General features: G+C 57.2%; 48 protein-coding genes and 4 pseudogenes. 37 read left to right on the top strand and 15 right to left on the bottom strand.

Annotation, left to right across the window (positions count from 1 at the left end; all coding sequences use genetic code 11):
• The first annotated feature begins 130 nt into the window (after positions 1–130).
• From ispC to MA884_RS11810, 5 genes and pseudogenes are all read left to right on the top strand, one after another.
• Positions 131–1,363, top strand: a complete 1,233-nt coding sequence (gene ispC / locus MA884_RS11825; protein WP_256230822.1) for a 1-deoxy-D-xylulose-5-phosphate reductoisomerase — start codon at positions 131–133, stop codon at positions 1,361–1,363.
• Positions 1,364–1,446: 83 nt separating this feature from the next.
• A pseudogene (locus tag MA884_RS28020) lies at positions 1,447–1,608 on the top strand (hypothetical protein); the annotation flags it as partial.
• A 76-nt stretch (positions 1,609–1,684) separates the two neighbouring features.
• On the top strand, positions 1,685–2,278 hold the full coding sequence (locus MA884_RS11820) for a nitroreductase (RefSeq protein ID WP_256230702.1): 594 nt from the start codon (positions 1,685–1,687) through the stop codon (positions 2,276–2,278).
• 80 nt (positions 2,279–2,358) lie between these two features.
• On the top strand, positions 2,359–2,598 hold the full coding sequence (locus MA884_RS11815; RefSeq protein ID WP_256230701.1) for a 3-methyl-2-oxobutanoate hydroxymethyltransferase: 240 nt from the start codon (positions 2,359–2,361) through the stop codon (positions 2,596–2,598).
• 34 nt (positions 2,599–2,632) lie between these two features.
• On the top strand, positions 2,633–3,343 hold the full coding sequence (locus MA884_RS11810; protein WP_256230700.1) for a FadR/GntR family transcriptional regulator: 711 nt from the start codon (positions 2,633–2,635) through the stop codon (positions 3,341–3,343).
• Positions 3,344–3,638: 295 nt separating this feature from the next.
• Here MA884_RS11810 and MA884_RS11805 read toward each other — a convergent pair whose 3' ends face one another.
• From MA884_RS11805 to MA884_RS11790, 4 genes are all read right to left on the bottom strand, one after another.
• Positions 3,639–4,406, bottom strand: a complete 768-nt coding sequence (locus MA884_RS11805; protein ID WP_256230699.1) for a helix-turn-helix transcriptional regulator — start codon at positions 4,404–4,406, stop codon at positions 3,639–3,641.
• A gap of 244 nt (positions 4,407–4,650) precedes the next feature.
• Complete coding sequence (locus tag MA884_RS28015) at positions 4,651–4,749, bottom strand: catalase (RefSeq protein ID WP_371134772.1); 99 nt, start codon at positions 4,747–4,749, stop codon at positions 4,651–4,653.
• 276 nt (positions 4,750–5,025) lie between these two features.
• Positions 5,026–5,862 (bottom strand): alpha/beta fold hydrolase, encoded by an 837-nt coding sequence (locus MA884_RS11795; RefSeq protein ID WP_256230821.1) that lies wholly within the window; start codon positions 5,860–5,862, stop codon positions 5,026–5,028.
• Positions 5,863–6,092: 230 nt separating this feature from the next.
• Positions 6,093–6,884, bottom strand: a complete 792-nt coding sequence (locus tag MA884_RS11790; protein ID WP_256230698.1) for a cysteine hydrolase — start codon at positions 6,882–6,884, stop codon at positions 6,093–6,095.
• Between the two features lie 162 nt (positions 6,885–7,046).
• On the opposite strand from MA884_RS11790, the gene MA884_RS11785 reads away from it, so the two are divergent.
• Both MA884_RS11785 and MA884_RS11780 read left to right on the top strand, forming a co-directional pair.
• Complete coding sequence (locus tag MA884_RS11785; RefSeq protein WP_256230697.1) at positions 7,047–8,093, top strand: GlxA family transcriptional regulator; 1,047 nt, start codon at positions 7,047–7,049, stop codon at positions 8,091–8,093.
• 49 nt (positions 8,094–8,142) lie between these two features.
• Positions 8,143–8,328 (top strand): annotated as a pseudogene (locus MA884_RS11780) (transposase domain-containing protein); the annotation flags it as partial.
• Positions 8,329–8,376: 48 nt separating this feature from the next.
• Here MA884_RS11780 and MA884_RS11775 read toward each other — a convergent pair.
• Complete coding sequence (locus MA884_RS11775; RefSeq protein WP_256230696.1) at positions 8,377–9,387, bottom strand: NAD(P)-dependent alcohol dehydrogenase; 1,011 nt, start codon at positions 9,385–9,387, stop codon at positions 8,377–8,379.
• A gap of 182 nt (positions 9,388–9,569) precedes the next feature.
• Here MA884_RS11775 and MA884_RS11770 point away from each other — a divergent pair, with 182 nt between their 5' ends.
• From MA884_RS11770 to MA884_RS11755, 4 genes are all read left to right on the top strand, one after another.
• Complete coding sequence (locus MA884_RS11770; protein ID WP_256230820.1) at positions 9,570–10,469, top strand: LysR family transcriptional regulator; 900 nt, start codon at positions 9,570–9,572, stop codon at positions 10,467–10,469.
• A gap of 462 nt (positions 10,470–10,931) precedes the next feature.
• Entirely contained in the window at positions 10,932–12,383 is a 1,452-nt protein-coding gene (locus MA884_RS11765) for an amidase family protein (protein WP_256230695.1), read from the top strand.
• Positions 12,384–12,458: 75 nt separating this feature from the next.
• The gene (locus MA884_RS11760; protein ID WP_256230694.1) at positions 12,459–12,950 is read left to right on the top strand and encodes a DUF302 domain-containing protein; all 492 of its coding nucleotides are present in this window, start codon (positions 12,459–12,461) and stop codon (positions 12,948–12,950) included.
• 64 nt (positions 12,951–13,014) lie between these two features.
• Positions 13,015–13,587 carry a TetR/AcrR family transcriptional regulator gene (locus tag MA884_RS11755; protein WP_256230693.1) on the top strand — a complete coding sequence of 191 codons (573 nt, stop codon included), beginning with the start codon at positions 13,015–13,017 and terminating at the stop codon, positions 13,585–13,587.
• A 94-nt stretch (positions 13,588–13,681) separates the two neighbouring features.
• Here MA884_RS11755 and MA884_RS11750 read toward each other — a convergent pair whose 3' ends face one another.
• Complete coding sequence (locus MA884_RS11750; RefSeq protein ID WP_256230692.1) at positions 13,682–14,650, bottom strand: AraC family transcriptional regulator; 969 nt, start codon at positions 14,648–14,650, stop codon at positions 13,682–13,684.
• 102 nt (positions 14,651–14,752) lie between these two features.
• Here MA884_RS11750 and MA884_RS11745 point away from each other — a divergent pair, with 102 nt between their 5' ends.
• The 12 genes from MA884_RS11745 (at position 14,753) to MA884_RS11690 (ending at position 27,976) form a co-directional block, all read left to right on the top strand.
• A complete protein-coding gene (locus MA884_RS11745; RefSeq protein WP_256230691.1) occupies positions 14,753–16,003 on the top strand; it encodes an MFS transporter in 1,251 nt (416 codons plus the stop codon).
• A gap of 48 nt (positions 16,004–16,051) precedes the next feature.
• The gene (locus MA884_RS11740) at positions 16,052–17,377 is read left to right on the top strand and encodes an MFS transporter (protein WP_256230690.1); all 1,326 of its coding nucleotides are present in this window, start codon (positions 16,052–16,054) and stop codon (positions 17,375–17,377) included.
• Positions 17,378–17,429: 52 nt separating this feature from the next.
• Positions 17,430–19,091, top strand: coding sequence for a N,N-dimethylformamidase beta subunit family domain-containing protein (locus MA884_RS11735; protein ID WP_256230689.1), 1,662 nt, complete (start codon positions 17,430–17,432; stop codon positions 19,089–19,091).
• A 216-nt stretch (positions 19,092–19,307) separates the two neighbouring features.
• Positions 19,308–20,960 (top strand): RopAA-2, encoded by a 1,653-nt coding sequence (locus tag MA884_RS11730; RefSeq protein WP_256230688.1) that lies wholly within the window; start codon positions 19,308–19,310, stop codon positions 20,958–20,960.
• Positions 20,961–21,074: 114 nt separating this feature from the next.
• Positions 21,075–21,425, top strand: coding sequence for a hypothetical protein (locus MA884_RS11725; RefSeq protein WP_256230686.1), 351 nt, complete (start codon positions 21,075–21,077; stop codon positions 21,423–21,425).
• A gap of 139 nt (positions 21,426–21,564) precedes the next feature.
• Positions 21,565–21,864, top strand: coding sequence for a hypothetical protein (locus tag MA884_RS11720; protein ID WP_256230685.1), 300 nt, complete (start codon positions 21,565–21,567; stop codon positions 21,862–21,864).
• 277 nt (positions 21,865–22,141) lie between these two features.
• The gene (locus MA884_RS11715) at positions 22,142–22,648 is read left to right on the top strand and encodes a sigma-70 family RNA polymerase sigma factor (RefSeq protein ID WP_256230684.1); all 507 of its coding nucleotides are present in this window, start codon (positions 22,142–22,144) and stop codon (positions 22,646–22,648) included.
• Positions 22,645–23,571 carry a FecR domain-containing protein gene (locus MA884_RS11710; protein ID WP_256230683.1) on the top strand — a complete coding sequence of 309 codons (927 nt, stop codon included), beginning with the start codon at positions 22,645–22,647 and terminating at the stop codon, positions 23,569–23,571. Before MA884_RS11715 ends, MA884_RS11710 begins: the two co-directional genes overlap by 4 nt.
• A gap of 214 nt (positions 23,572–23,785) precedes the next feature.
• Positions 23,786–26,101, top strand: a complete 2,316-nt coding sequence (locus tag MA884_RS11705) for a TonB-dependent siderophore receptor (RefSeq protein WP_371134769.1) — start codon at positions 23,786–23,788, stop codon at positions 26,099–26,101.
• 197 nt (positions 26,102–26,298) lie between these two features.
• On the top strand, positions 26,299–26,601 hold the full coding sequence (locus MA884_RS11700) for a helix-turn-helix transcriptional regulator (protein ID WP_076384103.1): 303 nt from the start codon (positions 26,299–26,301) through the stop codon (positions 26,599–26,601).
• 62 nt (positions 26,602–26,663) lie between these two features.
• Entirely contained in the window at positions 26,664–27,638 is a 975-nt protein-coding gene (locus tag MA884_RS11695; RefSeq protein WP_256230681.1) for a zinc-dependent alcohol dehydrogenase family protein, read from the top strand.
• Between the two features lie 38 nt (positions 27,639–27,676).
• Positions 27,677–27,976: an antibiotic biosynthesis monooxygenase gene (locus MA884_RS11690; protein ID WP_256230680.1), complete on the top strand. Its 300-nt coding sequence runs from the start codon at positions 27,677–27,679 to the stop codon at positions 27,974–27,976.
• A 390-nt stretch (positions 27,977–28,366) separates the two neighbouring features.
• On the opposite strand, the gene MA884_RS11685 is transcribed toward MA884_RS11690, so the two are convergent.
• Genes MA884_RS11685 through MA884_RS11675 form a run of 3 tightly spaced genes read right to left on the bottom strand, consistent with a single transcriptional unit; the run spans position 28,367 to position 31,676 of the window.
• The gene (locus tag MA884_RS11685; RefSeq protein WP_256230679.1) at positions 28,367–28,576 is read right to left on the bottom strand and encodes a KTSC domain-containing protein; all 210 of its coding nucleotides are present in this window, start codon (positions 28,574–28,576) and stop codon (positions 28,367–28,369) included.
• Positions 28,577–28,584: 8 nt separating this feature from the next.
• Positions 28,585–30,456 (bottom strand): ATP-binding protein, encoded by a 1,872-nt coding sequence (locus MA884_RS11680; protein ID WP_256230678.1) that lies wholly within the window; start codon positions 30,454–30,456, stop codon positions 28,585–28,587.
• Positions 30,456–31,676: an SIR2 family protein gene (locus MA884_RS11675; protein WP_256230677.1), complete on the bottom strand. Its 1,221-nt coding sequence runs from the start codon at positions 31,674–31,676 to the stop codon at positions 30,456–30,458. The genes MA884_RS11680 and MA884_RS11675 overlap by 1 nt, the downstream gene beginning before the upstream one ends.
• Before the next feature lie 498 nt (positions 31,677–32,174).
• On the opposite strand from MA884_RS11675, the gene MA884_RS11670 reads away from it, so the two are divergent.
• Together MA884_RS11670 and MA884_RS11665 are read left to right on the top strand one after the other, a co-directional pair.
• Positions 32,175–32,654, top strand: coding sequence for a GNAT family N-acetyltransferase (locus MA884_RS11670; RefSeq protein ID WP_256230676.1), 480 nt, complete (start codon positions 32,175–32,177; stop codon positions 32,652–32,654).
• A 324-nt stretch (positions 32,655–32,978) separates the two neighbouring features.
• Entirely contained in the window at positions 32,979–34,646 is a 1,668-nt protein-coding gene (locus MA884_RS11665; RefSeq protein WP_256230675.1) for a TIGR04141 family sporadically distributed protein, read from the top strand.
• A 169-nt stretch (positions 34,647–34,815) separates the two neighbouring features.
• On the opposite strand, the gene MA884_RS11660 is transcribed toward MA884_RS11665, so the two are convergent.
• From MA884_RS11660 to MA884_RS11645, 4 genes are all read right to left on the bottom strand, one after another.
• Positions 34,816–35,685: an HNH endonuclease gene (locus MA884_RS11660; protein WP_256230674.1), complete on the bottom strand. Its 870-nt coding sequence runs from the start codon at positions 35,683–35,685 to the stop codon at positions 34,816–34,818.
• 145 nt (positions 35,686–35,830) lie between these two features.
• On the bottom strand, positions 35,831–36,370 hold the full coding sequence (locus MA884_RS11655) for a hypothetical protein (protein WP_256230673.1): 540 nt from the start codon (positions 36,368–36,370) through the stop codon (positions 35,831–35,833).
• Positions 36,371–36,718: 348 nt separating this feature from the next.
• Positions 36,719–37,081 (bottom strand): DUF6124 family protein, encoded by a 363-nt coding sequence (locus tag MA884_RS11650; RefSeq protein ID WP_092454854.1) that lies wholly within the window; start codon positions 37,079–37,081, stop codon positions 36,719–36,721.
• A gap of 962 nt (positions 37,082–38,043) precedes the next feature.
• Positions 38,044–38,937 carry a LysR family transcriptional regulator gene (locus MA884_RS11645; protein ID WP_256230671.1) on the bottom strand — a complete coding sequence of 298 codons (894 nt, stop codon included), beginning with the start codon at positions 38,935–38,937 and terminating at the stop codon, positions 38,044–38,046.
• Between the two features lie 94 nt (positions 38,938–39,031).
• Between MA884_RS11645 and MA884_RS11640 the strand changes: the two genes are divergently transcribed.
• The 8 genes and pseudogenes from MA884_RS11640 (at position 39,032) to MA884_RS11615 (ending at position 47,438) form a co-directional block, all read left to right on the top strand.
• Positions 39,032–40,198, top strand: a complete 1,167-nt coding sequence (locus MA884_RS11640; RefSeq protein WP_256230670.1) for an MFS transporter — start codon at positions 39,032–39,034, stop codon at positions 40,196–40,198.
• 176 nt (positions 40,199–40,374) lie between these two features.
• Positions 40,375–40,848, top strand: a complete 474-nt coding sequence (locus tag MA884_RS11635) for a carboxymuconolactone decarboxylase family protein (RefSeq protein ID WP_256230668.1) — start codon at positions 40,375–40,377, stop codon at positions 40,846–40,848.
• Between the two features lie 46 nt (positions 40,849–40,894).
• On the top strand, positions 40,895–41,272 hold the full coding sequence (locus MA884_RS11630) for a MerR family transcriptional regulator (protein WP_256230667.1): 378 nt from the start codon (positions 40,895–40,897) through the stop codon (positions 41,270–41,272).
• A gap of 516 nt (positions 41,273–41,788) precedes the next feature.
• Positions 41,789–42,889: an ABC transporter substrate-binding protein gene (locus MA884_RS11625; protein ID WP_256230666.1), complete on the top strand. Its 1,101-nt coding sequence runs from the start codon at positions 41,789–41,791 to the stop codon at positions 42,887–42,889.
• A gap of 109 nt (positions 42,890–42,998) precedes the next feature.
• A pseudogene (locus MA884_RS28010) lies at positions 42,999–45,236 on the top strand (ATP-binding protein); the annotation flags it as partial.
• Positions 45,237–45,284: 48 nt separating this feature from the next.
• Positions 45,285–45,782 (top strand): annotated as a pseudogene (locus MA884_RS28005) (response regulator transcription factor); the annotation flags it as partial.
• The gene (locus tag MA884_RS28000; protein ID WP_371134771.1) at positions 45,783–46,643 is read left to right on the top strand and encodes a sensor histidine kinase; all 861 of its coding nucleotides are present in this window, start codon (positions 45,783–45,785) and stop codon (positions 46,641–46,643) included.
• Between the two features lie 180 nt (positions 46,644–46,823).
• The gene (locus MA884_RS11615) at positions 46,824–47,438 is read left to right on the top strand and encodes a TetR/AcrR family transcriptional regulator (RefSeq protein ID WP_256230664.1); all 615 of its coding nucleotides are present in this window, start codon (positions 46,824–46,826) and stop codon (positions 47,436–47,438) included.
• A 215-nt stretch (positions 47,439–47,653) separates the two neighbouring features.
• On the opposite strand, the gene MA884_RS11610 is transcribed toward MA884_RS11615, so the two are convergent.
• A complete protein-coding gene (locus MA884_RS11610; RefSeq protein ID WP_256230663.1) occupies positions 47,654–49,114 on the bottom strand; it encodes an efflux transporter outer membrane subunit in 1,461 nt (486 codons plus the stop codon).
• A gap of 222 nt (positions 49,115–49,336) precedes the next feature.
• On the opposite strand from MA884_RS11610, the gene MA884_RS11605 reads away from it, so the two are divergent.
• From MA884_RS11605 to fabF, 3 genes are read left to right on the top strand one after another with little or no spacing between them, the layout of a single operon-like run.
• On the top strand, positions 49,337–50,446 hold the full coding sequence (locus tag MA884_RS11605; RefSeq protein WP_256230661.1) for an efflux RND transporter periplasmic adaptor subunit: 1,110 nt from the start codon (positions 49,337–49,339) through the stop codon (positions 50,444–50,446).
• Complete coding sequence (locus tag MA884_RS11600; protein WP_256230660.1) at positions 50,443–53,523, top strand: efflux RND transporter permease subunit; 3,081 nt, start codon at positions 50,443–50,445, stop codon at positions 53,521–53,523. Before MA884_RS11605 ends, MA884_RS11600 begins: the two co-directional genes overlap by 4 nt.
• A gap of 56 nt (positions 53,524–53,579) precedes the next feature.
• Positions 53,580–54,869, top strand: a complete 1,290-nt coding sequence (fabF, locus tag MA884_RS11595) for a beta-ketoacyl-ACP synthase II (RefSeq protein WP_256230658.1) — start codon at positions 53,580–53,582, stop codon at positions 54,867–54,869.
• Between the two features lie 11 nt (positions 54,870–54,880).
• Here fabF and MA884_RS11590 read toward each other — a convergent pair whose 3' ends face one another.
• Positions 54,881–56,584, bottom strand: coding sequence for an ABC transporter ATP-binding protein/permease (locus MA884_RS11590; RefSeq protein WP_256230657.1), 1,704 nt, complete (start codon positions 56,582–56,584; stop codon positions 54,881–54,883).
• A 199-nt stretch (positions 56,585–56,783) separates the two neighbouring features.
• On the opposite strand from MA884_RS11590, the gene fhuF reads away from it, so the two are divergent.
• Positions 56,784–57,467: a siderophore-iron reductase FhuF gene (fhuF, locus tag MA884_RS11585; protein ID WP_256230656.1), complete on the top strand. Its 684-nt coding sequence runs from the start codon at positions 56,784–56,786 to the stop codon at positions 57,465–57,467.
• Positions 57,468–57,671 lie beyond the last annotated feature (204 nt).

Here is a 57,671-nt window from a genome sequence, read left to right as displayed (position 1 = left end):
GGTTAATGGCGACTTGTTTCCTTCACATCGGGCTTTGCCAGTTATGTCGCCTAAACCGGGTAAAAAAATCGCCACCTCTCCGAAAGCCGTTATTCGGCAAGTGATCGCCACGAACCGCAGTGCCCACGGGATGTACGCCCATGAGCGCTTTTCTGCGACCCGCGAAGACGCCCGCTACCTCCTGCAAACCATCAGCGTGTTGGGTGCCACCGGTTCAGTGGGGGTCAATGTGCTAAATGTCATTGCCCGCCATCCTGAGCGCTACAAAGTGTTCGCGCTTACCGGTTTCAGCCAGCTGGAACACTTGAAAAAACAATGCCTGCTGCACCGTCCGGACTACGCGGTAGTGCCCACCCCGGAAGCGGTGAAAGTGCTCCAGCAGCAACTGATCGACGCAGGCTCGCTGACTCAGGTAGTGGGTGGCGAGAGCGGCTTGAAGTTCGTCGCCAGCCACCGCGACGTGGACACGGTCGTCGCAGCCATCGTCGGTGCGGCGGGCTTGAACGCAACGCTGGCTGCCGTCGAATCCGGCAAGAAAATCCTCTTGGCCAACAAGGAGGCGCTGGTGATGTCCGGTGCGTTATTCATGCAAGCGGTGCGCACCAGCGGCGCGGTGCTGTTACCCATCGACAGCGAACACAATGCGATTTTCCAGTGCCTACCGTCTCACTCGCGCCAGGGGCTGACCAGCGCCGGCGTACGCCGGATCATGCTGACCGGCTCGGGCGGGCCGTTTCGCCAAACGCCCATGGATCAACTTCAGGACGTCACGCCAGACCAGGCCTGCGCCCATCCCAAATGGTCCATGGGCCGAAAAATTTCGGTCGACTCGGCCACGCTGATGAACAAGGGCCTGGAATTGATCGAGGCCTGTTGGCTGTTCGATGCCAAACCTTCCCAGGTCGAGGTGGTGATTCACCCGCAAAGCGTCATTCATTCTCTGGTGGACTACGTCGACGGCTCGATGCTGGCGCAACTGGGCAACCCCGATATGCGTACGCCCATCAGCCATGCCTTGGCGTGGCCACAACGGATTGATTCAGGGGTAGAACCGCTGGATCTGTTCAAGGTGGCGCGGCTGAATTTCGAAGTGCCGGACGAGACGCGCTTTCCATGCCTGGCCTTGGCACGCCAGGTCGCCAACGCGGGCGGGACGGCGCCGGCATTGCTCAATGCGGCCAACGAAGTGGCGGTGCAGGCGTTCCTGGCCAACCAGATTGGCTTTACTCAAATCGCCGATTGCATCCGCCATGTGCTGGACAATGAGCCGGTTGGGCAGGTGAGGGATCTGTATGGCGTGATGGAGGCGGACGCGAACGCGCGCAGGTGGGGCAAGCGGTGGCTCAGGGAAAACCACCTTTAGGGCAAGTCCAGGTCCCGTATCCAGCTCTCCCTGCACTACGCCCAGTGCGATATCGTGCTGGCGACTCCGGCCCAACAAGAGCTGTCAACCCGACCTTCAACTGGGTGCGCCCGGCCTAGCGAGTCCCGGTGCGTATTCACCTGGATCCCTTGCCGGCCGGGCTGTTGCTGGCGGCGGGGATCACCGTCACGGTGATCGTCAAATCCGGCACCGCCGACAGCAACGTGGCGCGATCGAGCGACTAATTGGCCTGACGTGATGAGTCTAGATGAGAATCAATCTCCATACTGCCTGGGCATTATCTTTTCAGGAGTTGCCAAGATGGGTTCCTTACTGCTCCACACCGAAACTCAACATGATGGGCTGCAATTGCTGCTCAGTCGTCAATCCTACTGGCCACTCAGGTTGCCGATACCGGACGCCCACACGCTGAACCAGGCGTTCGAGGCGGCGGTTTGCGCACCGGATCACTCCCAGCAACGGCCATGGCGATTTATCACTATCCAGGACCAGGCACTGCACGCGCTGGGTGAAGTATTTGCCCGCGCGGCCCTTAAGGCCAAGCCCCTGGACAGTGGCAAGGCGTCTCGAGCCCAGGCCACGGCCGCGCCGATGATCATTGCGGTCGGTGCGCATATTTCCAGCGTCAGCAAAGTGCCGGCGATCGAGCAGATGCTGGCCACAGCAGCGGCAACCATGAACCTGTTGAATGCCTTACATGCCCTCGGCTTTGCCGGCTACTGGGCGACCGGCCCGAACGCTTATGACTCGGATGTGCGCAGCGCACTGGGGCTCAAGGGTGAGGCGGATCAGTTGCTCGGTTTCATTTACGTCGGTACGCCGACCAAAGAGCGGCCCGCCAAGCGGCGGCAGTCTCCCAGCGAGTTCGTCAGCCAATGGAGCGAACCTCTATAGGGGGCGTCGCGTTCAATCAGGCAGCCCGCGTCGTCGTTAACGTCCATCGCGAGCGAAAACGCTCCTATAAAGGCCACACCATGTCCCGTCACAATCACCCTACACGTATCACTGTTCCCGAGATCGTTCGCCGCAAGGGGCAGGAGAAAATCGTCTGCCTGACCGCCTACAGCGCACCTGTCGCGGCGTTGCTGGATGCCCAGGTGGACATTCTGCTGGTGGGGGATTCGCTGGGCATGGTGGTGGCCTACGCCCGCGACGTCAGGAGCGGCGCGTTTCCCGTAGCCGCAGAGTTTCACAACATCAGGCACACGTCCTGAGTGTTCATGTGCGTGAATGCGCAGGAGGCAAGGTATGTTACTCCAGTCTTCGCAATCCCTCCGGGTCGCCTCGATCATCGATGGAATACGTGAGCAGGTGTCAAACGCTACCTGGAGGAAGGGTGACCGTTTACCCAACGAAAGCGAGTTGACTAACCAGTTCGGTGGCAGTCGTTATGCCGTTCGAGAAGCCGTGAAATTCCTGATTAACTGGCAGGTGTTGGAGTGGCGGGCTGGGGAGGGAGTGGTTGTACGTTCGCGGTTGGACCGAGTGGACAGCTTCCGCATCCGAAACCGCATCGCGATCCGTGATCATCTTGAGGCGCAGTACCTGCTGGAGGCCGAGACAGCTCGGTTGGCTGCCCGCCGACGTACGCAGGAAGATATTAGGCGACTGTGGCGCGCGCTGGCGCAACGCGGCGAATACAGCATCAGTGATGAGCTTGACGATTTTGTCGATCGTGACCAGGCAGTGCACGGCGCCGTGGCTGTAGCCACTCACAACGTCGCGTTGCAAGCGATACATCGCTCGTTCAGCGCCTCGTTTCATAGCCAGTACTTGGCGATTTTCGCCGATAACGAATTGAACGAGCCCAGCCTTGAGGCGCATGTCCGGGAGGTCCAGGCCATTATTTACGGCGATGAAGCCGCAGCGGTAGAAGCCGTGAGGGCAATGTTCGATCCGTTGCTGGAGAAACTCAGTTGGTTGTCCGAGCGCGACGGGAGGGTACTGTGCGGCGAGTGATCATGTGTGCCAATCATTGTTCGCCGGTGGAGCAGTCGTCGAGGCCCGAGTGCACCTCAAGTCGCGGCCGTTGTTCAACCGTGAAGAACATCGGTTCGGCGTGCTGTAGCGCACGGTTGCCCCTCTTGACATCCAGCGAGCGCCTGCAAGGAACACGTGACTTACGCATCGATTATGTGATCCCTATCGGCACCTTCAAGGGCCTGAGGCTCATGTGGCGGGGATCGGTGTTTAGGGGCGACGACAGCGCCGACAAGGACGAGACCTACAGCATTCCATTGCTGTAATCGCAGGCTCAACGCTTGGCAAAGTACTTGGCGGGGCTGCATCCGAACACCGAACGGAACACGGCGATAAAGCTGCTGGAACTCTCATAACCAATTGTGGCGGCTGTACTGCTGACGGACTCGCCGGCTGCCAGGTTTTCCAGTGCCACCATCATCCGAAGACGCTGGCGCCAGGCCCCAAACCCCATTCGGGTTTGCACTGAAAATAGGCGTTCCAGGGTACGTGCACTGGCGCCCACCTCAGAAGCAATATCCTTGATCGGCCGGGTATCGTTAGGATTTTCCTTGATTAGGTTGGCGGCACGCACTGCTCGTTTGTCGCTGGGCTCAGGCAAGTAAAACGCATCCTGCTGCAGCAACGCCAGGTGATCCAGCAGCACTACCCCCAAGCGGGCTTCGCGGCTGTCATCGAGATATTCATTGGGCAATTGCGCGCAGGCCAAGATCAGCTCGCGCACCAGTGTGTCTACGTTCAATACCGAACAATGAACCCAGTTCGGGATACTTGGTGCGTTATGGCGCACATACACTGTTCGTAGCGAAACGGGACGGGCATGCTTGAACGTATGGCTTACCCCAGCAGGTATCCACAGTGCCCTTTGTGGCGGCAGCACCCAGATGCCTTCGGCTGTCAACACCGTCATCGCGCCTTTGACGGCGTACATGATCTGCGCATGATCCTCGTGGATATGAGGTTCGCGAGCGCCCGGCAGATACTCCCGGGCCAAGCCCAATACCGGGACTTCGCCAAAGCCAGGTAGCGGTTGCTCAACCATGGCGTAAAACCCTTATTTTTCAGTAAAATAGGACTATCTTGCCATTTTATTTCAGGTGTTGAGTAGGAATCAAGGTCAAACCACCAGCTTGATGACCCGCTACGCCAGCAGCAACGGCTGTGTATCACTCGGGCGATTGCCACCGAACTGGATACGCCCCCCGACTATCTGGTTGAAATGGGCCCGACCACTCAAGTTTTTGATAGCAACGTTGAATAGGCTGGCTTTGGTATAACGGGTGATATTATGGGGGCACGCTGAAGGTGCCGAATGCTCCGGAACTTTTGGCACGCATGCGGCGTTCCGGAACTACCTCACGATCAAAGTGTGCGAGCTTTTCCAGCAGCTAGATGCCTTGTAGCAGGAGGGGCCGCGGAGGCCGGCTGTTTAGATATTTAAGTTGTCAACAACCGGAGTTCCATTGACTGTTGTCAGTTTGTTTCTTGGATAGCGCAGATTCTCTATAGTCTGAAAAAAAGCTATGGAAACGACGAGAGGCATTAAGTAGGGATTCGCCAAACAGCATTGCTACCTCTCGTATTCATCTGATTTCAACTGGATGAATCCAGCGTAACCATAGCTAAGGAAGATAGAGCGAACAGAGTGGTTAACTAGTGGGTCAGCTGCGCAAGAAGGCCAGCAGATCCTGATTAATCACCTCAGGATGAGTAGTGCACATGCCATGAGGGTACTTTTCGTACACTTTCAGTGTGCCGTGTTTGAGTAACTTGACGGACAACATAGCTGAGTCTGCGATAGGAACGATTTGATCGTCGTCACCATGCATCACCAAGGTTGGAACGTTGATTGCCCGCAGATCCTCGGTGAAATCTGTCTCCGAGAACGCTTTGATACCTTCGTATTGGGCCTTTGCCGAGCCGGTCATACCCTGGCGCCACCAATTCAGGATGGCGCCCTGGGATACCACGGCTCCTGGGCGGTTGAAGCCGTAGAACGGGCCTCCAGCAACATCCATATAAAACTGCGACCGGTTGGCGGCCAGTTGCTTGCGAAAGCCGTCAAAGATCTCGATCGGCAGTCCTGTAGGGTTTGTCGAGGTTTTTACCATGATCGGCGGTACCGCGCTGATCAACACCAGCTTCGCAGTACGCCCATGCGCTTGACCATATTTAGCGACGTAGCGAGCGGCTTCTCCGCCACCGGTAGAGTGGCCGACATGGACGACGTTACGTAGGTCCAGATGGTCCACAACGGTCGAGACATCTGAGGCGTAGTGATCCATATCATGGCCATCGCTAACCTGCGATGAACGTCCATGGCCACGCCTATCATGGGCGATGACCCGGTAGCCGTGCTGGACAAAGAACAAGGCCTGGCTATCCCAATCATCGCTGCTCAATGGCCAGCCATGGTGAAACATCACGGGCTGGCCAGCCTTCGGGCCCCAGTCTTTGTAAAAAATATCAACGCCGTCCAGAGTGGTTACCTTGCTCAAAATCATTTCCTTTTGCTGCCCGGAAGAAACATTCTTAGGTGTATGCGAGGCGAATACCCTGGAGGGGACTGTGGCCAGGGCTGCGGCACCCATGCCTAAAGCTACGAAGTGTCGTCGGTCGGGACTATCGGGCCCGGGATCTTTCATATCGTTCATGATTCTCTCCGAATTTGTCAGTACGATGCCGAGGTGTTGAAAACGCCGCGCGCGACAATGCGCACGCTCAAGAGTTACTTACTCTGCAATTTGGCTACGACCTGATCAGTCGTCATGACTCCATTTGCGATGTAACGGAAATCAACCAATGCGCTGCCATACCCATCTCCATCAGGAAGCTTTGGCCCAGCGATAGCATCGCGTACTACTACCACCTCGAAGCCACGTTCGAGAAATTCGCGTAGGTGCGACTGTACGCACAGGTTGGATGCCATTCCCACCAGAATGATTTTGTCGATCCGTTGCTTGCGTAGTTGCAGCATTACGTCGTTGCTTTGTGGGCCATACAATTTATGAGGTGATGCGACAATTGTTTTGCCATCATCGATGAACGGTTTGAATTCCGGCATGAAGTCGGCACCGGAGTTGTTGAAACCATCCAGGGTCAGAGCGCCCTGGCGGTCGAACAGGCCGAGCTTGTGCTGAACGGTTTCGGCAGGAGCTTCGTACTTCCATTTGTGGTCGTGTGGATAGTAGTAGTGGGGCGAGATGGCGACCGTCGCACCGGCTTTCTTGAATGCAGTAAATAGACGCGTCAGGTTGGGAACCAGATTTTGCTCAGTGACACTTTCACCGAAAACCGGCCACCCAGCTCCTTTAGGGCTCATGAAGTCGATCTGTGGATCGATCACTACCATAGCGGTTCGACTGGTGTCCCATTCGAAGGTGGAGGCTGGAAGTGCGGGGTTAACGGGGTCGGCGTAAGGGTTCTCGGCAGCGAAGCTGATGATTGGGGTAGTAATGATGGCGCCCGCCAAGGCTAGCCATGAAGCCATTTTTCTGGGACGTAGTGCGGTGATGGACATCTGAAAATCCTCTACTTAGTTGGTTTTTGCACGTTACTACCGCCAACATGGTTGATTAGGACGTTTATCCCTCCATTCCGGCTATTTTTGGCTCGGCGTCATCACATCACGTTGACCCCTACGACGGGCGATGTATGTAATGGGGTTTCAATCAGGTAAGAGATGGGGGGCATCGCGGTGTCACGTCACATTTGCTTCTTGGTTTACACGGACTTCGTATTGCTGGATATGAGCGGCCCGCTTGAGGCGTTCTCCCATGCCAATCTTGCGAAGCCCTCGGCATACCACTTCACGATCGCCTCGATGGAGGGTGGGCCCATACGTACTTTTGCAGGCGTGGAAGTGGCGACTACCGCCCTGCACACCATCGAGCAGCTCGACACCCTCATTATTGTCGGCGCCCCTGCCGTGCCCACGGGGGACTGGGTAAAGCCTATGGCTACGGTTATCCGTCATCTCTCCTCGCGCGCCCGGCGGATAGCAAGTGTTTGCACTGGGGCGTTCGTTCTAGCCGAGAGCGGTGTGCTCGACGGTCGAGTCGCAACTACACACTGGAACTACGCCCCTCAACTGCAGGCACGCTTCCCCTCCTTGCGCGTGGATGGAGATCGCATCTGGACTGAGGACGGACATGTCTGGACATCCGCGGGCATGTCGGCAGGGATCGATATGGCCCTGGCAATGATTGAGCATGATGCGAGCAGCGACGCGGCGCACTTTGTAGCGCGCATGCTGGTGGTCTATTACCGTCGGCCGAGTGGGCAGCGTCAATTCTCTTCCCTGCTGGATTTTGACCCCAGGTCAGACCGCATGTCAGCGGTACTGAGTTATGTACGTACCCACTTGCGCGAGGAGCTCACGGTGCAGCGCCTGGCGGAGGTGGCCCATATGAGTACCCGCCAATTCAGCCGGGTATTCGCGATGACGATCGGCGTGACGCCGTCGAAGGCTATCGAGCGAATTCGCGTTGAAGCTGCAAGGCCATTGATAGAAGCAGGTAACCAAAGCTTTGAGGTGATCGCCAGAAGCCAAGGGTTCGGCAATGCCGATCACATGTTGCGTAGCTTCCAACGGGTAATCGGAAGGACTCCACAGGAGCTGCGTCGGACGATCCGTCAGGCGAGAGAGGAGGGGCGCACTGGGCGCAGGACCGTTGGCGTAAATTCAGACGCAGATTTTTATGCGCATGAGCGCATAAGAAAAAGTTAGAGAGAGCAGTTGTCCACCAGAGCAATGCTCACGTAGCTTGCTCGACGATAACTGGCTCTTCGCAGGGTCTTTACGCAGTGGCAAACGGGCGGCAACGATCATGAGTTTGAACCAGTCTGCACGGCTCAACGGGCATGATCCGTATGCTTATTTAAAGGACGTGCTCACTCGCCTGCCGTCGCAGCGGGCGAGTGAGATTGCCGATCTGCTGCCACATAATTGGGTGGCCATCTGACCGCGCATATTTCAATACGGAAATTTGCGGCGTAACTCCAAGTGGCTCCTACGCGATTTTGATTACTACCTTACCAAAGGCGCCTCTAGCCAAATGTTCGTACGCTTCGCGTGCTTGATCGAATGTATACACGTGGTCGATTACCGGGCGAATCTTGTGCTCATTCAAGAATTCGTTCATTCGGTCAAATGACGAGCGTGGAGCAACGGCTATGCCGCGAATAGTTGTTTGTCGGAAAATCATAGGCATCAGGTTCAGGGCAGAGGTTTGGCCTGTCAGAAAGCCGATCTGTGCGATACGTCCACCTGCCTTTGTTGCAGCAATCGATTGATTGATGCCGTCACCTCCTGCCACATCCAGCAGGAGATCCACTCCCTTGCCATCAGTGAGCTTCAGAACTTCCTCTGCCCACTCGGGGGTAGTGCGATAATTCAGACCAGCGACAGCGCCCAGTTTTTTTACAGCTTCCAGATTGGCATCACGGCTGGAGGTGACGATAACCTTGGCTCCTAAAGCTGTGGCAATTTGTGCTGCAAAAACAGAAACACCTCCAGATCCCTGAACCAAAACTGTTTGGCCGGCCTCGATCTGGCCATAATCGACGAGCGCATACCAGGCCGTCAGAGCAGCAATTGGAAGGGTCGCGGCTTCCTCATCTGACATGTTGTCAGGGGCACGTACCGCGCTGTCTTCATGGATGATCATGTATTCCGCCAAACCACCAGGCAATGGCGAGCCGAAGCAGTAGTTGGGTTCATCTGGCCCGGGCATGCCGTCCAGCCAACGTGAGTAGAGGTGTGAGTTGACCCGATCTCCAATAGCGAAGCGGCTGACACCATCACCAACTGCCACGATCGTCCCCGCCGCATCGCTGACGGGGATCAGCGGCTTGGGCACCATGTGAGGTTCGTAGATACCGTCAACGATGGCCTTGTCCCGGAAATTGAGTGATACAGCGCCTACCTTAACCAGCAGTTCACCCGCTTGGGGCACAGGGGTTTCCGTTTCGCCCAGCACCAGATTCTCCAAGCCAAAATCTTTCAGAAGCCACGCTTTCATTTTCTGTCTCCAGCAGTTTTGAGGTGCAGAGGAGGAAAAGCTCCCCCCTTTACGCTGAGGACATTGTTCCGCGTTGCGACTTCTGGATAAATGTGCAGAAACCAACAGGATTGTTATCCTGATAAGCAATAATAATCGCAGTCACATGCTTCTCGGGGGGACTTATGGAGCTTCTACAGGCGATGCAGGTATTCGCCAAGCTAGCGGAGCTAGAGAGCTTCACTAAAGTCGCAGAAGCAATGCAGGCAGGGCGCCCGCACGTCACACGCACCATTCAGAATCTGGAAGCTTCGCTGGGTGTCCGTCTCTTCCAGCGCACTACTCGCAAGGTAAAACTGACTGCTGAGGGGGAGCAATTTTACGAACGCGTCAAAGAGATTTTGGCGAACATCGCAGAGACCACTTCTATGTTCGACCGTAGTGGGTCGACCTTACGTGGAAGGCTTCGAATTGACATCCCCACTGCATTTTCCCAGCACAGCTTCATGGAAAGCCTTAGGAGATTTACGGAGGCATTTCCCGAAATCGAACTTGCGCTGGGTGTGACCGACCGTACGGTAGATCTCGTAGCCGAGGGCATCGACTGTGTACTGAGAATTGGTGACCTCCCAGATTCAAGTATGGTGGCCAGAGAAATTGGCACCGCCATTATGGTGACCTGTGCGTCCCCAGGTTATCTCCAAGCCTTCGGGGCACCCACAACCCTGCAAGATCTAATAGACCACCGATGTGTCAGCTTCCTTTCCGGTCAAAGCAACAGGCCGCTCCCTTGGCACTTCTCGGTGGACGGCGAGGATCATCCTCACACCCCCAGTGGTGGTATCACTGTGAATGAGTCAAATGCCTACGTTCAATGTGGTGTTGCAGGCTTCGGCATTGTTCAAGCTCTGGGAATTACCGTTGAGACCTTCCTCGCAAGTGGAGAACTGGTTGAGGTGCTCAGGGCTCTTCGTCCACAGCCGCGCTTGGTTTCCGTGCTTTATCCAAGCAGAACGCATCTTGCTCCTCAGGTCGATGCATTTGTGGATTGGCTGAAGGAACATTTTCCTGTGCTACACCCCAGTTGGTTCACAGCGCGCTAACCTTCGTTCGTATGCTGACTTCGCACCAAAACGGGCTAGTGCAAGATGTGTTCGGCAGACGCTTACCAAGCACAGGCAGATTTTACGTAGCAACGCAGACTTCAAAAGGGCGCCTGCGTTTTTACACAGCCTGGGCCGAAAGCAGACGGTCAAGGGACCAATAAGAGCCCAGCCTAGAGTCGCAGAAGCCGTTGAAAATAGCGCTAATGCCCTCAGCATTTGTCTTCTTCAACCTCGGACGCAATCGCCAGATCAGCAGCTTGATCTGCACCTCTCCTTTGTGCACCAAAGGCTAAACCCTCTTCTCACGGTGAATTGAACCTAGGCAGCGTCCTTATTCGAGCTTGTCAGGCATTCTCCTTTGAATTACGATCGTAATGTAGAATTACGATTGTAATTCAATTCCGTCTTCGCTTGAAAGCCAGGACGGTTTCGATTGATTCAGTCACGTGAGGATTCGTCATGCAGGCAATATCCGAAATTCAGAAAAGCGATGATGCTGAGGGCTTCGCTGCACTTGGCGTCGCGGCGGCGGCTCAGGCCATTCGCAAAGGTGAAATTTCATCTGAAAAGTATGCACGAGCTCTACTTCAGAGAGCTCAAGACCATTGCGACTTACAGTCCTTCATTACGATAGATAGGGAAGCTGTGCTTGAGTCCGCAAGGACCGCGGATAAGGGGCGTGCACGAGGTGTGTCGGCTCCACTGCTCGGCGTTCCAATTGCGATCAAAGACAGCTATCTGACCCAAGGACTGCGAACGACCCTTGGTGTATCAACGCTCGAAAAGTTTGTGCCAGAGCAAGATGCAGACATTGTGAAGACCATGAAAGACGCTGGCGGCATTGTCTTTGGCAAGAACAACCTTGTAGAAATGTCTTTCGGTTTAACCGGTAGCAACGGCCCGTTTGGTCAAGTCAAGAACCCTCATAGCAAGACTCATGTATCGGGTGGTTCTTCCAGCGGAGCAGGTGCATCCGTTGCTGCGCGTCTTGTGCCAGCGGCCTTGGGCGGCGATACGGTTGGTTCGATTCGAGTGCCCGCGTCTCTTTGCGGTGTAGTCGGCTTCAAGCCGACTACAGGTCGTTGGCCCCGTGATGGCGTGGCGCCCATCTCCCATACCCTCGACACTACAGGCGTGTTTGCCCGTAACGTAGAGGACTGCATTCTAATCGACGAGGTTATCGTCAAAGGCGAGGCGTCGAGCCAGTTTGACCAGCCTAATTTGGTTGGGGTGACATTTGCGTTTGCGCCTCGACAGTATTTTGAGCTCATAGCCCCGGACGTCGAGGCTCAATTCAAAGAAACTGTTCGGCGGCTGCGCGATGCCGGCGCTGAAGTTGTTGAAGTCGATCTAGGGAATGACTTTTCCTCACTTGCACTGACATCAACCTGGAATATTTTCTTCCGCGAGACTCAAGAGGCGGTCACGGGATTCCTGCGTCAAAACAGCATCCCGGCCACCTTTGAGGATATTTACTCGGGACTGAAACCTGGTCTGAAAGAAGTGTGGGGGCAACTTGTTCTTAAACATGGGCCAGGGTTTCTCCCTGCGGAGGCTTATGACGCCGCCTTAGCTGAGCGCTTAGAAATCAAGCGCCGTTTCGATCAAGCGTTTCTGAGCAGCGGGGCAGAGGGCCTGATCCTTCCAACAACCCCGTGCACAGCACCATTGATCGACCATCAAGAACAGTTTTTCATCTCTGGTCAGGAAGTCAGTTACCTAGTGCTGGCTAACCACACTATTCCCGCGAGCGCTGCAGGTATCCCAAGCATCAGCCTTCCAATTGGCGTGTCCAAAGATGGCCTGCCTATTGGTCTTGAAATCGATGGCCAATTTGGTCGAGATCGTTCCCTGCTTCACGTTGCACGTCGAGTCGAAGCGGTCGTTGGCGCGCTGACCTCACCGGTCTGAATTTCCTGCAACCGCATTCCGGTGATCAGGCGTAACGGACCTAGGTAGCTGTATCTCTCTATAGGATCAGTAAAAATGGAAAATCAAACTTCCTTCATGAAAACGATTGCCGTCGAGCATGTCACGATTCAATCGAGCAACTCATTCGCCGTCGTCAAGGCCAAACTTGAACGGTTGATCCCTCGGATCGACGACGGCATATTCACGCTACTACGGTATGGAGAGACCATCCGCGCTTTGAAAGAGCTTGAAGCTCTACCAGCGTTGTCCATCTTTGGATTTAGAGATCACGGCGCGTTGCTAGGAATCGCCGGGCCCCAGCGTCACGCGATTCAATACGACATTGGAAATCCACTCACGGCATCCAAAATGTCGCGGCATCATATCTCCGCGTCTTTGTATGCGCCCATTCGCGTGCTTTTACGCGAAGACGCAAATGGAGACACCGCCTTCGAGTACGACCGCCCGCTCTCCGTTTTTGGCCAATTCGGCAATAACCAGGTCGACACGGTTGCGCGTAAACTTGATCAGGACTTGCAAGCGGCACTGGTAGCCGCAGTATCGTAAACAGAAGGAACGCGGAAATGGGCGTGCTGCCCGGTTCCAGGTATCCGATGATAGGTAGATTAAGATGCGCTTTGATAAAGGCCATAAAGAAAACACGCGGAAACGCATCATTGATATTGCGTCTAGGCGCTTTCGCAAAGATGGGATTTCTGCATCTGGTTTGGCCGGCATCATGGCTGAATCGGGGTTGACGAAAGGTGCCTTTTATCCACATTTTGATTCTAAGGATACTTTGGTCCGGGAAGCACTTGCTAACGCATTGGCTGAGCAGCTCAGAAATTTGGATGATGCCGCTGCCGGATCGATTGGTATCGAAGATGCCATTCGGCGATACCTGAACACACCACACCTGACTGGATATGAGGGCGGGTGTCCTTCTGCAGCTTTATTGCCTGAAGTAGGTCGTCAGCCAGATCTGACAAAGGAAGCCTATGAGGAAGGATTACTCGCGTATGTTCGAAACCTCGCAGCGTTATTCCCGAATCCGAAGTCTCAACACAACCTGCAACGGGCGATAGCGGTTTTCAGCCTCATGGCCGGCACGCTTCAAATTGCGAGGGCAGTAGCTGATCCATTGCTAGCTGAAGAAATTTTAGAGGGCGGGGTCCAAGCTGCGCTGGTATTGGTCGAAGCTTGATAAGCACGCGCGACCATTTTTGGCCGAAAGCTACCTGACGCACACGACAGCGCAAAGCCGCTCCCTATGGCTCCTCCACGACTCCCGCTCGGCTTCAGGAAACAGCGGACTGCCTCGACTGACGACTTAATCCAGGCGTCTTGCCTGTAATGCGCTTGAATGCGCGACTGAAAGCAGCCTGAGAGGTATAGCCCAGGCGCTGCGCCACCTCTTCAATCGGCAGCCTTTCGAGCGTCAACCACTGGCTCGCAAGCCGCATCCGCAACTCAGTGACGTAGCGCAGTGGGGCCATGCCAATAGTCGCCTGGAAACGGTCCGCGAAGACCGAGCGAGAGGTATTGCATTGCTCTGCCAACTGCGCAACGGTCCAGTCGCGCCCCGGTTGTTGATGGAGCGCGAGAAGCGCGCTTGCCAAGCGTGGATCGCGTAATGCAGCGACCAGGCCAGAGGCATTACCGCAGGCGCACTCCACCCAGCCGCGAACGACCATGGCGGCCACCACGTCGGCCAAACGCGCGAGGATACCGGCGAAGCCGACACGTGCGGCGCTGACCTCGCGTTCCATGGTGGTCAGGATAGGCACCAGTCCAGGGTAACGCTGGCCGCCGGCATCAATCAGCATCAGGCCAGGCATCAGCCTGCCAAGGCCATGGATACTGCCCAGTTCAAACTCCATGCAGCCACTGAACAAAATGGTGGTGGGCGTGGGGCTGGCATCGGTTCCGGTATCCACCGCGCTGACCGTATCACCGAGGGGAGCGCCGTCTAAACGGTCGATGTCCTGAACAGGCACGTCCGTATCGGAAAGCAGTTGATGGGCCGCGCCATGTGAGATGAATACGGCGTTGCCGGCAGACAGCGCGTACGTTGTCCCGTCCTCCATGCGCAGCAGCGCATTGCCGACCGCCAGGAAGTGAAACCAGGCATGCCCAGGTTTGTCGGCGAAGCCCAGGCCGAAGGCTGGACCGGCTTGGATACGCCGGTACTCGACGCCACGCAGGCGCATGCCGCGCAACAGTTCGTTGATGAGATCCGAGGAGAGGGCAAACTGATCGGTAGGCATAATTCAGGCGTTTCAGTCAAAAAAACGAGGTCTTTGATCATAGATCATCCGGGTTCCCCCGCCTAGACTGCGGGTCGCAATTAAAATTGGGAGATCCGTGCAATGACTGACTGTGTTTGTAATGCCGTATCTGACAGCCGTCCCGGCGCCGGGCTGGATGTAGAACCTGCAACCCCTGCGTGGATGGCGGTCTTCTCGTTGGCAATGGGCGTGTTCGGCTTGCTCACCGCCGAGTACCTTCCGGCCAGCCTGTTAACACCGATGGCTACCGATTTGGGTGTGTCCGAAGCGCTGGCTGGCCAGGCGGTAACGGTGACAGCGGTGGTGGCACTGTTCGCTGGCTTGTTGGTGCCAGGCCTGACCCGCGGTATCGACCGTCGCTGGGTGCTGCTGGGTTTTTCCACGTTGATGATCGCATCCAATCTTTTGGTCGCCGTTTCCTCCAGTTTCGCGGTGCTATTGGTAATGCGTATCTTGCTGGGCATTGCCCTTGGCGGGTTCTGGAGCATGGCGGCAGCGGTGGCGATGCGCTTGGTACCGGGGGCTTTGTTGCCCCGAGCGCTCTCGATCATTTTCAGCGGCATTGCCGTCGGGACGGTGGTTGCGGTCCCGCTGGGCAGCTACCTGGGCGGCCTATATGGCTGGCGCAGCGCGTTCTTTGCAGCGGCGGCGGTAGGTCTGGTGACCCTGGCTTTCCAGTCGTTCACGTTGCCGAGTCTTGCGCCGCGCACGCCGGCACGCCTGCGCACCGTACTCGAGGTGTTGCGGCGCCCGGGCATCGCCATGGGGATGTTCGGTTGTGTGCTGGTGCACAGCGGTCACTTCGCGATGTTCACCTATGTTCGGCCATTCCTCGAGGGCACCACCGGCATCGGTCCGCAAGGGCTGTCGCTGATGCTGCTGGGTTTCGGTGTGGCGAACTTCGGCGGCACGCTGTTGGCCGGGTGGCTGCTTGAGCGTCACCCACTGGCCACCTTGGTGTTGATGCCCGCGTTGGTGGGCGTTGCAGCACTGGCGTTGGTGCTGTTGCCGGCCTCGGTGCCGGGGCAGGCGGTGCTGCTGGCGATCTGGGGCCTGGCTTTTGGCGGTGTGCCGGTGGCGTGGTCGAACTGGGTCGCCAGCGCAATACCTGATCAGGCGGAAAGCGCCGGGGGCATGGTGGTGGCTTCTGTGCAGTCGGCCATCGCAACGGGCGCAGCCGCTGGCGGTGCGATGTTCAGCCTCGGTGGCAGCGCAGGCGTATTCGTAGCGGCGGCCGTGCTGATGCTGCTGGCCGCGTTGCTGATTGCGTTGCGTGTCCGGGTCCCTTCTGCCCATGGCAGTGCTCAGGCCAGGCCGGCGCTGCACCTTTGATCTGGCTCCCCCAGCCGCCCCGATTCCGTCCGTAACCCGGAGATAAACATGAACAATACGACGTCTCACCAAGGACGCCTGAAATCCTTGCGCGCGGCAGGTATAGGCAATGCGCTCGAGTGGTTCGACTGGACGCTGTACGCAACCTTTTCGGTGTACCTGGCAAGCAATCTGTTCGACAAGACCGATGCCCGCTCGGCGATGCTCGCGACCCTGGCCGTGTTTGCGGTGGGGTTTGTCGCGCGTCCTATCGGCGGATGGTTGTTTGGCCGGCTGAGCGACCGATTGGGGCGCCGGACCATCATGGTGATTACGATGTTGCTGCTGGCGATCAGCAGCCTTGGCATCGCGGTTATTCCCGATTACCAAAGCATTGGCTTGTATGCCTCGGTCGCGCTGCTGTTTTTCCGGCTTATACAGGGACTCGCCCATGGCGGCGAGACAGGGGTTTCCTATACCTATGTCGCCGAGATCGCACCGAGCAAACACCGTGGCTTATGGTCCAGTTCAGTCTATGTCGGGGTAACGCTAGGGGTGATGGCGGCGACGGCCATGGCGGCGGCGCTGACCTGGCTGCTGGGCGCACAGGCCATGGGTGACTACGGCTGGCGGATCGGCTTCGCCATCGGTGGGTTACTCGGTATCTATGCGCTGTTTCTGCGTCGCGGCGCGCAGGAATCTCATGTGTTCGTGGAGCAGCAGGGCCTGGCTCGGCCGCCGCGCAAGTTGTCCAGAGGGGATATGCTGCGAGTTGCGCGCAACATCGTCATGCTCGCAGCGGCCGCCAACGTCACCTACTACGCTTGGGTCACGTTCGGCGCTTCGACGGCGATCGCCCAGGGCATGGACGCCACGGGTGCCTATATAGCCAGCCTCCTCGCGCAGGTCCTCTGTGTGTGCTGGTTGCCAGTATGCGGAATGTTGTCCGATCGTTTAGGTCGCCGGCCCATGGTCATCGCCTGGGGCCTGGGCGTGATCCTGCTGACCTATCCCATCTCGATAATGGTGACCACTGAACCCTACACGCTGTTTCTCGCCCAGGTCGTGGGGCTAGGCGCCTGGTCGTTGATTGCGGCGATTTTCCCCGCAGTGTTGTCGGAGCAGGTGCCGACCCAGGCGCGGGCGCAGGGCGTGGGATTGGTGTCGTCGGTATCGGTGGCGATCTTTGGCGGCACCGCCCCCTATCTGCACAGCTATCTCGGCGGTGCCGGCCTTGGCTCTCTGTACATCTGCTACGTCATGGGGTTGGGGCTGGTCACCGTCGTGGCAGGTTTTCTTATCGACGAAACGGCGGGTATTGATCTTGCGCAGATCGAGGCGCCCGGCGCTCGAGTGGCTGCTGGCTCACGGCCGTCGATGGCTTCTCAGGACTAAAGCAATCGGTTTGTCGATCCGCAGGATCAGTGGACCAAAGGAGTGCGATTCAATGAATTCAATAGACCTGAAAAACGCCGCCGCACGAGGTGAGCGACCGGGCGCGGGCGTGACCGTCAGCCAGACTTCGGGGTCACGTCAGGCTGCGCGCGAGACTTGGGTCGAAGTCCCTTCCGAGTCGGGACCGGCGGCCGCCTGGTGCTACTCGGATCGCCGCTCCTATAGCCCGGGTGGTTTGGTGCGCCTGTATCTGTCTTCGAACCGCCCGCAAGTGAGACTCAGGATCTATCGTGATGGCGCCATCGCCCGCACGCTGCATGAAACCGACAACCTTGACGCTCGATTCCACCCGTTGCCCGAACGTGCCTATGAGCATGGGTGCCAATGGCCAGTCTTTATGCAATGGTCAATCCCGACTGATGCCGAGCCGGGTGGTTATGTAGTGGAAATACGAGATAGCGCTGACAGCGTCCTCGGGCATCATCTGTTCATCGTCAAGACGGCGCGCAAGCGCGTCGATGCCTTGGTGCTTGTCGCGGCCACGTCGACCTGGGCCGCTTATAACGATTGGGGCGGCGCTAATCATTACTTCGGTCTTCACCCCGGCACGCCGCGCGGCCGTGCGCCGTTGTTATCGGCACAGCGCCCCTGGGCGCGAGGGCAGGTCTGGCTGCCCAAGGATGCCCCACGTTCCGTCAACGCGACCCGGCAGCGCAAGCCCGGGCCGGCGCGTTACGAGTTCATCGAATGGGCATCCCTTAACGGCTACGCCAAGTACTACGCGTTGGCGGGGTGGGCCTCCTACGAAAGACCTTTTGTGGTCTGGGCCGAACAGCAAGGCTATACGGTCGATATCCTGACCCAGGACGATTTGCATCACGACCCGCACGCGCTTGAGGGCTACAGCTGCGCGGTCTTCGCAGGGCACGACGAGTACTGGACGCGGGAAATGCGCGACCATGTCGATTTCTTTGTCGAGGAGGGCGGCAAGGTCGCGCGCTTCGCTGGCAATTTCATGTGGCAGATCCGCTTGGAGGACGAGGGCCAGCGGCAGGTAGCCTACAAGTACGATGCCGGCGCGCTTGATCCTTTGGCGGCTATCGACCCTCGTCGGCTCACTGGTGCCTGGGAAGATCCGAGGGTGGATCACCCCGGGGCGACAACGTTTGGGGTCAATGCATTGCGGGGGATATATGGCGGCTTTGGGGCAATGGCACCGCGCAATCCTCGCGGGTATACAGTCTTCAGGCCTCGGCACTGGGCGTTCATGGGCACGGGTCTGGGTTACGCGGATATGTTCGGAGACGAGGCCAACATCTTTGGCTATGAGGTGGATGGCCTGGAATACACGTTTGTTGACGGCCTCCCAGAACCGCTCGGCACAGACGGTGCGCCCGCCGGATTACAAATCCTCGCCATGGGCTGGGCGACCAATGCCGAGCATGGCCGATCCGAGGATGCCTATTCATTCATGCTTGGCGATGGTGATGCCCGGTTTCGTGCTTCCATCCTGGCGCCCGACCTTAGCGCGGCTAGCATCGATCAGCATAGTCGGGGGGCCGGCATGGTGGTGCACTTCCATAAAGGTCGAGGTGAGGTCTTTACCGCCGCCACGTGCGAATGGGTACATGGGCTTATGCAGGCAGACATTTACACCGAGATGATCACAAAAAACGTGCTCGATCGTTTCCTGCTGAACTCTGTAAGTGACTGAAATCAGGGCCTTTGGCCCTTTTTTTCGTTCTGGCGAGGCTGGCCATTGTGGTACGCACGGCGAATGTGCGTGTTATCAAGTAGCCGCTTAGTTTTCATTTTTATTACATCCTTTGGAACCCTTCTTCCGGCACGGTCACTCAGGTGTAAGGATGTCGCCGCTCATATCGGAGTCATTAGCATTTTTCTATCTGCCGATCACTAAGAGAACAGTGCCATGGATACGCTTAATGTAGGTGCAAGCAGCGAGCTGACTCGTGTACCTGATGAGATACAGCAGGAAGCAACGCAACAGGCCTCTCACTCTCCTAACCTTGGCTCTACAGGGTTAGCGATGAGCACGCGGCTTCAAAACCATTTCGAGGCTCACCTTGAAACAGAGGCTGGCTCCGATCAACCCGCTGCCTCTGCTTCAAGCGCCCGCAACGCGGAGCTGAACGCCATTCGCGCTGACCGTGCTCAACGGTTAGAGGCGGGGGGTTATAACGTCCATGACATGGAGAAGGCGGAAAAAAACGCAGCCAGAGCCGACAGATTGTTTGCGTCAATCAAGTCAGGGATGGGGGGGACGCCCTTTGCGGCGCTTACCGAGGCAGGTAATTTCAAGCCGTCCATCCTCCAGGTAGCGGGCAAGCATGCCAATACAGTACGCGAAGCGGCTATAGAGAACGCTATGGCATGCTTGTATGCCGGTATGGCGGATGCTGCCGGTAACAAGACGATTGCGGGCTTGAAGCCTGGTTATTACCTTAAACCCGAGAGCGATACACTGCACCCGGCGCTTCAAGCATCAGTGGCGGAAAAGCTGCTGGCGCTGGACAAAGGTCCATTGCGTAATGCTTTCGACGAAGCCAATAAGTGGCTTACCGGGTTTGCCGTACGTAATACTGCAATGTACGCGTCAACGCTTGCCATGACGGCGGCTGGCAAAGAGGACCTGGATGCAATCCTGCAACCCGCCCTACGACCGGTCACGGCTATCATCGTGGGTATAGCAATTGAGCATTACAATGTGAGCCGCGATCGCACGAACCATTTAGCTGACCCTGCAATGCTCTATGGTCGTCGAGATGCTGTACCGCAAGGGCAGCCTCACAAGCCTATTGATCAAGATACCGAATGGCTGGATGGCTTCAGGACTTTAAAGGATCTCGATGCCACTGCCCTGGTTAAGATGGTCTCCGCCCGGCTTGGTGAAGGCGCGGCTACGGCTCTGAATGCGGTCATCAGCGGCGACGCCCTTAAAGAGATACTAGACCCGGTCAGTGTTGTAGGAAATGGTCTCCTGATTGGCGGTTTTTCTGCAATGGGCGCGGGTACAGCCGCCACCGCTAACTTAGCCAAGTCGAAGGATCTGGGAAAAATGGCGGCTACCGCAGCCTCGGAGGCTGTAAAAAACGTATTGGGTACCGTGGCTTTCGGGCTATGGGCAGCTGGCGCCTCGTTAGGTGGATCAGTGCCGAAAAAAGCCGTTGCTGCTGTCGATGCCCATGTACCAAAAGCAGTAGAAGGGAGTGCAGATGCAGTTGGCAGGGTGGCGGTCAAGGGAGGTGAGCTTGCAGTCAAGACATCGCTCACCGGCGCCAGATTTGCCAAAGAGACAGCTGTTTCAGCGACCAACCACACAAAAAGTGCAGTTCAAGCGACAGGGGATGGAGTCATTAGCGTTGCTAGCGCCATTGGCACCACTTCCCAATCGGCCTGGGACAAAAGCATTGGAGCCCTGAGGCAACGCGCCGCGGCCACCTCTCAAAGCCAAGCCGTTCATGGTCAGAGCATCCCCATGCAGCCGCTCGCAGCCACGCAGGTCCAGGCATCGTCCTCAGCGCCCGCGCGTCCGCCTGCTCAGGATGATGGCGATATCGTGTAGCAGCCGTCCTCGTCGCTCTTTGTAGTCTTTCCTTAATGTCCAGGGATCGGGCATTAGCAGGGCGTTTAAAGGCCACGGCGCCCTATGTAGCGCAACTTAAAAGAGAGAACGTCATTGAAAAGTATGTGGCTGGCGATGATCGTAGCTTGCGTCATCAGTGTGAGCTTTTGGCTGGCGGCGTCATGGTCGGCCGGAGTGAATGAGCCTTGGGACGCGCAATGTTATTGGGCTGTTCTATATCCTGCGTCTCTGGCGCTGACAATGACGCTGGGTCTGCTGTTTCAAAAACGCGGATGGCTGGCTGGCCCTATCGTAATGTTCGGGCAGATTCCGTGTGTGATGATGACATCTGGAGCGGGGCCGCTACTGGCCGTCGGCATTTTGTATTGCATTTTGCTTTCGATCCCGGCAGTGATGCTGTCTTGGGGCGCGCGCGTGATCTATCGGCGGCTCGCCGCCAGCTGATGCAGACCGAACCGTGGTGAGCGCGCGGGGCGCAATTGTCCAGACCAACCAGCGTATCCCCGTGTCTCGATTCTGCTGGGGAACGACCCGCTGTGCTTGTAAGTCTACCTGTATCTACTCATTGGTAAGGTACAGCGCAATGGATAAGGTAATCACCGTGGATCAACTGGCTACCACTGACCTTAGATCATTCAACGAGATATGGCTCGGCGGGACTCATACCCAACTATGCCTATGGCGTGGCGCCCAAGTCTTCACTCACGAAATGCTCAGCGAGGGCACCCACGATCAGAATGTCCGACGCCTGTGCCTGCAGTTGGTCAACCCTGACGATCAGGCCGCAGTGGCAAGCGTTGAGCTGATTGCGCGCGAACAGTTGAAGAAGATGGGGAAGGAGGGCGAATTTTATCCGGCTGAGGAGGCGGACACCCATCAATAGTCGCTCTGCAGTGCTGATAAAAGAAAAGGAATACCGGCTAGTCGTGAGAGCCTCAGTACGTCACATGAGGTAGTGGCCACTGCCCCAGCGACCATCGTTTGGCCGCTTCTGGCCTAGAGTGTGGCCTCTCAATAACGATCTATATCGTAGCCCCATTGTTTGCCCCTGATTGTTCCACTGTTGGTCATAACCAACGAAATGTCGCAAACGTCGCACTAATTGAAAGTCATTATCATTTGATATATTCTCGCAGTTCCTACTCGCTTGAGTCGCTTCCGTGTCCTGGCCACCCGATCCTCATTCCGCCGACGGCGAGTTCGAGAGCCATTCGAGCGAACTGCTGCGCTTCCTCACACGGCAGGTGAAGTGCGCAGAACTGGCCGCCGACCTGCGCCAGGAGACTTGGTTGCGCTTTCGCCGGCGTGAGTCCGGGCAGGAGATCGGTAATCTGCGTGCTTTCCTCTATCGCATCGCGCGCAACCTGATCATTGACTACCGCCGTCAGCAAAAATCGCGCCCTGTCGAGGAGGAGATATCCATCGAATTGGTCAGTGCCCAGCCTGGTCCGGAGCGAGCGGCAAGCGACGCCCAGCGCCTGGAGCTATTGCAGCGCGCAGTCCAGGATTTGCCACCGCATCTGCGTCAGGCGTTGTTGTGGAATCGCCTGGACGGGCTGACCCAGCGTGAGATCGGCGAGCGCCTGGGTGTCTCGGAAAGTATGGCCGGACGCTATATCTTGAAGGCCCTCGAACACTGCCAGCAGCAGATGGACCCGCAGCCGTGACTCATCCGTCGATTCTCGATCAGGCCCGACAATGGCACGTGCTGCTGCATTCTGGTAGCGCCACCGCGGCCGATCGCGATGCCGCGCGGGCCTGGCGCCAGGCGGCGCCCGAGCACGAGCAGGCGTTGCGTGAGGTGGAAGGGCTCTGGTCGTTGCTCGGCCAGCTAGAACGTCCGGCCGAGCAGCCTCAGGTGCGCGTGATGCGTCGCTATCGACGTTGGGCGACTCCGCTGGCCTGCGCCGCGATGCTGTTGCTCGCCCTATGGCTACCGCGTGGCACCTGGATTGGCCTGTATGCCGATATCAGCACCCAGCCGGGCGAGGTGCGCGAGTTGCGTCTGGCGGATGGTTCGCTGTTGACCCTCAACGGCGATTCGGCGCTGGACTGGCAGTTTGTCGACGGTCGCCGCGAGGTCAGGCTGTACCGTGGCGAGGCGGATTTCCAGGTAGCCCATGATCCGGCTCGGCCGTTCACTGTCAGTGCCGGCGAGGCGCGCATACGCGTCACCGGCACGCGCTTTGATGTGCGTCTGGAGGAGGGCGGTGTCGACCTCGCGGTCAGCGAAGGCCGAGTGTTGGCCTTCAGCGAGGGGCGCGAGCCGCTGGCGGTGGTCGGCGGGCAGCAGGTGCAGTGGCGCGGCGGGGAGCTGCAGGCGCCGCAGGCATTGGATGCGCGCCAGCGCTTGGGCTGGCAGCGCGGCAAGCTGATATTCCGCGACCGGCCACTGGAGCAAGTATTCGCCGAGCTTGAGCGCAGCCAGTCTGTGCGAGTGCTGTTTGTCGACGAAGCCGCTCGCAGGGTACAGGTGACCGGCGTGTTCGCCCTTGACGATCCACAGGCGGTATTAAGGGCCGTCGAAACCACCTTGCCTGTGCGTCTGGTGCGCCTGCCGGGGTTGATTCTGGTCGCGTCACGCCGCTGAGACCGCGCCGCGCCTAGGCTTTCAAGAAAACAGAAAATATTTAAGCGGCGATGGTTCAGAAATCATCGGCGCCTTCGTCTTCTGTTCCTGCAAATGCGACTTCTTCGCATTGATAGCCAAGGACATCAGCATGCGGTCGACACCCTTCCTCGCGGCGCTAGCCGTTCTTCCTCTGGCCATGGCTGCCGCACAGGCGCAAGCCGTCGAGCTCGACGTGCCTGCTCAGCGGCTCGACGCGGCGCTCATCGATTTCGCCGAGCAGGCCGACGTACGTCTGCTCTATGACGCCGGCCTGACCCGTGGCAGCGGCGTGGCGCAGGCGCTCAAGGGCGACTATTCGGTGGTCGACGGCCTGCAGCGGTTGTTGGAGGGCAGTGGCCTGACCTTTCAGGCCGGCGACGACGGCACCATCACGCTGGTGCCGCTGCCCGAGCAAGGTGTGTTGGAGCTGGGCTCGACCACCATCAGCGGGCTCGCCGACGGCCGTGTCGACCTGCCGGCCGAGTACGCCGGCGGGCAGACGGCGCGGGGCGCCCGCATCGGCGTGCTGGGCAACCAGGACATGCAAGATGTGCCCTTCGCCTTCTCCAGTTACACCTCCGAGCTGATCGAGACGCGCCAGGCGCAGACCCTGGCCGATGTGCTGGCCAGCGATCCGGGCGTGCGTCAGTCGTTCGGCTTCGGCAACTTCTCCCAGGTGTTCGTTGTGCGCGGGTTCCAGCTGTTCAGCGACGATATTGCCTTCAACGGGCTGTACGGCGTTCTGCCCCGACAGATCATCTCCACCGAGTCGGTCGAGCGGGTCGAGGTGTTCAAGGGGGCCAACGCCTTTGTCAATGGCGTGTCGCCGTCGGGCAGCGGTGTCGGCGGGGCGATCAACGTGGTCTCCAAGCGTGCCGAGGACACCCCCACGCGCAGCGCTACCCTGAACTATGCCAGCGACAGCCGAGTAGGCGGGCATCTCGACCTGGGCCAGCGCTTCGGCGAGGAAAACCAATTCGGCGTGCGGGTGAACCTGGCCCAGCGCGAGGGCGAGACAGCGGTGGACGATGAGCACTCGCGCTTCAGTCTGGCCACCCTTGGCCTGGACTACCGTGGCGACCGTCTGCGACTGTCTGCGGATTTCGGTTACCAGAAACAACGGGTCAATGAGGGGCGCTCGGTGGTCTATCTGACCACGACGGGGCCTACCAGCACACTCAACGGCAAGACGCCGTCGGCACCAGACTCCGACCACAACTACGCGCAACCCTGGAGCTGGTCGCAGCTCGAAGACACCTATGGCATGTTCAGCGCCGAGTACGACCTGTCGCCCACTTGGACCGCATACCTGAGCGCAGGCGGCAAATACACGCGGGAGAACGGTATCTACGCCTCCAACTACGTCTACGGCGCGAACGGCGACGCACGCATCGGGCGCCTCTATTCGCCGCTGGACCAGGAGACCCTGAGCGCCGTCACGGGGCTGCGCGGCGAACTCACGACCGGGCCGGTCAGCCACCGCATCAACCTGGCCGCCAACGGCATCTGGCAGGAGAAGCGCAACGCGTTCGAGTCCACTGCGGCGGGCAGTCGCGGCTTCGGCAATCTGTATGAGGGCCAGCCCATCGCCGAGCCGCCGGCCACCAGCATCTCCGGCGATATCCACGACCCGGACACCACCGCCAAGGTGCAGAACCGCAGCCTGGCGGTGTCCGACACCCTGGGCTTGCTCGACGACCGCGTGCTGCTGACGCTGGGCGTGCGTCGCCAGTCCATCAGCTCCGATGCCTGGAGTGCGGCCAGCGGTGCCCGCACCTCCAACTATCAGGAAAGCATCACCACGCCGGCTTATGGGCTTGTGATCAAGCCCACCGAGTTCCTGTCGCTCTATGCCAACCGCGTCGAGTCTCTGCAGCAGGGTGCGACCGCGCCGGCCGCCGCGCTCAACAACGGCGAGATGTTCGCGCCCTATCGCTCCAAACAGACCGAGATGGGCGCCAAGCTCGACTGGGGAACCTTCGGCGGCAGCCTCAGCCTGTTCCGCATCGAGCAGCCGCAGGGCGTGCTCGGCGGCGACGGCTACTACCGGGTGGACGCCGAGCAGCGCAATCGCGGCGTGGAACTGAGCCTGTTCGGCGAGCCGCTGGACGGCCTGCGCCTGCTGAGCGGCGCCACCTGGACCAAAGCCGAGCTGCGCGGCACCGCCGGCGGCCGCGACGATGGCAATCAGGCGGTGGGTGTGCCGAAGTTCCAGTTCAATCTGGGCGCCGACTGGGATGTGCCCGGTTTGCCCGGGCTGAGTCTGAACGGCCTGCTGTTGCGCACCGGCGGCCAGTTCGTCGACAGCGCCAACGAATACAGCATCCCCGCCTGGACCCGTGTCGACCTCGGCGCGCGTTATCGGATGCAACTGGAGGGCCGCGCGCTGACCTTCAACGCGATGCTGGAGAACGTCGCCGACGAGAACTACTGGGCCTCCGCCAACGGTGGCTATCTGACCCAAGGTGCGCCGAGCACGCTAAAAGTGTCGGCCACCGTTGATTTCTGAAGTTGCCACGATAAAAAAGGCGCCGTCGCAAGCTGTGTGAAAACACGTAAAAGGCGATTTCCCCAAACGCTCCGAGAGGCTGCATTCGGCTAGAGGCAGCCACTCGGTCTGGCCGACGAAACCGATGGCAGCTGGAGCCTCAAAATTATTCTCATCTCTTGCATTGACATATCGCTAAATCTCGATATTCTAGGCGCATGGAACTGATCGAAATATTCAAAGCCCTCTCAAACCCTACGCGCCTTCAAATCCTGAAAGGTTTGAAGGATCCCGTAAAGAACTTCCCTCCACAGGATGAGGGTGACGTTCTCACGGTCGGCGTCTGCGTCAGCAGTATTCAAGAGGGTATCGGACTGTCGCAGTCAACGGTGTCTGGTTATCTTGCCACGTTGCAACGAGTGGGCCTGGTCGAAGTCAGGCGTATCGGTCAGTGGACCTACTACAAGCGCAATGAAGCAACTATCAGCGCGCTTGCCGAGATCATAGGGAAAGATCTGTAATTTTTTTACCGTAACATATCGAGATATCTCGATATTCAATTTTATAGATGCGAGGATTTACCATGAAAGCGATGATACTGAAGTCATTTGGCGGTCCTGAGTCGTTCGAACTTAGCGATGTGCCCAAGCCCGTGCCGGGTGCGGGACAGGTCCTGGTGCGGGTACACGCAACCTCTATCAATCCATTGGACTATCAGGTTCGACGTGGCGATTACGTCGAATACGTGCCACTGCCGGCCATTACCGGACACGACGTATCGGGCGTTGTCGAAGAAGTCGGGCCGGGTGTGACGAGCTTCGCTCCGGGAGACGAAGTCTGGTACACCCCGCAAATATTTGACGGGCCAGGGAGCTACGCCGAGTACCACGTTGCTGCCGAAAGCATTGTCGGGCGTAAGCCGCAATCACTGAGTCACCTTGAAGCAGCCAGTTTGACCCTGGTTGGCGGGACGGTGTGGGAAGCACTGACCGTGCGAGCTGCCCTCAGAGTGGGAGAAAGCATTCTGATACACGGCGGCGCGGGAGGCGTAGGGCATGTCGCGATCCAGGTGGCCAAAGCCATTGGAGCGCGGGTCTTCACGACCGTGCGCGAAGCCAACTTTGAGTTCGCACGCAGCATGGGTGCCGATGTGCTCATCGACTACGAAAAGGAGGATTACGTCGACGCCATCCTTCGGGAAACCGGTGGTCACGGCGTGGATGTGGTGTTCGACACCATCGGCGGCAACACACTGACGCGTAGCCCCGACGTGCTCGCCCAACTCGGCCGCCTGGTCTCGATTGTGGACATTGCCCAGCCGCAAAACCTGGTTCAGGCCTGGGGCAAGAACGCGAGTTATCACTTCGTTTTCACCCGACAAAACCGCGGCAAGCTTGATGAGTTGAGTGCATTGGTAGAGCGCGGTCAACTGCGGCCACACGTGGGCGCCGTCTATTCGCTGGCCGACATTGGGCTTGCCCACGCCCGACTGGAGAGCCCCAACAACGGCCTTCAGGGAAAAATCGCGATTGCGGTCGAGCCATCGCTCATCTCGTGAGTGCATACTTAATCAACTGAGCTTGTTGGAGGAATGCCATGATTTATGAAATCGCTCTGCTCCCCGTTCACAAAGAACGCATTGAAGCGTTCAGACACGCATTTGCCGAGGTCGCCCCTTTGCTCACCCGTGCAAAGGGTTACGGCGGCCACTTGCTAGCGCAAGGGATTGAAACCCCCCAGCAATTCAACCTGATCGTGCGCTGGGCTTCACTTGAGGATCACACACCGGGCTTCGAAGCGAGTGAAGACCATCGGCTGTTCATGATGGGCTTGGAGGAATATTTTTCGGAAGAGCCGACGGTCTACCATATTGAGGGGGGCAGCTTTCAGGACTGACGAACGTGATGATCCCAACAATATCGTCGGCATGGGTGCTGCCGGCGCCTTTAGAGGCTTGTGGCCTTAAAGCAAATAGCTGTTGTCGGAAACAGACGTTCGTGACCGGAAACTTTCGACCCTAAGCTGCCCTTCGCGAAGGGCAGCAGTCGGCCAAAAGCAGTCAATCGCCGCCTACAAAATGAAGGGCGATTCACAGCGCCTGCATATTGTTTACGTTAGGCGCAGCGACGCTAAGGTCAATGCCCGCGGTGAAGCGTTGAAGCAGAGGGTCCAAGGATGAAGGACGAATATTTCTGCTCGGGCGTAGGGAAAGCTCATTGTTAGAGTGGATGTCCGCGTACTTATTCATATAGCCAGACGAGAACTCCACTCCATTTTGATGCTTATTCAAACGCGAGAATATCTATACACGCCTTTAATATTTTCGGCGAGGTAACCTCCAACCGAGTCGGCATTTACCAACCCATTGAAGACGCTTTGTGGTACATCGAAGTATTGGTAAAGCGTACCATTTTTAAACTCCACCTCTAAAGTTTCACTGTCTTCATCGTAGCCTACAGACTCTACGTTTGAAGATGACACCGGGCTTCGTTCCATAATTACTCCTAAGGTTTTACCTTATCAATTCGGGGGTTCTGAGCTCGCCATGTTTCTACTAGTTCTTCATAGTTAGGATTGTCCTCCATTTTTATTCCCCATCCACCGGGAGAAAGAGATTCATCGATAGGAAACTCATCGTAAACTATAGGATCTTGGCTATCTGGTCGTCGATTTTTCGGAGGAGCTAGAATAGAGGTCCTCATAGGAAGCTTTACCGCCTCGCCTAAGATAATCGCCTCCCCTGTCCTCAAGATGGGCAGCATACTAGTCAATCCATCCAGATTGTCTGAGAGTGCAGAGGTGATGTGCGCGCGATCTGTCGAATTGGTCAATCTAAGAGCAAAAAAAGTCCCGCATTGAGAAAGAATTGTAGGGTCTATTTCAGACGGACGTTGGCTGACGATCATTGCGCCTATACCGTATTTTCGCCCCTCTTTTACTATCCGCTGTACAATTTTAGAAGCCATACCTTTGAAACTGTCATTGAGATATATATGCGCTTCCTCCATGACAATTAATAAAGGACGGTGCCTGCCACCTTGAGATAGGTTTCTTGCCCAAAAAAGAGCTTCATACAGTATCCTTAGTACCGCCCCTATAGTGGTTTGCAATATATCTGGGGGGACGCCAGATAAATCTAAGATAGATATCGATTTTCTGCCAATCCAACTCTCAAGTAATTTGTCTAGATCAGTCACTACTGAACCGTCTGCTTCCGGCATCCAATCGCCGGGACGAAATATAAAGTCATACCTAGGTATTCGAAGTTTTGTGCCGAGCAGCAAAACATTTTTCCCGATGCTCAATGAGCCTGGCAGATAGTTGATTTTCTCCTCATTGGCCTCGGTAACGATATTCTTGAATATTGGAGGTATCCCAGCAGCGGGATTTCCTCTTAGCTCCTTGCCAGCGGGGTCGAGTTCAAAGGCAAGATTATCCATCGGCTTTCCTGGACGGCCTTTGTAGTAAGTTGCAAATGTCTCGATGAAAAGGTCGTACCACAAATGGTGAATACTAAAAGGAATAGGGGAATCAACACTAACCGAATCAAGTGACGCGCCAGTTCTTGGGTGTTTCGCGATCGACTCGGCTTTAAGTTTATGAACTCGTTCCATAACAACGTTTTTTTCTTTCTCGTTGCTGAACTCGCCAAAGCTAATTTCGCATAACTCATCAAAATTTAGCGCCCAGAATGGAATTCGCAGCTCGCTCTCTGCGAGTTTAGACGACTTAAATGAGTTTATTTTGAAGATGTCAGCCTTGTCTTTAAGGGCAGAACCATACTCCCCATGTAAATCGAGCATAATAATTCGCGAAGAAGGGTATTTCTCAGTGTCGGACAGCGCATTCATAATGCTTGCCACCGTTGTGGACTTACCAGATCCTGTCGTACCAACGATAGCGGAGTGACGAGTGACAAGCTTATTAATGTCAATCAGGGCCGGTATAGATTCAGCGTTTGAGATATGACCCAGCTTTACGAAATATGGTCGATCTGGACGGCCATAAATTGTTTTTAGCTCCTTTTCGGATACTAAATGAACCTCATCCCCAATGGTGGGGTACTGTGATAGACCTCGTTGAAATGAACCATTTCTTTGACCCTCACCGACAAGCTGGATTCTCATCCACCTATTACTTTGATCGTCAATGCTGTTTTTATTTTCAGGTACAGCGCTTGCACCTACTTGACTGACAATTCCGAATAAATCAGAAAAGCCTATGGGTATTCTTACAAAACTACCAATCTGCCCGACCCTATATCCTTGGCCGTCGATATAAATGAAGCCTGTTAATGACTGCTTGGATAATGAAATGCTAACCGCCGTCCCGTTTACATCTTGGACATCGCCCAAGTAGGTTTCTTTGCTGGCCATTAACTTTCCCCTGATGCTGAGCCGATTATCCTTTTCAAAAAGCTCGTAAAGACAGCAAAGTCACCAAGCTTGATAATGTGCTCTGTCTTGCCTGATGAGTCATCAATCTTGGTAGAAGTAATAAATGCTCTGATATCCAGGTCAGCATCGTCGTTTTCAGGAAATAGAGACCACCGCCCTGGGTTTGTACCAATAATGGCCTTATTGAATGTCCAAATATTTAGATTGTGCTGGTTTTTTGCTAGTCGATATGCCTCAGGGTACTTTTCTTTCGCCAACCCGTCAGGAAGCTGATCTTCGAAATCTCCATACATCAGCGCCAGCACCATCGCTGTAGGGTTTGCTTTTAGAGCGTTTATTATGGTGTCATTTAAATGGCCGTCATTAAATGAGTAGCCTGACATTATGAGTAATGACGACTTTTTACGAATAAATCTATTTAGTTGATCTATGAGTGCGAGGTAAGGCATCTTCCGGCTTTCTTCATACTTCAAGTGCGAAGGATAAATCAGGTGGGACGCGTCCTCCTTTATCTCCGAAGATCGATAGACTTTCTTCTGGCCAGATACTTCTTCCTTGTACCAGTTAATTGATCCGTGAATTTTCCAAAGTCTAGACCAGTGAACGGGTATTAGATTGTCTTCTAGAGCTCGCAAGTCAAAAAACGATCTACGGGCACCCACGAACCCATCGAAATACTCGACCTCAAGATCCTCAAGTGATTGTTCCATAAGCAAGTCGTAATTCGTGGTAAATATTTCGACGGGAGTTTTTCTGTCTATAGAGCGTATCCACTTGCACAGCTGGTGATATGGAGTGTCTTGACTTGGAAGTAATACATCAATTTTTTTAACAATAATCTTGCAGATTTTTTTCTCAAGATCTAAAAGACTAGACTCACTTAAACCTCTAACGTCTCCGCCTTTGGATACAGTTAAGAGACTTCTTAAGAAGCTTAGTGTGTCTTCTATATTTTCAGAATTTCGTTCTGCCTTAACTAGCTCAGCCAAAAGAATTTTATATTGAGCGTCTTCCACCAACTGACTGTTAATGTATTTTGTAAGGTTTGCTACATCAGGGATTAATGGCCATTCATCTGTTGGCATACTTACTGAGAGAGGACACCCCGCAGATAAAAAAAAGCCGATTGATTCATTATCTTGTGACAAAGATTGCCGAAGATATTTTAAATGCCTAATAGGATCATGAAAGCCTTCCATGTAACCGTTCCCCCTCTGACATTAGTGTTTTGGCTGGTCACATTTTCAGAGGGGCGTAACATTGGCTTCCCGCCTGATGATTCCCTGCTTAGCCTGAACGTAGCAGGCAGCTAAAATAGACACAAGCGCTTTCATGGCTGGATGCCATCTACGACGGCCTATAAAATCGGTCATCAATGCGCGAACGCGCGAACTGATTGACGCATGGGCGACTTAGGAGGTGTCTAAAGCAGGGTTACACTCCCTGAAGTTTGAAGAAATCACCTTCAAAGGCACGGCTATCATCGATATTTTGAACTGATCACGTGCCGCCTCGCCAAAGCCAGCTTAGTAAAGCGCCTAACGTAGGTACACGGTGTCGGGCAGGCCTCGAAAAAATCGGCTAGAAGCAGACATTTTGCACCACATCCATTCCCGGCCAAATTCGATATCATGCACACCAGCCAGGTTGTTACACTCTTGTAATACGTTTAGACGCTGCTGGTTTTCAGGAAGATTATGGAAATTCGACTGACGGAAACAAAAGACTGGATGCTTTTGAAACAAGTCCGACTCGCCGCGCTTTTGGACACGCCAACGGCGTTTGGTGTGAATTACCAAACCGCCGCCAAATACACTGACGAACAGTGGAAAGACCGAGCGTCATCAGCCGGAACGGCGTTCTGGCTGGCCTTCGACTGCGACAGACCTATCGGAATGATCGGTGCCGGAGTGAGTAGTGCAAATCGCTATAACTTGATCGGAATGTGGATTGAGGCCCCTGCACGAGGCTCTGGCGTAGCAGCACAGCTGGTCGAGGCAGTGAAAGCTCGTGCGATGGCCCAGGGCTTTGAAGGAGTTTTTCTCGACGTCTCCCCAGACAATGCGAGAGCCTCAAACTTCTATCTGAAACAGGGTTTTGCTTTCTTGGATGAATGGGAACCGTTAGAAAGTCATCCACATATTACAGTTCAGACAATGCACTGGCCTGGAAATTGACGCACCAGCATTCCTAATCGCAGGATGTCTGCAATGGGTCGCTTTCTGCCTCTCACGATGGGCAGAAAACGGCCATAAGCAGACGTTCGTGAGGCAGCCATATGTTCGTAGATGAGCGTTTCTGAACCGTCATCGAATCATTTCGGATGGCTTAAAGAAAGGGCGATGATTCGTAGATGCTGGTCTATGCTTGCCCCAAGAGCTGTCAGAGGTAAGACTTCAGAGTTCCTAGCAGCTAAAGATGTAGAAATCAGATTGCAAACCGAATCTTAACTATACTTACAAAAATAAACAGGTAGAAATTTTACGCTTGGAGAAGTTGCTATGCTGATAGGAAGCATCGTCGCAACCGCGTCTAGTTATCCAGCAGCTAGCGCGCAAAAAAACAAAAAAGAACGAAAAGAAAAACTATCCATTTACTTAGCAAAAAACCCGAAAATCGCAGACTTGGACCTATTGAAACTGGAGAATACAAATCCGCCAATTGAGCTTTCTATTTCCGGATTAGAAACAGCAAGGTTATACATAAAAAAGGAACCTCCAAAGCACTCGCCACCATGGACTCAATTGTTCACATCCAGACCTGAAGTTCCTTTTGATGCCTTTGGGAACAGCAGCAGCGTTGGAGCCGTTCTTTGCATTACAGTACATCAGAATAAATTTCTACTAACATTTGGTACGGGCTTTCACCTTTTACAAGAAGAGGCAATTGAACGCGACTTTGGGTTGCGCGTTACCTTGAACTCGGTTGATCCAGACAAGCTTAGAAGTTTAGACAAGTCCAGTTACGACCACAATCCACTAAATTCACGAACCCAGAGCACTAAGGAAGTCGATATATTCGACCTGCATATAGATTCTGATTTGGAAATGCTGTATGCCGTAACTGGTATTTCCACGGTTGAGCTATTTGGATCTCACGTTACAGGGAGAGACGCACTAACAGTAATCACTAATGCAGAACTAAATAAACTAGAGAAAATTCTTGAGGAAGCTATCAACAGGTACAAGCAGAAACTTCCAGATAGCTTTGAGTGGGTAGATAATGTAAATAAGGTTAGAGATCAAGATTATATCAATATACTCGATCTCGAATTGGAAAGGATACTTTGCGGTCCAGACTTATCTTGTTTATGGCTTGGGGAGCCGGAAATTGTAGACTGGGAAGAACAAATAGGCTACTCGTTTGATTTGTACGCACGCAGTGAACGACACGCAGTACTTGAGTTACCACAACTTCTATCGTACCTAAATAGTAAATCGCTACCGATTTCTGTTGAAAGCCTTAAGCACACCTCAATCCATATCAATGACTCACAGTATCATGCTATAAAAAGCTGGAGTGCTTATAAGTGCCTATATGCTGAACTCAAGTATGGCGCTGATCAATTCATCCTGCGAAGTTCGACCTGGTATAAGGTTAACAGTGATTTCCTAACAGCTGTCGACGCGAGCTTGTCAAGCCTTGAGACGTACAAGCATTGCTTTCCGATTTACAATGAAGATAGAGAGGAGGATTACAATCAAGCTTTAACCAGCGATCCATCATTTGAATTACTTGACAAGAAAAATATTAAGATAGGAGGAGCATATGACAAGCTAGAGTTTTGTGATCTAGTTCGAGATGGAAAAGATTTAATTCACGTTAAATATTATAGAAGTTCAAGCACGTTAAGTCATCTATTCTCACAGGGTTGTGTGTCGGCTGAAGCGTTCGTTAGGGATGCTGAATTTAGAAAGAAGCTTAATTCCAAACTTCCAAAATCAGTACAGTTGGCAGACCCCATCCCGCGCCCTGACCCCGCAAACTATAAAATAGTTTACGCTATTGCGACCACAAAAAAACTGCCTCTAGAATTGCCTTTTTTCTCAAAAGTCACTTTGAAAAATGCCCTAAAAGTTCTTAGGGGATTGAACTACTCTGTTGAAATTATTGCGATTGATGTTGATCCAGTCCTTAAAGTCAGGAAAAAATACAAACCAAAACAATAAACCTAAGTATCCGAATAGTAATCCGAGCTTAGCTGGGTTCGAATTATTGAACGCTACCTTACCTCCCTCTGCCAGTTTCTCGCGACAGATGCGCTCGTATCGCTTTCGGCTGTAATCAGGATACCAGCAGCGTTTACGAAAGTCGGAGTGATTCACTGTTCTAATGTGCTTAAGACTCTAGTTCCGTCATAACGCAATCATTGTTTCCTGCCAGGTAATCCGCCAACTTCGTCACAACGTGCCGAAACGACATGCGCTTCACCTTTCCGTTTTGAAGAAAAACGCAGTGCCCAAGGTCATAGTCGCCCTCATTTGGAAATCCAGAAGTATTGGCGGGGATGTTGAGCATTCCCATAAACTCGCCAAGGACGCCGACAACCACTCCAAAGCAGTCTTTGCCAGGAATGATGAGCACGCAGGAGCAGCTGCTGAGCTGTACTATCATTTTGAACATTTGAAAGTCACCCGGATCGGATAGCTCTTGCTCGCTTTGGAACCGGGTATAAAGTCGGACGTCTGGCCGAATATCCATCAGAGAATTAGCGTTTATTATCTTCCGGGGCTCTGAATGCATAACCCCTGTTCGAAACAGATCCCCATATGCATAGAAACCAGCAGCTAGAGCGACCTTTGCCACAAATTTGATGTCCGCATTTAGATCCAGCGTCACGCCGTCGATTTTCACCTCGGTTCCGCGGCGATCTCTCTTTTCCAAATATCTACGTTGTTTCAAGTCGTAAATTTTTAGTCCATTTTTTGAAAAAGTTACTTGTACGGGGGAGCCATCAATTAGCGTTGCACGGCGTGCTATTGGCTGAGGTTGGGACCCAGAGTGTCCTTTGGCATTCGCCTCGTCGCGGTTGAAAAGTATCAAAAAATCATTAGCAACAGCTCCATCTACTTTGGATCCCACGGCATTGTTGAATTGCCTATCTGCTTGAATGCAGAATCCGTCGAGGCCACCGAGCGAAATCGGGATAATGTGTTCTTTGCTCAAATCAGCACTTGGTCCATCTAAATATATGCAGTAGTCGCTCATTATATCAACTCCGTGTCTCACTTCGCCTCGGGTGGCTTATCACACGCTCCAAACCAACCTCCGCCGGTCGAGATTGGCGAAAGGTGGCTAACACCAGTCGGTGAGTATAGATCAATCTGCCGCAACGATCCGTCTCAGTGAATTGTTATCGTAGCTTGATGGCACGTACAGATTTACGTATTATTTCGGCATAGATGGGCGCGGCACCGCATTCAATAGCGAGTTTAAAGAACTCATCCGCAGCATCATGAGGATTTAAACCATTTGATCTTACGCATGATCTCGCGCAAGGTGTCAGATCATTTATGTCTCCCCCAGACAGATAACCCGAGCATGAAGCCTCCCTCTTGAATGTCTCAATTAAAACTGAAGGGAGATTAGGCCCGCACAGAAAGTACTCGAGGTGTTTCAGAAAGTTTGGGTGACAGAGGATATCATCACCAGAAGTTCCATTCCCCTCAAAAATATCTTTGCGCGATTTACCCCGTCCACTAGGATTGAATTCTGGGTCACTGAAGTAAGCAATGCGAATGTCGGGAATCGCAGCTCTTTCAAGAAGGCTTGTGGCGAGCAATCTCATCGGCTCAAGTGAACGACGGAGTTCATCGTGGCTCTTCCAATTAAATTGGATCGATGAAAAAAATTCCTGCTCTTCGTTCGTTAATATTACGTCCGGATCTCTCATCAATAATCCTAACTCAAGGTTTTTTAAGGCTTAAAAGCAATATATTATAAAAGGTTAATAAGCCATTGCATAAGCGTTACATTCGAGTTGTACTTTCGACGTTGAGCTGCACCTCTGTAGGCCTAAAAAACTCTATAACACGTCTTGAGTGATATTGACTGGCCACCAAGGGCATATGGGCTAATGCGAGCGGCAGCTTCTGGCCGTTTACGACCTATCACTAGAAAGGACGGTAGCGGAATATGCGAGAAAAGAATTTGCGGGCATTAAGAAATTATCCGTCCGCTTCTGTGAATGGAAGAACCAAAACCCGACGCAGGACGTCGGGTTTTTTCGTTGGCGGAAATATTATTGCCGCGGCTCCACGTTATCCAACACCCGATTCGCCAGCAACGAACTCAGCTCAATCAGTTGCTGAATCCCCTGCGCCACATGACGCCTCGATCCATCCAGATCAAACGCCAAATCACTCACCATGGCATCAGCCGAAGCCAGGGTTTCGCTGAGGTTGGCGAGCAAACATTCGTTATCGAGGCCTTTCACGACGGTGTATAGCTGCCCCGGCTTGGGGCCGTCTTGGGATTTATCCGGTTTTGGTAGCAAGTAGTGATCGAGTACGCGTTTGGTGGTTTCGTCTTGCTGCTTGGCTTTGGATTTTGCGGATGTAGAGGTGGAATCTGCTTCTGGTGGGTTCGGCGTAATTTTGAACATTGACGTAATCCTCAATTAGGCCGCAACCCTCTCGCTACTAAACGGAAGGGTGGCGGCTGTGCGCAAGTTAGTAGACCGGTGATTACGTCAAACCCGGCGCACCCGAAGGTGCCATGCGCACAGCCACCATCGAGAACAGGCAACGCCTGACTGATGAGACTCGTGCACCGAGACGTAAACCGGGCTACTAAACCCGACCACTGATGGGCAGTGGCAGGAAGACAATAGAACCCAGGGACAAGGCGCACAAGCGGGCGGATTCTGGCGTAGTTGTAGGCAATGGCGCAAGGATGCGTAGCTCGATAGAGGGATGTAGGTGGGGGCTGTAGGAGGGAGTCTTTTTGGCGCTGCGGGCGGCTTCTTCCGCTCTGGAGCCGGGGCTTGATCGCGATAGCGGTCCAACTCCCAACCGGTCAATCACTGACACACTTCCTGAATGCCTCGACGACCAACCGACCGTGCGGCCCACGAATGCCTGCCTGAGGGCGCGAGCTAGCATCTATGCTAACCCCCGCTGGGGTTTTCCCACGTTTCGTTTGCGAGCCTCCAAGCCCTTGTGTATACGCATTGTAGTGCTGGCCCTGGTCCTCACGCTGTTCGGCTGCGCTACCGCGTTGGAACCGCCGAGGGGCGAGGGTGTGTAAAAACGTTTTTGAGCGCGGCAGGTACTCAAAACTGGGCTGGAAGTCGCGCTTTTACGCGAAATCCACATCTGCTGACGTTCCGATAAATTTCAGATTTAACGTAGGTGCGCACACTTCAATTTTGGCAAAGCGTTTTTACACACTCTGGCCCGAAAGCCGTCTCCCACGAACAGCCATCAGCCAATCTCGACTATGGCTGCCGATTGTTCCAGCCAAGCAGACCTCCCACTGATAGCGCGCTCAACGATGTGTTGGTCAGAACTTGCTTAATGCGCACAGCATCACGAGCATCCGGAAGGGGCAGGTGACGCCACCCGTTTACATCCGGTGATGTTCCAGCAAGAAGTCCACGAACAACCGCACCCGCGCCGGCATTGCCGGGCCACCTACGAACACCGCATGAATCGGCTCCCGGTCTCCGGGGTTCCAGGCTTCCAGCAGCGGTACCAGATCGCCGCGCCGCAGGTCCTCGGCTACGGTGAATTCGCCGATACGTGCAATGCCGGCACCTACTCGCGCGAGTTGTGCCAGCGCTTCGCCACTGCTGCATTCGATGTTGCCGCTGACCTTCAGGGAAAACTCCCTTGCGTCGCGGATGAACGGCCAGTTGGGTTCGGCACGCCGGAAGTTGAAGCGCAGGCAGTTGTGCCGTAGCAGGTCTTCCGGTTCCTGAGGGATGCCGTGGCGCTGCAGATACTCGGGCGATGCCACCACGACCTGGCCGATGTCGCCGATCCTGCGTGCGGTCAGCGGGCTGTCGGGCAGATGGCCAAAGCGTACCGCCACGTCGGCCTGGCCGCCGAGAATGTCGACCACTTCGTCGCCGAGGGTGAGGTCGACGACGATGTTCGGGTAGCGGGCGCTGAATGCTGCCACCAAGGGAACGATGGCCTGCCGCCCATGGCCGAGGGCGGCACTGACCCGCAAACGGCCCTTGGGCACGCCCTGGTCGGCGATGGCTTCTTCCACCTCGGCCATGTCGGCCAGGATACGCCGGGCGCCGCGCAGGTAAGCCTCACCCTCGGCGGTGAAGGTGATCGCTCGGGTGGTGCGCAACAGCAGGCGGGTGCCAAGACGTTGTTCGGTACGCGCGATGATCCGACTGACCGCCGAGGGTGTCAGCCCCAAAGCACGCGCGGCGGCTGACAGGCTGCCTTCCTGCGCCACGGTGGCGAACACGCTCATCTCACCTGACCTGCCGTTGAAGTCCATTTGTGCTCCGTACGCAAAGGTGATTGCCAGAAATGCTATCTACCGCCTGAAAAGGTTGGATCGTAGCATTGGCGGCATAGATAAGGAGCCTTCCATGCGTATCAATCCACCGCTTGTCGCACTCGCCATTGGTGCCTTTGGCATCGGCGTTACCGAGTTCGCCCCCATGGGCATGTTGCCGGGCATCGCTGCGGATCTCGGCGTTTCCATTCCCGCCGCAGGTTTGTTGGTCAGTGCTTACGCCCTGGGCGTACTGCTCGGCGCGCCGCTGATGACCCTGACCACCGGCAGGATTCCCCGGCGCTATCTGCTGATCGGCCTCATGGCGATTTTTACCCTGGGTAATCTGATGTCAGCCCTGGCTACCGATTACTACAGCCTCATGGTCGCCAGGGTGGTGACCTCACTGAACCATGGCGCGTTCTTTGGCGTTGGCTCCATCGTCGCCGCTAGCGTGGTCGCCCCAGAGAAACGCGCCGGGGCGGTTGCGGCCATGTTCATGGGCCTGACCCTGGCCACCATCGGCGGTGTGCCGCTGGCCGCCTGGTTTGGTGAACTGTTCGGCTGGCGCACCGCATTCTGGGGTATTACCGGCCTCGGCGTGGTGGCCATGACCGCGTTGTGGTTCGCCCTGCCCAACCTGCAGGCGCCACAAAGCGTCGGTGTACTGGCCGAAATTCGGGCACTGGGCCGTGGACCGGTGCTAGGGGCATTGGCCCTGACCGTCGTCGGCTCGGGTGCAATGTTTACCGTCTTCACCTACATCGCGCCGATCCTCAGCAGCGAGACCCATGCATCCACCGCCTACATCACAGCCATGCTGGTGCTGTTCGGTGTGGGGTTGACGCTGGGCAACATGTGGGGCGGCAAGGCCGCCGACCGCTCGATAGATCGCACCCTGATCGTTTCGCTGAGCGTGCTGATTCTGGTCTTGTTGGCATTCACCGTGCTGATGCGTTGGCCGCTGCCGGCCGCCGTTGCCATCCTGATATGGGGTATCGCCAGCTTCGCCCTGGTGCCGCCGCTACAGATGCGCGTCATGGAAGCTGCCAAGGACGCGCCCAATCTGGCCTCGGCGGTGAACATCGGCGCCTTCAACTTAGGTAACGCGATTGGTGCGGCGCTGGGCGGAGCGGTGATCAATGCCGGGCTGGGCTATCCGGCGATTTCCCTGGCTGGAGCGGCAGTGGCGGGTCTGGGACTGCTGATGGTGTTGGCTTTTGCCTGGCGTTCCAGAACGATTGCAACTGCGGTGGTGTGACGATGATGTGAGGGGGCTGTGAATGACCGATAAGTGACGGCTGGTGCCCCATCGCAGCCATTCGCGAATGCTCAGCATGCATGCGCTTGACTTAGAGCGCGCTCTAACCAATAGCCTCCTTGTTGCACCGCCAAAACGGCCAGGTCCGTTGCGCGGCTTAAACAAGGAGATAGGTCATGACATTAAAAAAACTGAGCGCTGTAACCGGGCTCGTGCTTTCAGCAATCGCAATTCCGGCGTCGGCAACTGAAGCCGATAGCCGACGAGTGAAAGGGGTCGAGACCCTGGAAAGAATCACCGGGAGCGCCGGCAACAACGTGGTCAAATCGCTTAGCGATATCTCGCCCGAGCTGGGTGAATGGATAGTCGATTTCGCCTATGGTGATGTGTTTTCCAGGCCCGGTGTCGCTCTGTGCACACGCGAGTTGGCAACCATCGCGGCCCTCACCGCATTGGGGAACGCGCAACCTCAACTCAAGGTGCATATAGAGGGGGCGCTGAATGTGGGTTGCAAACCTGAGGAGATCGTTGAAATCATCATCCAGATGGCGGTGTATGCTGGTTTTCCAAGCGCGTTGAATGGCATCAGCGCAGCGCGGGAAGTGTTTGCCAAACGAGGCATCAAAATTGTTGCCGCACCTCCCGAGTGAGCGGGACTGGTGCATTACCGAACACCGATGGCCAAGGATTGTGCTTATGAACGCCTACCAGACGATTGACCAGGTCGCCAAGCGCACCGGCCTCACGGCCTATACCCTGCGCTACTACGAACGCATCGGCCTGTTGGCACCGGTCGCCCGTGCGGCCGGCGGGCAACGGCTGTATGCGCCGACTGATATGGCGTGGCTGGAGTTTCTTCTGCGTTTACGCACCACTCACATGACCATCGGCAAAATGCAAACATTCGCCAAACTACGCAGCGCCGGGGATTCAACAATTGCCGAGCGCCGCCAGATGCTGGAGGGCCATTTAGAGGATGTACAGGCCGAAGTTGCTGCCATGCAGAAGGCCGTTGTTGCACTGCAAGTCAAGATTGACCACTACCGTGCGCTTGAGGCCAAGGAGGATGTTTAGCATCTGCTCTGTTGGTCGGCTCCCGCCTACCGCGACAAGCAGAGTTCTGCTGAAATCCTTCATGGCCGCGAGCGAAGCGGGCATCTTGAGACTATGCTCATTGCCACTGCAGGCAATGCACTGACTTCAATTGTCAGCTGCCAGGGAAAGGAGTCTGCATGTCTCTGGTTCTTCATGCCCGGTTCTATTATTGGAATGACCGAATGAGCAATCTGGTAGCAGGTGTCCATGGGCGCAGCTTGATCATTGGGTGACACCTCGTCAGTTCGTGAGCATTTGCGCGAGAGTCTCGGTCTGGTCGCTACAGGCTGCCCGACTGCGAGCTCAAGCTGGCGGAAGTGGTGACGGCAGCGCAAGGGGGGGTTACCAATAACTCGGGCAACGCCCAAGCATTCACAGGGTCGACAATCTCCAATCTGAAGGCCGACTTCTCCAGCCAGGTCGAGCAGTCGATCCAGGCTGTCGGCAAGTGCAGGTGGATTACTTTTGGTAAATCCCAAGGAAGTGGAGAACAGTATGAACGCTAAACCGATCCACAGAATCTTGTGGCGCCTCGCCGGCTGCGTGACCGGGCTGGCGATGGTTGCCGCCAATCCAGCCCAAGCTGCCGACGACGGCATCGCCGGCGGCCCTACCTCAAGCTATAGCATTGCCTTCAGCAACTCCTACGCGGGCAGCGATTTTCGCAAAGTGATGGTGCGCAACTGGCAGGAGGTTGCGGCCCAAGCGCAAAAGGATGGCCTGATCCGCGAGGCGCCGGCGGTCAGCGCCAGTAACTCTGTGGCGGAACAAGCGGCCCATATCCAGGACATGATCGTCAAGGGCGTGAACGCCATCGTCATCCTGGCCGCGTCCGACACGGCCCTCAACGGGGTGATCCGCGATGCTTGCAACGCCGGTATCGTGGTGGTCGTCATGGCCAGCCTGGTCACCGAACGCTGCGTCTATACCGTGGACTACAACTGGTCCGCCATGGGTCGCGTGGAAATGGATTATATCGCCGAGCGCCTCAAGGGAAATGGAACGCTGCTGGAGATCCGCGGCATTGCCGGCGACGCCACCGATAAAAACATCAGCGACGGCATTCGCAAGGCCGCCAGCGACTATCCGGGCCTGAGGTTCGCCAAGACCGTGTACGGGAACTGGACAGCTTCCGTCGCACGCAAGGAGGTGACGCTGGCGCTGCCGTCGCTGCCCAGCATTGATGCCGTCGCGACTCAGGGGGGCGACGGTTATGGCGCGGCCATGGCGTTCAAGGCGGCGGGGCGCCCGTTGCCGATCATTGTGATGGGGAACCGTCAGGACGAACTTGCCCTGTGGAAACAGGAGCGCGATGCCAATGGCTACGAGACCGTCTCGGTCTCCGCCTCCCCAAGTGTCTCCCAGGTGGGGTTCTGGGTGGCCCAGCAGATTCTGGCGGGCAAGCAGGTGCCGAAGTTCGTCGAGGTGCCGCTGGTACGCATCGATGCGAAAGACCTGGACGCCTGGCTCGCGACGATGCCGGTGGGCGGCGCCGCCAATCCTTTCTACACCCAGGCTTCCGTTGCGGCGATGATCGACGCGGCCATCAACCATACGACGCCTCCGGCGCCATTGCCGGAGGTGACGAAGCAGTAGTGGCGGGCGGGGAGCGAGGAGGCGAGACGCCGTGCTGACATTCAGGCGCACCACAGACAGGCCTATTGCCGTCAGGATTGGGCTGGCGGTCGCCGCACTGGTGTTCCTGATGCTGGCGGTATCGCTAGTGAACCTCTACGGCCTGCGAGGTATGGTTCGCTCGGTGGATTCCGCCAGCCATTCCGCAGAAATTCTGGCCTCGGTCAACGGGGCCACAGAGCGGGTGGAAAACTTCATCGCCACCCGCGACCAGGAAAGCCTGTCCCAGGCCGAAGACATGGTGGCGACGGCTATCGCCGGCCTCAGCGCCATTGCGGTGGCAGAGGCACAATCGCTCAAGGGCGGCCTGGACAGGCTCGCCGCGGCGATCGTCGCCTTGCGAGCGGCGACCCTGACCATGGATGGCGAAACGGAGAACATGACAGCCCACCACGGCCGGATGCGAGAGGCAACGATCCTCGTCGAACAGGGCATCGCCGATGGGCTAAAGGGGCTTGAGTCCCGCACCTCTGAGCACGAGGCGCGGGTGAGTAACATTGAAAGCGCCCATCGCATCCTGGATATCCTACGCAACGGTGAGCGGATCATCACCGCCCATGTGGCCAAGATGCTGGTGACCGGTGGCGGGGTGGCCGCGACCTCGGCGCGCAACGCCTGTGCGGCACTCCCGCCCGTGGTCGAGCAATTGCGCGAGGTGATGGGGACGCCGCAGGAGAGAGAGATCCTGGACCAGTTGGCGACAGAGGTCGTTGCTACCTGCGTGACGGTAGAGCACCTTGGCGAGGCGCCCAGGTTGCGGGGAGGCGAGGCTTTACGGCATCTCGCCGCCGTCGAGGATGTGGTCGAGCGCCTCGAGGCAATATTGAGCGAGGTGGATGGGCACGTTGCTCGTGACGCAAGCGACATTCAGGCCGCCACCGGTTTGCTGCGCAATGCAGCCGCGTTGTCCAAGCGTTTCGCCGAGCGTGTAGCCACCCTGGAGGCGCAGACGTTATCGTTTCGCCTGTCACCGTCGGCCGAGGTCGCCAGCTCTGTCGGCCAGATCCTTGACGAGCTCTCCCGTCTCTCGCGCGTTCTCCCTTCCTCCGTGGGGCTGCAAACCAAGGCTACGCCCCTGACGGTCAGCGATCAGATTGCCGGCTACCGGGCGGCATTCGCCAGGTTCCATCAGGCGAGCAACTCGTTGAGCGGCGCACGCGACCAGGTTCGCGACGAGGCACGCAGCGCTGGCCTGTTGGTTGCGCGCTTCGCTGGAGAGGCGCGCTCCGACGCCTTGGTCCACAATGATCGCGGCATGCTTGCGACGATAGTTGCGGGTACCGTCGCCATCCTGCTAGCCGGCGCCATCGCCTGGAGCACGTCGCGATTTATCGCGCAGCCCATCGTGGCCTTGGCTTCGGTCATGCGCCGGCTTGCGGCCGGCGACCTGAACGCCGAGATCGCCAGCGCCGGACGCGGCGACGAGATTGGAATCATGACCCGCGCCGTACGGGTGTTCCAGGAGAATGCCCTGCGCATCCGGGTGCTGGAAGCTGAGGCCGAAGCCGAACGACAGCAAGTCCAGGCCTCTTTGGAGAGAATGGTCGCCGAACGGACCGACACGCTGCATCAACAGACCGAGGTGCTGGAGGCGCAGGCTATCGAACTCATTCAGGCGCGCAACCAGGCCGAGACGGCCAACCAGGCAAAGAGCGATTTCGTTGCCACCGTCAGCCACGAACTGCGCACCCCCCTGACCCTCATTCTCGCCCCTTTGGAGCAGCTCTCGGCGGCGACCACACCGCCGGCGGACTGGCGTGTGCAAGTCGACCGCGCCCAACGCAACGCGCTGCGCTTGATGAACCGGGTGAATGACATTCTCGATTTCTCCAAGGCCGAAGCAGGCAAGTTTGAGCTGTGTCCGGCACCAATCGACTTGAGCAAGATGGTTGGCGTGCTGGCCGAGGATGCCGCGATGGTGGCCGAGGGCAAAGGCTGCACCTTAACCAGCAGCATCGATCCTGCGCTCGGCACGGTGTTCCTGGACCCCCGACACTTCGAGAAGATTCTTCTCAACCTGGTGAGCAATGCCATCAAGTTCACGCCTGCTGGCGGCACCGTGCACCTGGCGGTGAAGCCGATTGATGGCGAGCGATTTGAACTCGCGGTGCAAGACTCGGGGATCGGCATTGCGCCTGACAAACTGCCGTTGCTGTTCCAGCGCTTTTCCCAGATCGACAATTCCGCCACGCGCCACTACAGCGGCACCGGCATCGGTCTGGCGCTGGTCAAGGATCTGGCCGAATTGATGGGGGGCGAAGTCGGCGTCAACAGCGAGCCCGGAAAGGGTTCGTGCTTCTTTGTTCGACTTCCGCTGGGGACTGAGCAAAACAGCGTGCCGCCCGAAGCCAGCACTATGTACGAGCGATCGTCACCGAGCGCAACAAGCACTATTGAGCAGCGCCACCTGCGTTTCGACGACGGCCGCCAAGGCAGCCGCAACGACCAAGTCTCGACGCAAGGCGCGGACGAGGAGCAGCACCCGGAACACGCCTCGCGACCCAAAGTGCTAGTGGTCGACGACAGTCCGGAAATGCTCAGCTACCTAAGCGAACTTTTGCAAAACGATTACATCGTCGCCACCGCCGTTGATGGCGAGCAGGCTTGGGCACTCCTGCAGCGTCGACCCATCGACGTCGTCGTTTCGGATGTAATGATGCCGAAGCTCGACGGCTTTGGCCTGACAGCCAGAATCAAAGCCAGCGCCGGTTTTGCCCATTTGCCCGTGATCCTGGTGACCGCCCGCGGCGGTAGCGAGGCCTGCGTCTCCGGGCTGGAGAGTGGGGCCGATGACTATATCGCCAAACCCTTCTCGCCGCTGGAGCTCAAGGCTCGCGTACGCGCGGCGCTACGCATGAGCCAAGTGCAAACCGAACTGCATGCAAAATCCCGTCAGGCGGGCATGGCCGAAATCGCCACTACTGTGCTGCACAACGTCGGCAACGTCCTCAACAGCGTGAATGTATCGGCAGAACTGGTCACCAGCCAGATGCGCACCTCCAGAGCCCAGGGCCTGGGCAAGGTGGCTCAACTGATGAACGAGCACGTGCATGACCTGAGCGATTTTCTCACCAGAGACCATAAAGGAAAAATGCTGCCCGACTACCTGCTCGAGTTGGCGAAAGTGGTGACGGCAGAGCAACAGAGCATCATCGAAGAACTCGGGCAACTCACCAAGGGCATTGACCATATCAAAACCATTGTTGCCGCCCAGCAGTCCTATGCCGTTGCCGTCAGTATCATCGAGACAGTGCCGGTCCCAGAGTTAATCGATGATGCCTTGCGCATGAGTGCCGGATCACTGGCGCGCCAGGAGGTGATGGTGGTCAAGGAAATCGCCGACTTGCCCCTGCTGTCGCTGGATCGGCACCGGGTATTGCTGATTCTGGTGAACCTGATCAGCAATGCCAGGCAGGCGTTGGACGGCGTGATCGATCGCAGCCCATGCATCACGTTCGGCGCCTCTCTCGCGCAAGGGCCAGTATTGCGTATCACGGTGGCCGACAACGGCAATGGGATTGCACCAGAGCACCTGGCGCGGCTCTTTTCCCATGGCTTCACTACGCGCAAAGACGGTCACGGTTTCGGCCTGCATAGCTGTGCGCTGGCCGCGCAGGAAATGGGGGGCAGTTTGACCGTGCACAGCGATGGGGCCGGACAGGGCGCAACCTTCATCCTCGATGTTCCCCTTGATGGTCCGCAGATTCAGCGATGAACACCAGATGTCAGGAAATCATTTGGAAGTGAGTCCCAGTAGACCCAATGCAGCAGGGCAGTTGCGCTGATGGCCGCCCCTGACATGCAAACGGTTACCCAGTCAAATCCTCAGATTTGTGACTTAATTACAGTTCAGTCACAAGTTGTCAACCGCCTTTGAGGTGAGTAAGCTGACTGCATGAACCAGCCAATATCCCCCAGCGTCCGTGGCCCAGTCGACCATGACATCCGAGACCAAATCGTCGCGGCGGCCAATGAACATTTCAGTCAATACGGTTACGGCAAGACCACGGTGTCCGACCTGGCCAAGGCCATCGGGTTTTCCAAGGCTTACATCTACAAATTTTTTGATTCCAAGCAGGCAATTGGCGAAGCCATCTGCAAAAATTGTCTGGCGCAAATCGTTGCCGCCGTGGAGCAGGCCATCAAGGTGGAAGGCCTCTCAGCCACGGAGCGCTTCAGGCGCATGGTAAAAACGCTGATGGTCACGGGCACCGATCTGTTCTTCAACGACCGCAAGCTTTACGACATCGCCGCGTTCTCGGCCTCGGAGCGTTGGCCAAGCTCGCAGGTTTATAATGCCCAGATCAAAGACTTTGTTTTGCAAATCGTACGAGAGGGGCGAGAACTCGGCGAGTTCGAGCGCAGGACGCCACTGGACGAGACGGTAGACGCGATACATCTGGCGCTCCAGCCTTTCGTCAATCCTTTGCTGTTGCAATACAACCTCGATCGCATCGAGGATGCCCCGACGCTCACCTCCAATCTCATCCTGCGTAGCCTCATGCCCTGAGTTTGGGCTGAGGACTGCATTGCCATTGGAACCTATCGCCGCGTGGTTCCCTGGGATTTCACCCTCAGAGTAAGGTATTCATCTGCCTGAATCGTGACTATTAGCGCGAATGGTCACTTGAATGAGTAGACACTCATGCGTCCAGCTTGCAGCGCACGGATTCCGGCAGCGACAACGGGCTGGGGCTGCATCATCACCCACGTCACCTGGTTACATCATCGACTTGCCACAGGTTCGGCGTGAGAAGGCTGCCAGCCACCGCCCAGTGCCCTGAACGCTGCGACCGCCGCCCGTGCCGATTCGGTTCGCGCTTGCGCTCGAGCATCAGAAGCCTGCAGCCGTGTTTCGTCGGCTTGCAGGACGTCGATGAGGCTAGCGCTGCCTTTCTCATAGGCAATGAATGAGGATTGACGAGCCTGAGTCAGCGCCGTCTCTGCTGCGGTGAGGGTGGTTGCCTGGGCTTCGCGGTTGACCAGTGCAGAGAATGCGTTCTCGACATCTTCGCTGGCACGCAACGCGGACTGGCGATAAGCGGCCAGGGCCTCGGCTTCCTGTCCTTTGGCTTGATCGATCTGTGCGTTGATACGGCCAAAGTCGAAGAGTCTCCAGCGCAGTCCCAATACACCCGCCGACTGGCTGGCGCCGCCGGTGAAAAGGTTGCCGGCGGATACGGCGGTGGCGCTGCCGAGCAGCGCGCTGAGGGAGAATTTTGGATAGTACTCAGCAACGGCCTCTGCGATGCGTGCATTGGCGGCCGCTAGACGGCGCTCGGCCACGATGAGATCGGGCCGGCGGCGAAGCAGATCGGCAGGCGTTCCCATGGCGGTTATCTGGGGTGCCAGAGGAATGCTCCGCGCATTGGCCAGCTGTGTGCGATGCGTGCCGGGCGGCGTGCCAAGCATGATGTCCAGTGCGTTCATGGCAGCATCCAGGCCGATTTGCAGGACCGGCACTGTTGCCTGGACCTGTGCCAAGGCGCCTTCGGTCTGGCGAACCTGATAACTGGCGGCGAGGCCCTTGCTGTAGAGCAGTTGGACCTTCTCCAGCAGTTCCTGCTGCGTTTTGACCTGTTGCTTCGCAATGTCCAGGCGGGCCTGCAAACCGCGGACAGTGATGTAGATGTCGGCGGTCTGCGCAGCGACGGCCAGGCGGGTGGCCGCGACGCCCGCTTCGGATGCCTGGTACTCGGCCAGGGCAGCCTCGCGCCCCCGTCGCAGGCTGCCAAACAAATCGACCTCCCAACTGGCCCCGAGGTTGAGTTCGTAAGCGCTTCCATACCGATCATAGCCAGGCGTTGAATTCAGCACCTGGCCGAGTGGGGTTTCGACTGACTGATAGGCGCGCGCGGCCTGGCCGCTGATATTGCCCGAGGGCAGCAACGCGGCATTGGCCGCACCCAGGCCGGCCCGCGCCTGCGCGACGCGCGCCGAGGCCTGCGCCAGGTCCAGGTTCTGCTCAAGTGCCTTGGCGACGAATTCGCTCAGCGCTGGGTCATCAAAGCCTTCCCACCAAGCGACGAGACTGGCTGGCATCGTCGCGGGCCGCTGTTCGACAGAGGGCTGACCGAGGAAGCGGTCCGAAAGCGCAGTGTCCGGACGGTGATAGTCCGGACCAACCGCGCAGCCTGCCATCAAGCTGGCACTCAGTATCAGGGCAGCGGGGCGCAGTGGCGACATGGAGATTCCTGAAGTGGAGATTGATGTGTGACCATATTATATATTGGTCACTTTCTGTCAATGAGCTCCTCATTGATGGGTGCTATCCTTGGAGGCTCAGGTCGCAATAGGTGCTGAGAGAACTGCAATACAGACTTTGGCCGCAATAGTTGTGACCATTGACAGTATTAGTCACACGCCAGAGAATGTGACACCTGTTTCTATTCTTCAAGTAGGGAATCTATGCGCCGGCTTCGTCCTGTCACCCTTGCCGCTTGCTTGTTGCCTCTCGTCCTGACGGCGTGTGGTGACTCTTCCTCCACCAAAGATCCGCGCACGCTTGCCCCTTTGGTGAGGGTCTCTGAAGTTCAGGATTCGTCCGGCCTCTGGCGTTCATTCACTGGCGTCGTGGCGGCTCGGGTCCAGAGTGACCTGGGTTTCCGAGTGGCGGGCAAGGTACTTGAGCGTCTGGTTGATACCGGTCAGACCGTTAAGCGTGGTCAGCCGCTCATGCGTCTGGACCCCATCGACTTGGGGTTGCAAGCACGAGCGCAGCAAGAAGCTGTCGCTGCCGCCAAAGCCCGGGCCAAACAGACCGCAGATGACGAGGCTCGTTATCGTGATCTGGTGGCCGCAGGCGCCATTTCCGCATCGGGTTACGATCAGATCAAAGCCGCCGCCGATACCGCGAAGGCGCAACTCAGCGCCGCGCAAGCTCAGGCTGACGTGGCCCGGAATGCGTCGGGTTATGCCGTACTGCTGGCGGACGCCGATGGCGTTGTCATGGAGACGCTCGCCGAACCCGGGCAGGTGGTCAGCCCTGGGCAGCCGGTGGTTCGACTGGCGCGGGCCGGTCAGCGCGAAGCCGTCGTGCAATTGCCAGAAACCTTGCGTCCGGCCGCAGGGTCCACCGCGCAGGCGACGCTTTATGGCAACACCTCGGCTGCTGTCACTGCCAAGCTGAGGCTGCTCTCGGATTCGGCTGACCGTGTAACGCGCACCTTTGAGGCGCGGTATGTATTGGCGGGCGGGCTGGCCAATGCGCCGCTGGGTTCGACCGTCACCCTTCGGATCGCCGAAGACGCCGCGCAAGGGCCGGTCCTGCAAGTTCCGATCGCTGCCCTCTATGACCCGGGCAAGGGAACCGGTGTGTGGGTCATTGCCGGCGAACCGGCGAAAGTCAGCTGGCGGCCTGTTCAGGTCCTGGGCTTGAGCGACGACGCTGCCCGAGTTGCAGGTGGGCTCAAGGTTGGCGAGCGCATTGTCGCGCTGGGCGCGCATCTATTGCGCGATGGCGAGGAAGTGCGGCTGAGCCCACAGGGTGACGTGAAGGTTGCCGGGGCCCCTCAATGAGCCTCAATTTATCGGCACTCGCCGTTCGCGAGCGCTCCATTACCGTGTTTCTGATTTTCCTGATTGCCGTCGCGGGTACCTTGGCGTTCTTCCAGTTGGGGCGTGCCGAGGACCCGCCGTTTACGGTCAAGCAGTTGACCGTCATCACTGCATGGCCGGGCGCGACTGCCCAGGAGATGCAGGACCAGGTCGCCGAGCCGCTGGAAAAGCGCCTGCAAGAGCTGAAATGGTATGACCGCACGGAAACCTACACCCGTCCAGGTCTGGCTTTCACCATGGTGTCGCTGGTCGACCGCACGCCGCCCTCGCAAGTGCAGGAGGAGTTCTATCAAGCGCGCAAAAAACTCGATGATGAGGCCACCCGGCTGCCGGCGGGCGTCATCGGGCCGATGGTCAATGACGAGTATTCGGACGTTACCTTCGCGCTGTTCGCCCTGAAGGCCAAAGGCGAGCCGCAGCGACTGCTGGTGCGTGATGCCGAAGTGTTGCGCCAACGCCTGTTGCACGTGGCGGGCGTGAAGAAGGTCAACATCATCGGTGAGCAGCCCGAGCGAATCTTTGTGTCCTTCTCCCATGATCGCTTGGCCACCCTGGGCGTCTCGCCCCAGGACATCTTTGCTGCGCTAAACGGCCAGAATCTGCTCACGCCTGCTGGCTCTATCGAAACCAACGGGCCGCAGGTCGTCCTGCGGGTGGATGGTGCCTTCGATAAGTTGGCGAAAATTCGCGATACACCGCTTGCGATCCAGGGGCGCACGCTGAAGCTCTCGGACGTCGCGACCGTCGAGCGCGGCTATGAAGATCCGGCTACTTTCCTGGTGCGCAATAACGGCGAAGAGGCCCTGCTGCTGGGGGTCATAATGCGCGAGGGCTGGAACGGCCTGGACCTGGGCAAGGCACTGGACGCCGAGACGACCAGGATCAATGAAGGCATGCCACTGGGCATGACGCTGACCAAGGTCACCGATCAAGCCGTGAACATTGACTCGGCCGTCGGTGAGTTCATGGTCAAATTTTTTGTCGCGCTGCTGGTTGTCATGCTCGTTTGCTTTCTCAGCATGGGCTGGCGTGTAGGCGTTGTGGTCGCAGCCGCCGTACCGTTGACGCTGGCGATAGTGTTTGTGGTGATGGCGGCCACCGGCAAGAACTTCGACCGGATCACCCTGGGTTCGCTGATCCTGGCGCTCGGGTTGTTGGTGGACGACGCGATCATCGCGATCGAGATGATGGTGGTCAAAATGGAGGAGGGCTACGACCGGATCAAAGCCTCCGCCTATGCCTGGAGCCACACCGCCGCGCCGATGCTGTCCGGTACGCTGGTGACGGCGATCGGCTTCATGCCCAACGGCTTTGCGCAATCGACCGCCGGTGAATACACCAGCAACATGTTCTGGATCGTCGGCATCGCCCTGATTGCCTCCTGGGTGGTGGCGGTGGCCTTCACGCCATACCTGGGGGTGAAGCTATTGCCGGACATCAAGCCGGTCGAGGGCGGTCACGCGGCCATCTACAACACGCCTCATTACAACCGCTTCCGCCGGATTCTGACTCGTGTCATCGCGCGCAAATGGTGGGTGGCCGGCACCGTGGTCGCTACATTTGTCGTGGCGATTCTCGGCATGGGCCTGGTCAAGAAGCAATTCTTCCCGACCTCAGACCGTCCCGAGGTGATGGTCGAGGTGCAGATGCCCTATGGAACCTCCATCGAGCAGACCAGCGCCGCCACTGCCAAGGTCGAGGCCTGGTTGCAAAAGCAGGATGAGGCGAAAATCGTCACCGCCTATATCGGTCAAGGTGCGCCGCGCTTCTACCTGGCGATGGCGCCGGAGCTCCCTGATCCGTCCTTCGCCAAGATTGTGGTGCTGACCGACAGCCAGGAAGCCCGTGAAACCCTCAAGTTCCGTCTTCGCGAAGCCGTCGCCGAAGGGCTCGCCCCGCAGGCGCGGGTGCGGGTGACTCAACTGGTGTTTGGTCCGTATTCGCCATTCCCCGTGGCCTACCGGGTCATGGGCCCCGACCCGTCAACGTTGCGCGAGATCGCCGGCCGGGTACAAGACGTCATGCAAGCGAGCCCGATGATGCGGACCGTCAATACCGACTGGGGGCCACTGACGCCGACGCTGCATTTCAGTCTGGATCAAGATCGTTTGCAGGCGGTGGGCCTGACCTCTAATTCCGTCGCCCAGCAGTTGCAGTTCCTGCTCACGGGGGTGCCGATTACGGCGGTTCGCGAGGACATCCGTTCGGTGCAGGTGGTCGGCCGCGCTGCGGGCGATATTCGACTCGATCCCGCCAAGATAGAAGGCTTTACCCTGGTGGGCGCGGCGGGGCAGCGTATTCCGCTGTCCCAGGTCGGCGAAGTTGATGTGCGCATGGAGGACCCGATCCTGCGGCGGCGTGATCGCACGCCGACCATTACCGTGCGCGGCGACATTGCCGAAGACTTGCAACCGCCAGACGTATCGAGCGCGATCATCAAGCAATTGCAGCCGATCATCGACAGCCTTCCTGACGGGTACCGGATCGAGCAGGCCGGGGCCATCGAGGAGTCGGGCAAGGCCGGCAAGGCGATCGTGCCGCTGCTGCCGATCATGGTTGCCCTGACGCTGCTGATCATCATCGTGCAGGTGCGTTCGATCTCGGCGATGATGATGGTGTTCTTCACCGCGCCGCTGGGGTTGATTGGCGTGGTGCCGACCTTGCTGATCTTCCAGCAGCCGTTTGGTATCAACGCCCTGGTCGGCCTGATCGCGCTCTCGGGTATTTTGATGCGCAATACGCTGATTTTGATTGGGCAAATCCACCACAACGCGCAAGAAGGGCTGGATCCGTTTCACGCGGTGATCGAGGCCACCGTGCAACGGGCCCGGCCGGTGCTGCTGACGGCGCTGGCGGCCATCCTGGCATTCATCCCCCTGACACATTCCGTCTTCTGGGGGACGCTGGCCTACACGCTGATCGGAGGGACCTTCGTCGGCACCATCATGACGCTGGTGTTTCTGCCGGCGATGTATTCCATCTGGTTCAAGATCCATCCTGACAAACAGGTCCAAACTGAAACAGCGGGGCTGGCGTAAGTCAGCAAGTGCATGCTGCTGTCAGTGGATGTCGACTGAGAAATGAAGAGGTTTTTATGATGACTGCCGAAGGTCAAAAACGAATCGTCGTCACAGGCATGGGCATTGTCAGCCCTCTGGGCTGCGCAGTGGAAGAAGTCTGGCAGAGGTTGCTGGCAGGACGTTCCGGTATCCGTAATCTGTCTGGCGATATCACCGAAGGTACCGGCGTTGCGGTGGGCGGCCAGGTGCCGTCTCTGCAAGAAGATGCCGTTGCAGGGTATGACCCCGAGCGCTTCATCTCGGCCAAGGATCGCAAGAAGATGGATCGCTTCATCGAGTTCGCCCTGGTCGCTGCCGATGAAGCCCTGGCCCAGGCCGACTGGCATCCGACACAAGCCTCAGACCAGGAACGCACGGCGACGATCATTTCATCGGGCGTCGGTGGCTTTGGCGCAATTGCCGACGCTGTACGCACCACCGATGCGCGTGGGCCGCGCCGCTTGTCGCCCTTCACCGCGCCGGCCTTTCTCGCCAACATGGCGGCCGGACACGTTTCCATCCGGCATGCTCTCAAGGGGCCTCTGGGCGCGCCTGTAACGGCTTGTGCCGCCGGGGTGCAAGCCATCGGCGATGCGGCCAGGCTCATCAGAAGCGGTGAGGCGGATATCGCTATATGTGGCGGTACCGAAGCGGCGATAGACCGTGTGACCCTGGGCTGTTTTGCCGCCGCCCGCGCGCTGTCCACGGGCTTTGCCGAGCACCCTCAGGAGGCCTCGCGTCCCTTTGATCGCGACCGTGACGGTTTCGTCATGGCCGAAGGGGCCGGGCTGCTGGTGATCGAGTCGCTGGAGCATGCCCTGGCCCGTGGTGCCAAGCCCCTGGCCGAACTGGTTGGCTATGGCACCAGCGCCGATGCCTATCACCTGACCGCAGGCCCGGAAGACGGCAGCGGCGCACGGCGCGCCATGCAGCAGGCTCTGCGCCAGGCGGGGGTCAGCCCTGCGGACGTGCAGCATATCAATGCCCACGCGACCTCCACGCAGGTGGGCGACAACGGCGAGTTGGCAGCGATTCGCTCGGTATTCGGGGCTGACTCCAGCGTGGCTATCACCTCGACCAAGTCCGCCACCGGGCACCTGCTGGGGGCGGCGGGGGGCATTGAAGCGATCTTCACAGTGCTGGCTCTGCGTGATCAGGTCGTGCCGCCCACGCTGAACCTGCTTCATCCCGACGAGGCCGCAGAGGGGCTCGATCTGGTCGCCCTGAATGCCCGGAAGATGCCGATCACCCATGCGCTCTCAAATGGCTTCGGGTTCGGCGGCGTTAACGCCAGTGTTCTGTTTCGACGTTGGGATGCTAAATAGAGACGGCGACCTCATACCGGTTGCGTCACCTTCCGATGCACCCACCGTGCTTCGCTTTGCAGCTCCAGGACTTGCCAATGGAAGCGCTCAAGCGACGCATTGTGTCCGACGCTGATCAGGATCGTGTCCGGCAGCGTCTCTTTGAGCAGTTGATAGCAGCGCGCCTCGTTGGTTGAATCCAGTGCCGAACTGCTCTCGTCGAGGAACAGCACCGTCGGGCGGGCCAGCAGGGCCCGGACGAACGCACAGCGTTGCTGTTCGCCGACGCTGAGGGTCTGCGCCCAGTCTCGCTCCTGCTCCAACAGATCGCTCAGGTGTTGCAGGCCGACTTGTTCCATGGCCTCGCGCAGCGCGGCATCTTCTTCGCGACGGGGTGGGTTGGGGTACCACAGCGCTTCACGCAGACTGCCCAGCGGCAGATAGGGTTTCTGCGCAAGCGTCAGGGCTCGCTCACGGTCATAACAGCTTGCGCCGCGAGCGTGATGCCAAAGTCCGGTAATGGTGCGGATCAGCGTCGATTTGCCGTAGCCGGACGGCGCGCGGATCATCAGGCTGTCACCGGGCTTGAGTGACAGGTTGAAGCCTTTGAACAACGGCCGGCCGTTCGGCAGCCAGATGTCCAGGTCCTTGATGTCGAGACCGTCGGCCTGTTGTTCGAGCCTGACCTGGGACTTGATTTCAACGTTATCCAGGCGCTCCTGGAAGCCGATCAAGCGGTCGATCACCGACTTCCATTCCGACAGCTCCGGGAACACACTCACCAGGTAGGCGATGGCGGCGTGCACTTCGCCGAAGGCCGCGCTTATCTGTGTCAGGCGGCCGAGGGGGAAGGCGCCGGCAAAGAACTGTGGCGCCATGATAAACATCGGGATGACCGTAGCGCTGCGCAGGTAGAAGGTCGAGTAGCCCATGATCAGCTTCTGTTTTTTCACCAGCGCCCAGAAGTTCTCCAGCGCCGCCTCCAGGCGGTGGTTGAAGCGTTCGTTCTCCACCGCTTCACCGCGGTATTGCGCTACCGAGTCAGCGTTCTCCCGCAGGCGGATGAGCGAGAAACGAAAATCCGCTTCACGTCGCTGCTGCATGAAATTGAGGCTGGGCAGCGCACGTCCCAGCCAGAAGGCCAAACCGGTGCCCAAGAGCGCGTACACCAGGGCGACCCACACCAGCAGTCCCGGAATGACGATGGACTGGTCGTTGAACGGCACACTGACCAGGCTTGAGGCTTGCCAGAGGATATGCAGGAAGGAAAACAGCGACACCACCGACGTCAACAGGCCCAGGCTCAACTTGAGCGACTTGACGATAAACAGGTCGATGTCCTCGGCGATCCGCTGATCGGGGTTGTCGACCTCGGTCTCGGTCAGCTTCAGTTTCTGGTAGCGCTGGCTGCCCAGCCATTGATCAAGCATGTTGCGGGTCGCCCAGCGCCTCCAGCGGATGGTCAGCTTCTGCTGGAAGTGGAACGCGCCCACGGTGAAGGCGGCCGTGCCGATCTGCAGCAGGATGAACTGCAGGCTGCCCACCAGGAAGCCGTGGTAATCCAGGGCCTGCAAGGCATTGTAGAAATGCAGGTTCCAGAAGTTGGTGAGGATGTTGACCCCGACCAGGCACAGGGTCATCAGCACAGTGGCCAACAGCAGCAACAGGGCCGGGTACTTTTCCTCGGATGCCCAGAAAGGCCGCGCGAGACGCCAGAAATTGCGGAGTGTGTGCATGTGGTCTTGATGAGCCTGGTCGCTAACGACGTTGAGTTTGCAGGGGAGGGAGGATAGGATCAGCCAATGCTAATCGTTTGCATTAATTAGGGAAAGCCACGGGAGCCCCGTTATCGAATTTCCAGAATGGCTTAACCAGGCCTGGCCGCCGATACAGCGGGTCATTCGGCACGAACCTGGTGATCAGCCGGCCATCGCGTTGAGCCAGCTTGCCGACCCTGCCGTACTGCAACCCTTGCTGACCCGGTTTGCCTTGCGTTACCCGGGGGTGAACCGCGCCGCCGTGGTTTCGCAGTGGTCGATGAACTACATGAGTATCGTCCTGCCGGCCACCCTGGCCTGTGTGCTGACGCGTCGCTGCGCCATCGAGTTCTGGGGCGAGGATGCATTGCTGTTGCACGACGACGGCCAACCGGCGGCGCTGGGCCTGGCCACCGGACTGTCAGCCTTGGACGCGGATGGCCGTGCGGTGTATTGGTCGCGGTTGATCCACGAGCACCTGGCGCCGCTGTTCAGCACATTGGCCGCCGCCGGTGGGCTGGCCCCGAAAATATTGTGGGGTAACTTCGTCGCCATCTGGGACGGTGCCTTCGCCAGGCTGGACCCCGACCTGTCCCGGGACGGCTTCGCCGAGGCGCACCAGTGGCTGGAACAGGTCACGGTGAACAACGGACGCTTGAAGTTGCGTGGCCTGCAACGCATGGTCGAATCACCGGCGCCGAAGATTTGCCCGTGCTTGCCGTTGCGCCGGCATTGCTGCCTGCATTACCAACTGCACGATTCGGTCGAAGGCCAACCGCTGGTGCTCTGCGAATCCTGCCCCAAGCTGCACCGCCTGCCGCTGGCGGAGCAGGTGAGCTATCTGCATTACATCTATGAGTAGAGGGGAGCGCGTCGTTTTCTTTTGGGTTGGACTGGACTGGATTGGGTGCATATCCGTTGCTGCGGTAACGGCGGCTTAGGGTTCTGCCCTGACGGCGGGTCACTTTCGAAAATCCGGAAGCCGGCCCAGGCGAAAGTAACCAAAGCGCTTTTGCCCCACCACTTGGCACCTCGCCTAGGCTCGGTGTGCCCTCACTCCGGCATT

The sequence above is a fragment of the Pseudomonas sp. Q11 genome, from assembly GCF_024494355.1.
GTDB lineage: Bacteria > Pseudomonadota > Gammaproteobacteria > Pseudomonadales > Pseudomonadaceae > Aquipseudomonas > Aquipseudomonas hefeiensis.
The sequence above is the reverse complement of the archived record's forward strand: the minus strand, read 5'-3'. Positions and strand labels throughout refer to the sequence as shown.

Bases quoted from the DNA above. Each gene is read 5' to 3' on its own strand.
- ispC (WP_256230822.1), top strand. From the start codon at position 131: ATGTACGCCCATGAGCGCTTTTCTGCGACCCGCGAAGACGCCCGCTAC.
- MA884_RS11820 (WP_256230702.1), top strand. From the start codon at position 1,685: ATGGGTTCCTTACTGCTCCACACCGAAACTCAACATGATGGGCTGCAA.
- MA884_RS11815 (WP_256230701.1), top strand. From the start codon at position 2,359: ATGTCCCGTCACAATCACCCTACACGTATCACTGTTCCCGAGATCGTT.
- MA884_RS11810 (WP_256230700.1), top strand. From the start codon at position 2,633: ATGTTACTCCAGTCTTCGCAATCCCTCCGGGTCGCCTCGATCATCGAT.
- MA884_RS11805 (WP_256230699.1), bottom strand. From the start codon at position 4,406: ATGGTTGAGCAACCGCTACCTGGCTTTGGCGAAGTCCCGGTATTGGGC.
- MA884_RS11790 (WP_256230698.1), bottom strand. From the start codon at position 6,884: ATGTCCATCACCGCACTACGTCCCAGAAAAATGGCTTCATGGCTAGCC.
- MA884_RS11785 (WP_256230697.1), top strand. From the start codon at position 7,047: ATGGGGGGCATCGCGGTGTCACGTCACATTTGCTTCTTGGTTTACACG.
- MA884_RS11775 (WP_256230696.1), bottom strand. From the start codon at position 9,387: ATGAAAGCGTGGCTTCTGAAAGATTTTGGCTTGGAGAATCTGGTGCTG.
- MA884_RS11770 (WP_256230820.1), top strand. From the start codon at position 9,570: ATGCAGGTATTCGCCAAGCTAGCGGAGCTAGAGAGCTTCACTAAAGTC.
- MA884_RS11765 (WP_256230695.1), top strand. From the start codon at position 10,932: ATGCAGGCAATATCCGAAATTCAGAAAAGCGATGATGCTGAGGGCTTC.
- MA884_RS11760 (WP_256230694.1), top strand. From the start codon at position 12,459: ATGGAAAATCAAACTTCCTTCATGAAAACGATTGCCGTCGAGCATGTC.
- MA884_RS11755 (WP_256230693.1), top strand. From the start codon at position 13,015: ATGCGCTTTGATAAAGGCCATAAAGAAAACACGCGGAAACGCATCATT.
- MA884_RS11750 (WP_256230692.1), bottom strand. From the start codon at position 14,650: ATGCCTACCGATCAGTTTGCCCTCTCCTCGGATCTCATCAACGAACTG.
- MA884_RS11745 (WP_256230691.1), top strand. From the start codon at position 14,753: ATGACTGACTGTGTTTGTAATGCCGTATCTGACAGCCGTCCCGGCGCC.
- MA884_RS11740 (WP_256230690.1), top strand. From the start codon at position 16,052: ATGAACAATACGACGTCTCACCAAGGACGCCTGAAATCCTTGCGCGCG.
- MA884_RS11735 (WP_256230689.1), top strand. From the start codon at position 17,430: ATGAATTCAATAGACCTGAAAAACGCCGCCGCACGAGGTGAGCGACCG.
- MA884_RS11730 (WP_256230688.1), top strand. From the start codon at position 19,308: ATGGATACGCTTAATGTAGGTGCAAGCAGCGAGCTGACTCGTGTACCT.
- MA884_RS11720 (WP_256230685.1), top strand. From the start codon at position 21,565: ATGGATAAGGTAATCACCGTGGATCAACTGGCTACCACTGACCTTAGA.
- MA884_RS11700 (WP_076384103.1), top strand. From the start codon at position 26,299: ATGGAACTGATCGAAATATTCAAAGCCCTCTCAAACCCTACGCGCCTT.
- MA884_RS11695 (WP_256230681.1), top strand. From the start codon at position 26,664: ATGAAAGCGATGATACTGAAGTCATTTGGCGGTCCTGAGTCGTTCGAA.
- MA884_RS11690 (WP_256230680.1), top strand. From the start codon at position 27,677: ATGATTTATGAAATCGCTCTGCTCCCCGTTCACAAAGAACGCATTGAA.
- MA884_RS11685 (WP_256230679.1), bottom strand. From the start codon at position 28,576: ATGGAACGAAGCCCGGTGTCATCTTCAAACGTAGAGTCTGTAGGCTAC.
- MA884_RS11680 (WP_256230678.1), bottom strand. From the start codon at position 30,456: ATGGCCAGCAAAGAAACCTACTTGGGCGATGTCCAAGATGTAAACGGG.
- MA884_RS11675 (WP_256230677.1), bottom strand. From the start codon at position 31,676: ATGGAAGGCTTTCATGATCCTATTAGGCATTTAAAATATCTTCGGCAA.
- MA884_RS11670 (WP_256230676.1), top strand. From the start codon at position 32,175: ATGGAAATTCGACTGACGGAAACAAAAGACTGGATGCTTTTGAAACAA.
- MA884_RS11665 (WP_256230675.1), top strand. From the start codon at position 32,979: ATGCTGATAGGAAGCATCGTCGCAACCGCGTCTAGTTATCCAGCAGCT.
- MA884_RS11660 (WP_256230674.1), bottom strand. From the start codon at position 35,685: ATGAGCGACTACTGCATATATTTAGATGGACCAAGTGCTGATTTGAGC.
- MA884_RS11655 (WP_256230673.1), bottom strand. From the start codon at position 36,370: ATGAGAGATCCGGACGTAATATTAACGAACGAAGAGCAGGAATTTTTT.
- MA884_RS11650 (WP_092454854.1), bottom strand. From the start codon at position 37,081: ATGTTCAAAATTACGCCGAACCCACCAGAAGCAGATTCCACCTCTACA.
- MA884_RS11645 (WP_256230671.1), bottom strand. From the start codon at position 38,937: ATGGACTTCAACGGCAGGTCAGGTGAGATGAGCGTGTTCGCCACCGTG.
- MA884_RS11640 (WP_256230670.1), top strand. From the start codon at position 39,032: ATGCGTATCAATCCACCGCTTGTCGCACTCGCCATTGGTGCCTTTGGC.
- MA884_RS11635 (WP_256230668.1), top strand. From the start codon at position 40,375: ATGACATTAAAAAAACTGAGCGCTGTAACCGGGCTCGTGCTTTCAGCA.
- MA884_RS11630 (WP_256230667.1), top strand. From the start codon at position 40,895: ATGAACGCCTACCAGACGATTGACCAGGTCGCCAAGCGCACCGGCCTC.
- MA884_RS11625 (WP_256230666.1), top strand. From the start codon at position 41,789: ATGAACGCTAAACCGATCCACAGAATCTTGTGGCGCCTCGCCGGCTGC.
- MA884_RS28000 (WP_371134771.1), top strand. From the start codon at position 45,783: ATGAGCCAAGTGCAAACCGAACTGCATGCAAAATCCCGTCAGGCGGGC.
- MA884_RS11615 (WP_256230664.1), top strand. From the start codon at position 46,824: ATGAACCAGCCAATATCCCCCAGCGTCCGTGGCCCAGTCGACCATGAC.
- MA884_RS11610 (WP_256230663.1), bottom strand. From the start codon at position 49,114: ATGTCGCCACTGCGCCCCGCTGCCCTGATACTGAGTGCCAGCTTGATG.
- MA884_RS11605 (WP_256230661.1), top strand. From the start codon at position 49,337: ATGCGCCGGCTTCGTCCTGTCACCCTTGCCGCTTGCTTGTTGCCTCTC.
- MA884_RS11600 (WP_256230660.1), top strand. From the start codon at position 50,443: ATGAGCCTCAATTTATCGGCACTCGCCGTTCGCGAGCGCTCCATTACC.
- fabF (WP_256230658.1), top strand. From the start codon at position 53,580: ATGATGACTGCCGAAGGTCAAAAACGAATCGTCGTCACAGGCATGGGC.
- MA884_RS11590 (WP_256230657.1), bottom strand. From the start codon at position 56,584: ATGCACACACTCCGCAATTTCTGGCGTCTCGCGCGGCCTTTCTGGGCA.